Origin of the sequence: Hoylesella timonensis S9-PR14 (genome assembly GCF_000762405.1) — a bacterium.
Classification (GTDB): domain Bacteria; phylum Bacteroidota; class Bacteroidia; order Bacteroidales; family Bacteroidaceae; genus Prevotella; species Prevotella timonensis_A.
Window position 1 is genome coordinate 1 of the sequence record NZ_JRPQ01000079.1, and the last position, 47,833, is coordinate 47,833.

42 protein-coding genes and 1 tRNA gene are annotated in these 47,833 nt (G+C 40.8%); 28 read left to right on the top strand and 15 right to left on the bottom strand.

Annotated features, from left to right (window positions below; genetic code table 11):
- Positions 1-243: 243 nt before the first annotated feature.
- From guaA to HMPREF9304_RS05300, 5 genes are all read right to left on the bottom strand, one after another.
- Positions 244-1,788, bottom strand: coding sequence for a glutamine-hydrolyzing GMP synthase (gene guaA / locus HMPREF9304_RS05280; protein WP_036927124.1), 1,545 nt, complete (start codon positions 1,786-1,788; stop codon positions 244-246).
- A gap of 48 nt (positions 1,789-1,836) precedes the next feature.
- A complete protein-coding gene (locus tag HMPREF9304_RS05285; RefSeq protein WP_036927126.1) occupies positions 1,837-2,604 on the bottom strand; it encodes a sugar phosphate nucleotidyltransferase in 768 nt (255 codons plus the stop codon).
- Between the two features lie 83 nt (positions 2,605-2,687).
- Entirely contained in the window at positions 2,688-4,229 is a 1,542-nt protein-coding gene (locus HMPREF9304_RS05290) for a RapZ C-terminal domain-containing protein (protein WP_036927128.1), read from the bottom strand.
- A 417-nt stretch (positions 4,230-4,646) separates the two neighbouring features.
- Entirely contained in the window at positions 4,647-6,272 is a 1,626-nt protein-coding gene (gene groL, locus HMPREF9304_RS05295; RefSeq protein WP_008121818.1) for a chaperonin GroEL, read from the bottom strand.
- A gap of 68 nt (positions 6,273-6,340) precedes the next feature.
- Positions 6,341-6,610 carry a co-chaperone GroES gene (locus tag HMPREF9304_RS05300; RefSeq protein ID WP_025072712.1) on the bottom strand — a complete coding sequence of 90 codons (270 nt, stop codon included), beginning with the start codon at positions 6,608-6,610 and terminating at the stop codon, positions 6,341-6,343.
- A 388-nt stretch (positions 6,611-6,998) separates the two neighbouring features.
- Between HMPREF9304_RS05300 and HMPREF9304_RS05305 the strand changes: the two genes are divergently transcribed.
- From HMPREF9304_RS05305 to HMPREF9304_RS05330, 8 genes are all read left to right on the top strand, one after another.
- On the top strand, positions 6,999-8,564 hold the full coding sequence (locus HMPREF9304_RS05305; protein ID WP_036927130.1) for an acyl-CoA carboxylase subunit beta: 1,566 nt from the start codon (positions 6,999-7,001) through the stop codon (positions 8,562-8,564).
- Between the two features lie 24 nt (positions 8,565-8,588).
- The gene (locus HMPREF9304_RS14650) at positions 8,589-8,738 is read left to right on the top strand and encodes a hypothetical protein (protein WP_180961567.1); all 150 of its coding nucleotides are present in this window, start codon (positions 8,589-8,591) and stop codon (positions 8,736-8,738) included.
- 52 nt (positions 8,739-8,790) lie between these two features.
- Positions 8,791-9,216, top strand: coding sequence for a biotin/lipoyl-containing protein (locus HMPREF9304_RS05310; RefSeq protein ID WP_036927132.1), 426 nt, complete (start codon positions 8,791-8,793; stop codon positions 9,214-9,216).
- 269 nt (positions 9,217-9,485) lie between these two features.
- Complete coding sequence (locus HMPREF9304_RS05315; protein WP_008121812.1) at positions 9,486-10,292, top strand: glycogen/starch synthase; 807 nt, start codon at positions 9,486-9,488, stop codon at positions 10,290-10,292.
- 76 nt (positions 10,293-10,368) lie between these two features.
- Complete coding sequence (locus HMPREF9304_RS05320) at positions 10,369-11,784, top strand: DUF4270 domain-containing protein (RefSeq protein WP_036927134.1); 1,416 nt, start codon at positions 10,369-10,371, stop codon at positions 11,782-11,784.
- On the top strand, positions 11,785-11,907 hold the full coding sequence (locus HMPREF9304_RS14900; protein ID WP_156104770.1) for a dehydrogenase: 123 nt from the start codon (positions 11,785-11,787) through the stop codon (positions 11,905-11,907). It abuts the gene before it with no gap.
- A gap of 487 nt (positions 11,908-12,394) precedes the next feature.
- The gene (gene galE / locus HMPREF9304_RS05325) at positions 12,395-13,438 is read left to right on the top strand and encodes a UDP-glucose 4-epimerase GalE (RefSeq protein ID WP_036927136.1); all 1,044 of its coding nucleotides are present in this window, start codon (positions 12,395-12,397) and stop codon (positions 13,436-13,438) included.
- A gap of 166 nt (positions 13,439-13,604) precedes the next feature.
- The gene (locus HMPREF9304_RS05330; protein ID WP_036927139.1) at positions 13,605-14,168 is read left to right on the top strand and encodes a 30S ribosomal protein S16; all 564 of its coding nucleotides are present in this window, start codon (positions 13,605-13,607) and stop codon (positions 14,166-14,168) included.
- A 190-nt stretch (positions 14,169-14,358) separates the two neighbouring features.
- Here HMPREF9304_RS05330 and HMPREF9304_RS05335 read toward each other — a convergent pair whose 3' ends face one another.
- A complete protein-coding gene (locus HMPREF9304_RS05335; RefSeq protein WP_036927140.1) occupies positions 14,359-16,671 on the bottom strand; it encodes a transglycosylase domain-containing protein in 2,313 nt (770 codons plus the stop codon).
- Between the two features lie 297 nt (positions 16,672-16,968).
- On the opposite strand from HMPREF9304_RS05335, the gene pyrB reads away from it, so the two are divergent.
- The 5 genes from pyrB to HMPREF9304_RS14360 all read left to right on the top strand — a co-directional run bounded on the left by pyrB (position 16,969) and on the right by HMPREF9304_RS14360 (position 20,243).
- Positions 16,969-17,916, top strand: coding sequence for an aspartate carbamoyltransferase (gene pyrB / locus HMPREF9304_RS05345; RefSeq protein WP_036927145.1), 948 nt, complete (start codon positions 16,969-16,971; stop codon positions 17,914-17,916).
- 28 nt (positions 17,917-17,944) lie between these two features.
- On the top strand, positions 17,945-18,400 hold the full coding sequence (gene pyrI / locus HMPREF9304_RS05350; RefSeq protein WP_025071685.1) for an aspartate carbamoyltransferase regulatory subunit: 456 nt from the start codon (positions 17,945-17,947) through the stop codon (positions 18,398-18,400).
- A gap of 117 nt (positions 18,401-18,517) precedes the next feature.
- Positions 18,518-19,798, top strand: a complete 1,281-nt coding sequence (glyA, locus tag HMPREF9304_RS05355; protein ID WP_036927148.1) for a serine hydroxymethyltransferase — start codon at positions 18,518-18,520, stop codon at positions 19,796-19,798.
- Between the two features lie 118 nt (positions 19,799-19,916).
- A complete protein-coding gene (locus tag HMPREF9304_RS05360; protein ID WP_036927150.1) occupies positions 19,917-20,111 on the top strand; it encodes a hypothetical protein in 195 nt (64 codons plus the stop codon).
- A 61-nt stretch (positions 20,112-20,172) separates the two neighbouring features.
- Positions 20,173-20,243: transfer RNA gene (locus tag HMPREF9304_RS14360), tRNA-Cys, on the top strand.
- 96 nt (positions 20,244-20,339) lie between these two features.
- Here the strand turns inward: HMPREF9304_RS14360 and HMPREF9304_RS05365 are convergent.
- Positions 20,340-21,377: an esterase-like activity of phytase family protein gene (locus tag HMPREF9304_RS05365; protein WP_036927152.1), complete on the bottom strand. Its 1,038-nt coding sequence runs from the start codon at positions 21,375-21,377 to the stop codon at positions 20,340-20,342.
- 418 nt (positions 21,378-21,795) lie between these two features.
- Here HMPREF9304_RS05365 and yihA point away from each other — a divergent pair, with 418 nt between their 5' ends.
- Both yihA and HMPREF9304_RS05375 read left to right on the top strand, forming a co-directional pair.
- Complete coding sequence (yihA, locus tag HMPREF9304_RS05370) at positions 21,796-22,395, top strand: ribosome biogenesis GTP-binding protein YihA/YsxC (protein ID WP_036927155.1); 600 nt, start codon at positions 21,796-21,798, stop codon at positions 22,393-22,395.
- Positions 22,396-22,397: 2 nt separating this feature from the next.
- Positions 22,398-24,173, top strand: a complete 1,776-nt coding sequence (locus tag HMPREF9304_RS05375; RefSeq protein WP_036927156.1) for an ABC-F family ATP-binding cassette domain-containing protein — start codon at positions 22,398-22,400, stop codon at positions 24,171-24,173.
- A 227-nt stretch (positions 24,174-24,400) separates the two neighbouring features.
- Here HMPREF9304_RS05375 and rlmH read toward each other — a convergent pair whose 3' ends face one another.
- The gene (gene rlmH, locus HMPREF9304_RS05380) at positions 24,401-24,871 is read right to left on the bottom strand and encodes a 23S rRNA (pseudouridine(1915)-N(3))-methyltransferase RlmH (protein WP_036927158.1); all 471 of its coding nucleotides are present in this window, start codon (positions 24,869-24,871) and stop codon (positions 24,401-24,403) included.
- Between the two features lie 81 nt (positions 24,872-24,952).
- Positions 24,953-25,270: a DUF4491 family protein gene (locus HMPREF9304_RS05385; protein WP_036927161.1), complete on the bottom strand. Its 318-nt coding sequence runs from the start codon at positions 25,268-25,270 to the stop codon at positions 24,953-24,955.
- Between the two features lie 152 nt (positions 25,271-25,422).
- Between HMPREF9304_RS05385 and HMPREF9304_RS05390 the strand changes: the two genes are divergently transcribed.
- From HMPREF9304_RS05390 to HMPREF9304_RS05425, 8 genes are all read left to right on the top strand, one after another.
- Positions 25,423-27,174, top strand: coding sequence for a phospho-sugar mutase (locus HMPREF9304_RS05390; RefSeq protein WP_036927164.1), 1,752 nt, complete (start codon positions 25,423-25,425; stop codon positions 27,172-27,174).
- Positions 27,175-27,385: 211 nt separating this feature from the next.
- Positions 27,386-29,170: a bifunctional metallophosphatase/5'-nucleotidase gene (locus HMPREF9304_RS05395; RefSeq protein WP_036927166.1), complete on the top strand. Its 1,785-nt coding sequence runs from the start codon at positions 27,386-27,388 to the stop codon at positions 29,168-29,170.
- On the top strand, positions 29,167-29,952 hold the full coding sequence (nudC, locus tag HMPREF9304_RS05400) for an NAD(+) diphosphatase (RefSeq protein WP_036927169.1): 786 nt from the start codon (positions 29,167-29,169) through the stop codon (positions 29,950-29,952). The genes HMPREF9304_RS05395 and nudC overlap by 4 nt, the downstream gene beginning before the upstream one ends.
- A 23-nt stretch (positions 29,953-29,975) precedes the next feature.
- Positions 29,976-31,277, top strand: a complete 1,302-nt coding sequence (locus HMPREF9304_RS05405; RefSeq protein ID WP_036927171.1) for an NCS2 family permease — start codon at positions 29,976-29,978, stop codon at positions 31,275-31,277.
- 3 nt (positions 31,278-31,280) lie between these two features.
- Positions 31,281-32,264 (top strand): Gfo/Idh/MocA family protein, encoded by a 984-nt coding sequence (locus HMPREF9304_RS05410; protein ID WP_036927174.1) that lies wholly within the window; start codon positions 31,281-31,283, stop codon positions 32,262-32,264.
- Positions 32,265-32,284: 20 nt separating this feature from the next.
- On the top strand, positions 32,285-33,376 hold the full coding sequence (locus HMPREF9304_RS05415; protein ID WP_036927176.1) for a DUF4421 domain-containing protein: 1,092 nt from the start codon (positions 32,285-32,287) through the stop codon (positions 33,374-33,376).
- Position 33,377: 1 nt separating this feature from the next.
- Positions 33,378-34,232 carry an N-acetylmuramoyl-L-alanine amidase-like domain-containing protein gene (locus HMPREF9304_RS05420; RefSeq protein ID WP_036927178.1) on the top strand — a complete coding sequence of 285 codons (855 nt, stop codon included), beginning with the start codon at positions 33,378-33,380 and terminating at the stop codon, positions 34,230-34,232.
- Between the two features lie 760 nt (positions 34,233-34,992).
- A complete protein-coding gene (locus tag HMPREF9304_RS05425; RefSeq protein WP_036927179.1) occupies positions 34,993-36,243 on the top strand; it encodes a phosphoglycerate kinase in 1,251 nt (416 codons plus the stop codon).
- A gap of 273 nt (positions 36,244-36,516) precedes the next feature.
- Here the strand turns inward: HMPREF9304_RS05425 and HMPREF9304_RS05430 are convergent, their stop codons facing one another.
- The 3 genes from HMPREF9304_RS05430 to HMPREF9304_RS05440 form a co-directional block, all read right to left on the bottom strand.
- A complete protein-coding gene (locus HMPREF9304_RS05430; protein WP_036927181.1) occupies positions 36,517-36,972 on the bottom strand; it encodes a DUF4293 domain-containing protein in 456 nt (151 codons plus the stop codon).
- Positions 36,973-36,974: 2 nt separating this feature from the next.
- Positions 36,975-37,307: a DNA-directed RNA polymerase subunit omega gene (locus HMPREF9304_RS05435; protein ID WP_008121780.1), complete on the bottom strand. Its 333-nt coding sequence runs from the start codon at positions 37,305-37,307 to the stop codon at positions 36,975-36,977.
- Positions 37,308-37,387: 80 nt separating this feature from the next.
- Positions 37,388-38,281: an outer membrane protein assembly factor BamD gene (locus HMPREF9304_RS05440; RefSeq protein ID WP_036927185.1), complete on the bottom strand. Its 894-nt coding sequence runs from the start codon at positions 38,279-38,281 to the stop codon at positions 37,388-37,390.
- A 251-nt stretch (positions 38,282-38,532) separates the two neighbouring features.
- Between HMPREF9304_RS05440 and uvrB the strand changes: the two genes are divergently transcribed.
- From uvrB to HMPREF9304_RS05460, 4 genes are all read left to right on the top strand, one after another.
- A complete protein-coding gene (gene uvrB, locus HMPREF9304_RS05445; RefSeq protein ID WP_036927188.1) occupies positions 38,533-40,569 on the top strand; it encodes an excinuclease ABC subunit UvrB in 2,037 nt (678 codons plus the stop codon).
- Between the two features lie 146 nt (positions 40,570-40,715).
- Positions 40,716-41,558, top strand: a complete 843-nt coding sequence (locus tag HMPREF9304_RS05450; protein ID WP_052045921.1) for a DUF4468 domain-containing protein — start codon at positions 40,716-40,718, stop codon at positions 41,556-41,558.
- Positions 41,559-41,647: 89 nt separating this feature from the next.
- Positions 41,648-41,869: a hypothetical protein gene (locus HMPREF9304_RS05455; RefSeq protein ID WP_008121774.1), complete on the top strand. Its 222-nt coding sequence runs from the start codon at positions 41,648-41,650 to the stop codon at positions 41,867-41,869.
- Positions 41,866-44,196: a putative porin gene (locus HMPREF9304_RS05460; RefSeq protein WP_036927191.1), complete on the top strand. Its 2,331-nt coding sequence runs from the start codon at positions 41,866-41,868 to the stop codon at positions 44,194-44,196. Before HMPREF9304_RS05455 ends, HMPREF9304_RS05460 begins: the two co-directional genes overlap by 4 nt.
- 28 nt (positions 44,197-44,224) lie before the next feature.
- Here HMPREF9304_RS05460 and menA read toward each other — a convergent pair whose 3' ends face one another.
- Positions 44,225-45,133 carry a 1,4-dihydroxy-2-naphthoate octaprenyltransferase gene (gene menA / locus HMPREF9304_RS05465; protein WP_036927201.1) on the bottom strand — a complete coding sequence of 303 codons (909 nt, stop codon included), beginning with the start codon at positions 45,131-45,133 and terminating at the stop codon, positions 44,225-44,227.
- A 240-nt stretch (positions 45,134-45,373) separates the two neighbouring features.
- Here menA and HMPREF9304_RS05470 point away from each other — a divergent pair, with 240 nt between their 5' ends.
- Positions 45,374-46,015 carry an HD domain-containing protein gene (locus HMPREF9304_RS05470; protein WP_036927193.1) on the top strand — a complete coding sequence of 214 codons (642 nt, stop codon included), beginning with the start codon at positions 45,374-45,376 and terminating at the stop codon, positions 46,013-46,015.
- A gap of 184 nt (positions 46,016-46,199) precedes the next feature.
- Here HMPREF9304_RS05470 and HMPREF9304_RS05475 read toward each other — a convergent pair whose 3' ends face one another.
- Together HMPREF9304_RS05475 and HMPREF9304_RS05480 are read right to left on the bottom strand one after the other, a co-directional pair.
- Complete coding sequence (locus HMPREF9304_RS05475) at positions 46,200-47,183, bottom strand: DMT family transporter (RefSeq protein ID WP_052045923.1); 984 nt, start codon at positions 47,181-47,183, stop codon at positions 46,200-46,202.
- A gap of 71 nt (positions 47,184-47,254) precedes the next feature.
- A complete protein-coding gene (locus HMPREF9304_RS05480) occupies positions 47,255-47,704 on the bottom strand; it encodes an alanyl-tRNA editing protein (RefSeq protein WP_081953652.1) in 450 nt (149 codons plus the stop codon).
- Positions 47,705-47,833 lie beyond the last annotated feature (129 nt).

A 47,833-nucleotide genomic window follows, 5' to 3' on the forward strand; every position in this document is an offset into this window, starting at 1 on the left:
TGCCTATTGATTTTTTCTATTTTGAAGATTTTAGATGGCCGTTTTTTGGTAAAATAATAGGACAAAAGCAACGAATGTTTTTACCAAAAATGAGAAGGACGAAATGGTGTAGAGGTTTCACCCAAAAGATGAAATGAAAAATGGCATTGGCAATACCTACCGGTACTGCCAATGCCTTCTTTAACAAACGGACAGGATATGGCGCTTCTCTATCTCTGAAGTTCTATATCCATACCACTAAATTTATTCCCATTCAATCGTCGAAGGGGGTTTTGACGAAATGTCATAGCATACGCGATTTACACCCTTGACCTTATTGATGATTTCGTTAGACACCTTGGCAAGAAACTCGTATGGCAAGTGCGCCCAGTCTGCAGTCATGGCATCGGTGCTGGTAACTGCACGAAGTGCAACAGGATGCTCGTAGGTGCGTTCATCCCCCATCACACCAACACTCCGTATAGTGGAGAGAAGTACTGTCCCTGCTTGCCACACCTTGTCGTAGAGAGGTTGTCCATCCTCACAAATCCATTGATGCAGTGCTTCAATATAAATATCGTCAGCAGCCTGAAGTATGGCTACCTTTTCAGGAGTAATATCGCCCAAAATGCGGACTGCCAAGCCAGGACCGGGGAACGGATGACGTTTAATCAAGTTCTCGGGCATCTCCAATTGTTGCCCTACACGGCGCACCTCGTCCTTGAACAACCATTGAAGTGGTTCGCAAAGTTTCAGCTTCATCTCCTTTGGAAGTCCGCCAACGTTGTGATGACTCTTTATCACCATTCCTGTAATGCTTAGACTTTCTATTCTGTCTGGATAGATAGTACCTTGCGCTAACCATTTAGCGTCTGTAATTTTCTTGGCTTCTGCATTAAACACCTCGACAAAGTCACGACCAATAATCTTACGCTTTTCTTCAGGATCGGTAACGCCTTTCAAGTCTTGAAAAAACTTTTTGCTGGCATCTACACCAATGACATTGAGTCCTAAACCTTCGTATGCCTTCATTACGCGCTTAAACTCATCCTTGCGCAGCATCCCATGATCTACAAAAATACAAGTGAGATTTTTTCCTATCGCCTTGTTTAATAGCGTGGCACAAACGGAAGAATCTACTCCTCCACTTAAGCCTAAAATGACTCGATCGTTACCCAACTGCTGTTTTAGCTCCTTCACTGTGGTTTCCACAAATGAGGCTGGGCTCCATTGTTGTTTACTTCCACAAATATCAACCACAAAGTTTTTCAGCAAAGTGGTACCCTGTGTGGTGTGAAAAACTTCAGGATGAAACTGAACAGCCCACATTGGATACGTATCACTGGCATAGGCTGCATAGTGTACATCAGCAGTACTTGCGATGACATGGCAATCGGAAGGAATTGCAGTAATGGTATCGCCATGACTCATCCATACTTGTGAATGAGGCTCAAAACCTTTGAAAAGTGGATTTTCTGCATCAAAGTCTTTAAGGAGTGCACGCCCATATTCACGCGTCTCTGTGCGTTCTACCTTTCCACCATGAGTATGCGAAATAAATTGTGCACCATAACAAATACCTAAAACTGGATATTTGCCCATGAAATCGGATAAATTGCACTGGAAAGCCTCACGATCATGAACAGAATAAGGTGAGCCACTAAGGATGACACCGATAATAGAGTCATCGTTTTTGGGAAACTTGTTATACGGCAAAATCTCGCAGAAGGTATCCAGTTCGCGTACACGTCGACCTATCAACTGTGTGGTTTGCGAACCAAAATCTAAGATAATAATCTTCTGTTGCATATAGCTATAATTGAAAATGAATAATATCGAATGAATGTATCAAATGAATCAACTTGCTGGACGAGACTGAGATGAAGTCGAGGAAGTATCCCATTGAGACATAAACGCAGCGGCTTGACTTAGTGTCTCAGGTTTGCCGACATCCAATAGTTGCAGGTTTGTATCTATATAAGCTTTTATGGGTATGTGTTTACAAATATCTAAATAAAAATCAATGATACTAAAACTGGAAGGATAATCCTGCATCAGTGGAAACAATGTCGGCGAAAAGTTGTGAATGCCCGCAAAGGCAAACATCTTACAGTGAGCAGGATTGATATTTGAAAATGGTGAGCGCACCTCTCCAGTCTCAATATTGGTCCACCCTACCAATTTTAATGTTTCATCAAAAAGAAGGTAGCGTTTTGTTTTGCGCTCACTCACAAGCAAGGTAGCTGCAGCTTCTTGATTACTTGTATAGAAATGGGATAAATCCACATTGCTCAATATGTCCACATTGTGGATAAGGATTCGCTCCTTCGTAAATAGCTTCTGCGCATACTTGATACCTCCACCCGTGTTAAGAAGTGTCTCTCTTTCTTCACTAATGAGGATGTCTATACCAAAATTATCGTGCGCATGAAGGAAATCGATGATTTGCTGCGAGAAGTGGTGTACGTTGACAATGATACGCTCAAATCCCGCTTTCTTCAATCGTTCGATAACCAATTGAAGCAACGGAACACCACCAACCTGAACCAATGCCTTGGGCATGTGGTCTGTCAGGGGGCGTAATCGAGTGCCTAAACCAGCTGCAAAAATCATGGCTTGCTTCATGACGTGTATTCTTTTTTATTGAACTTGTTATTTTATAAGACTCCTTTCAAGCCGCCGTATCATGCGAATGGGTGTAACATCCTTTATTTAGCAGGCAAGGTTTGATTGATATTTTGTTCTCTATGAATGATTCTTACCTCAATGCCAAACTTGTCATGGATGTGTTCTGCCAAATGTTGTGCCGCATAAACACTTCGATGTTGCCCTCCTGTACAGCCAAACGAGAACATCAAACTCGTGAAACCACGCTCTATGTAACGGCTCACGTGGCGATCTGCCAACTTGTAGATATGGTCTAAAAAAGTAAGTATTTCGCCATCAGACTCCAAGAAACGAATCACAGGTTCGTCCAATCCTGTGAGACATTTATAAGGTTCATAACGCCCCGGATTGTGAGTAGAACGACAATCAAAGACATATCCTCCACCATTGCCACTCGAATCTTCTGGGATTCCTTTATGGAAAGAAAAGCTGTAAACACGTACCACCAAGACTCCCCCACCGTCATATTTAGAAAAGGTAGCAGGACCGTCAACAGGATTGGCATGATAAATATTATGTTGGGCTATTTTATAGCCGTCAGTTCGCTTTGTCTTTGGCTGTTCTACGATAGCAAATTGTGGCAATTCGGTGAGCTGTTTGAGAATGTCCATCATATAAGGATAGTTGGAAACTACTCCATTGAGCTTCAGTAGTTCACGCAAATTCTGTATCGCAGGTGGAATTGAAGATAGGAAATGTTTCTTGCGTTCAAAGTAACCTCGAAAGCCATAAGCGCCCAATACTTGCAAAGTGCGAAATAAAACAAAAAGGCTAAGTCGCTCAACGAAGTGACGACTGGATGGTACTTCAATGTATCGTTTCAGCGAGTTATAGTAAGCAAAGACTAAATCACGACGCAATTTGAATGGATATTTTGCCGAAGCCTGCCACAAAAACGAGGCTAAGTCATAATAGAACGGACCTTTTCTTCCACCTTGATAATCAATAAAATGTGGATTTCCCTGCTCGTCAATCATCACATTGCGTGCTTGGAAGTCTCGATAAAGAAAATATTCGGAAGGTTCTGCTGTTAGATCTTTAGCAAATAAGCGGAAGTTAGCTTCTAATTTCAGTTCATGAAAATCAATTCCTGTAGCCTTTAGAAAGCAATATTTGAAATAATTTAAATCAAACAAAACACTATCTGCATCAAATGTAGGTTGTGGATAGCAATGTTTGAAATCCAAGCCACGGGCACCTTGTATCTGCATTGCAGGCAATGCCTCTAAGGTACGCAGAAGTAATTTTTTCTCTTTTTGTGTATAACGCCCTCCTGCTTCACGGGCATCTTTCAGCAAATCAAACAGAGATGTGGTGCCTAAATCCGTCTGTAAGTAACGAAGTTGATCGTCACCAACAGCTAATATTTTAGGAACAGGCAACAACTGTTTGGAAAAATGATTTGTCAGATAAATAAAGGCGTGGTTCTCATCACGGCTCGTACCTATTACTCCTATCGTCGTCTCTCCTTTAGAATTGGTAAAACGATAATAGCTACGGTTACTCCCAGCACCTTCTATAGGATCTATTTTTATGGGGTTCTCGTGCGCCCACTGTGTATAAAGCTCTATTAATTTCTCCATATCTTCTATAGCCAAGTATCCCTCTTAGGATTCATACAAAACTCTTTGTCAACAAGAAGATTTTGCCATGCAGATACTTGCCTTGTGTAAAGTACTGCAAAAATAATCATTTTTCATCAAATAGCCATCTTGTTCACAAGAAAAAGGTAAAGATAAAAAGAAATCGGATGTCATCTCGACATCCGATATTCTTAAAACAAACTACTTAAAAACTAATCTACTAAAACAAATCAAAAATATCTTTTAAGCATTCTCAGCTATATACATTTTGCTAAGTATTTTGATATATATGTTGCAAAGATATATATATTCTTTGAAATTCAAAAGGATTTGTTCTAAAAAAAATCATTTCAAAAACAAAAAGGGACGATTCCTTAAGAGTCGTCCCTAATATTTATCTCTAAAAAGAGGTTTTGTTTACATCATTCCGCCCATTCCAGGAGCTGCTGGCATTGCTGGCTTTTCCTCTGGTTTGTCTACTATGAGGCATTCTGTTGTTAAGAACATTCCTGCAATAGAGGCTGCATTTTCCAAAGCAACACGTGCCACCTTTGCTGGGTCAACAATTCCTGCTTGGCGTAAATCCTCGTAAGTTTCGGTGCGAGCATTGTAGCCATAATCACCTTTACCTTCACGAACTTTGTCCACAACTACTGCTCCTTCGCCGCCTGCATTTGCAACAATCTGGCGTAAAGGCTCTTCAATTGCACGTTCAACAATTTTGATACCAGTCTGTTCGTCACTATTTACACCCTTCAAGTCTTTCAATGCATCCAGTGCACGGATGTAGGTAGTACCGCCACCTACAACAACACCTTCCTCAATTGCAGCACGGGTAGCACAAAGGGCATCGTCAACACGATCTTTCTTCTCCTTCATTTCTACTTCACTGTTAGCTCCTACATAGAGAACTGCTACACCACCTGACAATTTAGCCAAACGTTCTTGCAACTTTTCTTTATCGTATGAACTTGTTGTGTGCTCTATTTCATTCTTGATTTGACTGATACGAGCTTGAATGTTTTCACTCTGTCCAGCACCGTTTACAATGGTTGTGTTGTCCTTTGTTACTGTCACTTTATCAGCAGAACCTAACATTTCAAGAGTAGCTTGCTCCAATTTCAAGCCTTTCTCCTCGCTGATAACCACACCACCTGTTAAAATAGCGATGTCTTCAAGCATGGCTTTTCTGCGATCACCGAATCCCGGAGCCTTCACAGCACATATTTTCAATGCTGCACGCAAACGGTTTACTACCAATGTTGTCAATGCCTCAGAATCAACATCTTCTGCAATAACGAGCAAAGGACGGCCACTTTCTGCAGCTGGCTGTAAGATAGGAAGGAAATCTTTGATGTTAGAAATCTTTTTGTCGTAAATCAAAATGTATGGATTTTCCATAACACTTTCCATCTTATCCGTGTCTGTTACGAAATAACTGGAAAGATATCCACGGTCGAATTGCATTCCTTCAACAACACCGATATTGGTATCACGGCTCTTACTCTCCTCAATAGTGATGACACCATTCTTGCTTACCTTGCGCATGGCATCAGCCAAAAGCTTTCCAATCTCTGGATCATTGTTAGCAGAAACCGTAGCAACTTGCTCAATCTTGTCGTAATTGTCGCCTACTTGCTCTGCATTAGACTTGATATAATCAACTACTGCATTAACTGCCTTGTCGATTCCTCTTTTCAAATCCATAGGGTTAGCACCAGCAGTAACGTTTTTCAAACCTTCTGAAACAATGGCTTGTGTCAATATTGTTGCGGTGGTGGTACCGTCACCTGCATCGTCACCAGTTTTGGATGCAACGCTCTTTACCAATTGAGCACCTGTATTCTCAAAAGAATCCTCTAACTCAATTTCTTTAGCAACGGTTACTCCATCTTTTGTTATCTGTGGAGCACCAAACTTTTTCTCAATAACAACATTACGTCCTTTAGGACCTAAAGTGATTTTTACAGCGTTAGCCAACTGGTCAACACCCTGTTTAAGCAAATCTCTTGCTTCTACATCAAATTTAATATCTTTAGCCATATCTTTATTTTCTTTGTTAGTATCTAAATTATTTTTATTGAATCAATGCTTCTGTCTTATACGTTCAACTATTTAACAATAGCCAGTACATCACTTTGACGCATCATCAAGTATTTTTCACCCTCATACTCAAGTTCGGTTCCGCTGTACTTTCCATAAAGTACTTCGTCGCCTTCTTTAAGAATCATCTCTTCATCTTTTGTTCCATTCCCAACAGCTACTATCTTTCCATGTAATGGTTTTTCTTTCGCTGTATCAGGAATAATAATTCCACCTACTTTTTCTTCTGCAGGTGCAGGAAGCACCAAAACTCGGTCTGCTAATGGTTTAATGTTCATAATCATTATATTTTAAGTTATTCATAAATTGCATTTTCAGGACTATGATGCCTCATGAGTAGCAATACTTGTTCTGAACCAAACACCCCAAGCTATACGAAAAGTGTGCCAAAAACATAGCTGACAAGTTTGGCAGTGTTATATATGACAGATATGTCAGTCATTCTAAGTTGCTGGTTATATTGAGACAAAATGTCATTGTTCGCTTTTTAGAACACCATAATGCGCCTAAACTTGAAAATAAGAAAAGAAGACATCAGCAACATAAAAATGAATCTCCATTCTTAATCCCATATAACATATTTTACATGGATAGCTTTGAGGCTTTCGTGAAATATTATTATCTTTGCAAAGTCAAATTAGGAATAAAATTCATACTAATATAATTATGAGTAAACAAGTAGAAAAGATTAAAACATTAGTAGAAAAACGGGAACAAGCTCGACTTGGAGGAGGTCTAAAAGCCATTGAGAAGCAGCATGCTCGTGGCAAATATACAGCACGTGAACGCATAGATATGCTCGTTGATGAAGGCTCTTTCGAGGAGTATGATATGTTCAAACTTCATCAATGCCATAACTTTGGAATGGAAAAGAAACAAATCTTGGGAGATGGTGTTGTGACAGGTAGTGCCACCATTGACGGACGTTTAGTTTACGTTTACGCACAAGATTTCACCGTCAACGGTGGTTCTTTATCTCTTACTATGGCTCAAAAGATTTGTAAGATTATGGATTTAGCCATGCAAAATGGTGCACCCATCATTTGCATGAACGACTCTGGAGGTGCTCGAATACAAGAGGGAATCTGTGCATTGGCTGGATATGGAGAAATATTTGAAAGAAATATCTTAGCAAGCGGTGTTGTTCCACAAATTTCTGCCATATTAGGTCCATGCGCTGGAGGTGCTGTTTACTCTCCTGCACTCACTGACTTCATTTTTATGTCAGAAGGAACAAGTTATATGTTCCTCACGGGTCCTAAAGTCGTAAAGACCGTTACGGGTGAGGATATTGATGCAGAACATTTGGGAGGAGCCAGTGTTCATGCTACGAAAAGTGGTGTTACCCACTTTGCAGCAAAGGATGATACAGAAGTCTTGACATTGATTAAAACTCTTCTTAGTTATCTTCCTTCTAACAATACCGAAGAAGCTCCTCGCTTACAGAATGAAGATCCCATCAATAGGACGAGTGATTTGCTGAACGAGATATTACCAGACGATCCGAACCAAGCCTATAATATGTATAAGGTGATAGGCGAAATTACCGACAATGGTGAATTCTTTGAAGTCCAACCCAAGTTCGCAAAGAATCTCATTACAGGATTTGCACGTTTCAATGGACAGAGTGTGGGCATTGTTGCCAACCAGCCACAGGCTTATGCAGGCGTACTCGACACCAATGCAAGCCGCAAGGGTGCTCGTTTTGTTCGTTTTTGTGATGCCTTCAACATTCCAATCGTTTCGTTGGTAGACGTACCCGGATTCTTGCCTGGTACGGGTCAGGAATATAATGCGGTGATTCTTCATGGCGCACAATTACTCTATGCTTATGGCGAAGCGACGGTACCTAAGATTACTATCACACTCCGAAAGAGTTATGGTGGTAGCCACATCGTAATGGGATGCAAGCAATTGCGCTCCGATCTCAACTTTGCATGGCCAACAGCTGAAATCGCTGTGATGGGTGCATCAGGTGCTGTAGCCGTGTTGAGTGCGAAAGAAGCAAAAATGAAGAAAGAAGCTGGCGAGGATGTTCGTGCTTTCTTGGCAGAAAAAGAAGAAGAATACACCAACCTTTTTGCTAATCCTTATCAGGCAGCACAATATGGTTATATTGACGATGTCATTGAACCAAGAAATACAAGATTTAGAATTTGTAGAGGTTTGGCACAGTTAGCACACAAACGTCAGCAGCTTCCAGCCAAGAAACATGGCTGTATGCCAATGTAACCAACCGCTTAACATTCAAATAAAATGGATAAGAATATATATGCAGCCATTGCTATGGCTCTCTATGAGTATCAGGGAAATAATGTGCACGATATTGAGCCTGGAAAGATTACCATTCTACCCAAGCACACTTTATGGAATGCTAAATTTCTCTCTTTCACAGAGAGACCCTAACTAATCACAGTTCATAATCTCTCGTCAATCAACGAGAATGGAAATATAGGATATGAAAACATTTAAATATATCATCGACGGAAAAGAATATCAAGTCGAAATAACCGATGTAGTCGACAACAAAGCGCAGGTAACTGTCAACGGAAAAGACTTTCAAGTAGAAATGGAAGCGCAGCCCGAAGCAGAGAAGAAAACTGTAACTCCACTGCCCCAGTCGGACGAGAAGGTAGAAACAGAGCCTTCTACCACTGGACAGGTTAATACAGAGCAGGCTATCAAAGCTCCACTCCCTGGCGTTATTACAGAAATAAAGGTATCAGTGGGCGATCAAGTGAAAGCTGGAGATACCGTTGTAGTATTGGAAGCCATGAAGATGGCAAATAATATTGAAGCTGAAAAGGATGGAACTGTCACTGCTATTTGCATCAAACAGGGCGAAAGTGTCATGGAAGACACACCCTTGGTGGTCATAGAATAAGCACTCATGACCTTCCTTTTTAAGTTAGACATCTAACAGCTGTGTTGATAGACAGCTGTTAGATGTCTTTTCTTTTGTGATAAATTCTTATTCTAATCATAAAAAATACTGAAAATGAGACGTTAAATTTTCAATTTGAAAATAAACCGACCTTATTTTCATTTATTTTTTGTATCTTTGCATGGAGCATAGCATGTAGCCTGTAGCATCGCACTACAAAGTCTTTCATTCTTAGCTCTGACAATAAACAAGTAAATGCCAAAGAGGACATGACAAAAAAGATTTTATTCATCAATCAAGAGATGATGCCATACGTCCCAGAGACAGAAATGTCCAAGATGGGGCGCGAACTTCCACAAACGATGCAGGAAAGTGGGTACGAGATCAGAACATTTATGCCTAAATGGGGAAACATAAATGAACGGCGCGGCCAGCTACATGAGGTAATCCGCCTTTCTGGAATGAATCTCATCATCGACGAGACCGATCACCCACTACTCATCAAGGTGGCATCCATACCACAAGTAAGAATTCAAGTTTACTTTATTGACAACGAAGACTATTTTACCAAACGCCAAATGACCGTTGACGAATCGGGTGATGAATATCCTGACAACGGAGAACGCGCTATATTCTTTGCACGTGGTGTATTGGAAACAGTCAAAAAATTACGTTGGGTGCCCGATATTATCCATTGTCAAGGCTGGATGGGAGCAGTAGTTCCTTTCTATGTGAAGACTGCTTTCAAGGACGAGCCTTCGTTTGCGAATGCAAAAGTCATCACAGCTTTATTTCAAAACCAGCTTAAGAAGGATTTGGGAACCAATTTCAAACGCTGCGTGGAATACAGAGATGCAAAGGTAGACTTATTGGATGCTTACCACGAAAAGTTTGACTTCTTTGAATTAGGCAAATTAGCCATTGACTATAGCGATGGAATTATTGAGACTGGTAACGATGTCAACAAAGACCTCATACAGTATGCCAAGAGCAAAGACATCCCATTCCTTGACGATCCGGGAAAGGAATATGCAAAGGCATATCAAGATTTTTATGATTTAATTCTCGAGAAATAAAGCTTTTTATAGATTGATAAGTCTTCCGTTAGACCGTTTATATCGTATAAAAGTCCGTACAATAGCATAAACACAAATGAAGAATCAGTTTATCGCAATCATCGCTTTTGCTGCTTTTTTGCTCGCATCATGCGACGACACCACAGATACACTCGGTGGATCACTCACAAACAAGATGGACAAACTGGAGATTTCGACAGATACATTCATGGTATCTACAAGCTCCATTGCTGCCGACTCCGTACTCTCTCGAAATACCATAGGGTATTTAGGTAAAATCAAGGATACCGAAACAGGTGGTTATATCACAGGCAATTATATGACCCAATTTCGAATACCAGAGAACTATGCTTTCCCAAGTGCACAACAAATGACGCATAAGATAAACGACATCATCGTAGCAGACTCTTGTGAAATCCGTCTTTACTACGAAACTTTTTACGGAGACTCTTTGGCTCCAATGAAAGTAACGGCTTATGCGATGAGCAAGCCTATGAATGAAGATCGAAAATACTATTCCAATTTCGACCCTATCAAGCAAGGCTATGTCTCGCCAAATGCGTATCAGGTAGACAAAATCTATACGCTGACGGACGCCAAAGCACAAGCAGGAAAATCCAACAACGGCAATAACAGCAAGTATATTACCATCAAGCTCAACCAACCTTATACTGCGCCAGACGGTAAGGAATATAACAATTTTGGTACGTATGTGCTGCAACAATATTACCAGCATCCTGCGTATTTCAAAAATTCATTTACGTTTGCCCAACATGTAGTGCCAGGTTTTTATCTAAAGAATGCAAGTGGACTTGGCTCAATGGTTTATATCAATTTGAGTCAATTAAACATTTACTTCACTTTCAAGCATAATAATAAGGAACAAGTCGGGAGTGCTTCGTTTTCTGGCACAGAAGAAGTGCTTCAAACTTCCAATATATCTAACGATGCACACACCATTCAAAGTTTAGTAAACAATCATGAACATACGTATTTGAAGTCACCCGCAGGCATCTTTACAGAACTGACTATCCCCGTTGATGAGATTTTGAAAGGTCATGAGAAGGACTCACTGAATGCAGCAAAAATTCATTTAGCCCGACTAAACAATCTCGTGAATAGCAAATATGCATTGGACATTCCTCAAACACTCTTATTAGTCCAAAAGGATAGTCTTTACAGTTTTTTTGAAAACAAGCGCATCGCAGATTATAAAACTTCGTTTTTAGCAACCTATAATCCATCTAATAACGGATACACCTTTCATAATATAGGAAGCGTCATCAAGGAAATGAAGAAAAACAAGATGGCAGGTACACGCTCCAAAGGTTGGAATAAATTGGTGGTGATACCTGTTCAGGCAACATATTACTCGTACAATCAAAACAAAATTCTTACACGAGTAGTGCATGATATGTCACTCACCAGCACACGCTTGTTGGGTGGAAATCAACCACTGAGTTTATCTGTCATTTACTCACACTTTCAATAGATGGCTGACAATTATTTAGAAAGAAAACAAATGGAGTACGAAAAGCATAAAGCGGCTTGGCTCAAGAAGAAAAAGTTGCACTTGCAAAAGCCCAAACAGCTCGTACGAAAAGAGAATCAATAGACAACATGAAAAGGTATTTTACTCTTCAAGGTAAAATACCTTTTTCGTTTCACTTTACTTCAGAGTTAGATATATTTGATTGAAGCAATGAGTTAAGTGTCTTATCCCATGTGAATAACGCCCTTAACTCATGTGAATAACACCATTAACCCATGTAGATAACACCGTTAACCCATGTAGATAAGCGGGTTAAGTCAATGTTCAATTCAGAAACATATTGCTCCAATAAATCTTGTTGTATCAAAACTGTCGTACGAAGGTTACGCACACTCCTCCGATTCGTCTATATTTCTCCCTCTCCCATCCAGTAAAATAGATGAATATAGAAGAAATAATTGAATATCGTCAACGGCATTTAACTTTTCTTGTATTTTATCTTGACTTAGCTACCCTTCATCAATAGGCATTTTAAGGTAAATTCGTGGCATCAATCGAATAAAATATGTAACTTTGCAACAAGAAATATTTTTAACTTAAAAAAATAGACATGGAAACGAAACAGACAATTCTTGTTACGGGTGGAACGGGTTTTATAGGTTCACACACCACCGTGGAGTTACAACAAGCTGGATACAATGTTGTTATTGTCGATAATCTATCAAACTCCAAAATTGAAGTTCTTGATGGCATTGAGAAGATAACTGGAATACGTCCACACTTTGAACAAATTGACTTATGCAATTTTGAGGACACAGAAGCTGTGTTCAAGAAGTATACCGATATTGCAGGTATCATCCATTTCGCAGCATCAAAGGCAGTGGGCGAAAGCGTGGAGAAACCTTTGCTGTATTACAGAAACAACATCACCTCACTACTTAATTTATTGGAGTTGATGCCCAAATATCATGTCAAAGGCATTATCTTCTCAAGTAGTTGTACCGTCTATGGACAGCCAACGGCTGAAAATCTACCTGTTACCGAAGAGGCTCCCATCCAAAAAGCATTGTCTCCATATGGTAATACCAAGCAAATTAACGAAGAAATCATCCAAGATTACATACATAGTGGAGCAAAGTTGAAGAGTATTATCTTGAGATATTTCAACCCTATTGGTGCACATCCATCTGCCAATATCGGAGAACTCCCTAATGGAGTACCCAACAATTTGATACCTTACGTAACGCAAACAGCCATGGGCATTCGCAAAGAACTCACTATCTTTGGAAATGATTATGACACTCCCGATGGAACTTGCATCCGAGATTATATTTATGTCGTAGACTTAGCAAAGGCACATGTGGCTGCTATGAAGCGTGTACTGGAGAAAGAGACAAGTCCTCTCGAGATTTTCAATATCGGTACGGGGCATGGTGAGTCTACATTAGAGATTGTCAAAGGGTTTGAGAAAGCCACAGGTGTAAAACTTAATTGGAAATACGGACCACGCCGAGAGGGCGATATAGAGAAAGTTTGGGGAAACGTAGACAAGGCAAACAAAGTCTTGGAATGGAAGGCGGACACCCCTATCGAGGAAGTTTTAGCCTCTGCATGGAAATGGCAAGAACGCCTGCGTGACGAGGGTGTGATGTAAATCTCCTGCCCTAAGTATAGAAATACACATTAAGAAACGTTAATGTAGGTTAATACTCAAAAGTTCTTAATCGTGCAATTTCGACGACTTAGCTTTTTATCGTACCTTTGCAAGCACTTCCACGAGTTGGGAGTATTAATTCAAACCTATTTAAATAAAACAAAAAATGGCAACAAAAATCAGATTGCAACGCCGCGGTCGTAAGGGTTATGCTTTTTATAGCATCATTATCGCTGACGCAAGAGCACCACGTGATGGTAAATTTACTGAAAAGATTGGAACGTATAATCCTAATACGAATCCAGCAGCTGTAGATTTGAATTTCGACAGAGCGCTCTATTGGTTAGAAGTTGGTGCACAACCAACCGACACTGTTCGTAACATCTTGAAACGTGAAGGCGTTTATTTAATGAAACACTTGCGTGGAGGTGTAAAGAAGGGAGCTTTTGATGAAGCTGCAATGCAAAGCAAATTCGATGCTTGGAAACAAGAAAAAGTGAAAGGCTTACAAGCCTGCGCTGCCAATGAGGCTCAAGCTAAGAAGGATGCAATTGCAAAAGAACTTGAAGAAGAGAAAAAGATTAATGCTGAAATAGCAAAGAAGGTCGCAGAGAAAAAGGCTGCTGCAAAGGCTGAAGAAGAAGCTGCTAAAGCTGCTGAAGAAGGAACTCACGAAACTTCTGAAGAAGCACCAGCTACAGAAACAGAAGAAACTCCTGCTGAAGCATAAGACAAAATTCTTTTATTCTGATACAAAAAAAGTCAATATGGAAGTTTTCATATTGACTTTTTTTGTACCTTTTACGCTGATAAGTGACTACCACTCGGAGGTTATTTGGGAAAGATTGGTTATCTATAACTGCCGTTCATGACAGAAATTCAGACCTCATTAGGTCAACACAAAAAGTGAATGAGATGTTCTACTCAAAGACTTCGTCTATACCAAATTCATCCATATTCGCATCGTCTTGATGACATGGATTGTATCCTTCAGGTAGACCGAAGGACGCATCTGCCCGATAACCAAGCGACTTGTCACGATAAATGCGTTTCATGTAATACGCCCAAATAGGCAATGCCATGGTGGCACCTTGTCCCATGCGCATAGAATCAAAGTGGATATCACGGTCTTCACCTCCTACCCAACATCCACTCACTAACTGAGGCGTGAAACCCATGAACCAAGCATCTGAATTTCGATTGGTAGTACCTGTCTTCGCTCCTATTTCACCATCAATGTGGTATTTGAATCGCAAACGTCCAGCCGTACCACCTTCAACAACAGCCTGTAAAAGAACAAGCATCTTATTGGCACTTTCCTCACTAATGACCTCATTCATGCGTGGTTGAAAAGTTGCAATGACATTCCCTTCATTGTCTTCTATCTTTGAGACGAACATGGGTGCAGTACGGATACCATGGTTTGCAAACGCTGAATAGGCACTCACCATCTCGGCAACAGAGACCTCACATGGTCCTAAACAAAGCGCCATAGATGGATGGATATCAGGATTTTTGATTCCAAAATCGTTCAACATGCCAACAAATTGCTGTGGATTTAATCTGCTCATCAAATAGGCAGAAATCCAGTTATTCGAGTTAGCCAATCCCCATTTCAATGTAACCATCTGTCCATAGCGTCGTCGACTTGCATTCCTTGGTGTCCAAGGTTTACCAGCTACAATGTATGTTCGCTGTACATTTGGGGCTTGGTCACATGGAGAAAAACCGTTTTCCATGGCTAATGAATACAAGAAAGGCTTAATGGTAGAGCCTACTTGGCGTCGTCCACTCATCACCATGTCATACATAAAATGGTTATAGTCAAGTCCACCGACATACGCTTTGACATGCCCCGTTTGCGGTTCCATACTCATGAACCCAGCTCGCAAGAACGATTTGTAGTATCGAATGGAATCCATAGGTGTCATCGTTGTATCTACATCCCCATGAAATGTAAAGATACTCATGTCTACAGGCGTTCTAAATGCTTTTTGAATCTCTGCATCCGTAGCTCCTGAAGCTTTCATGACACGGTATCGCTCACTACCTCTCATTGATCTATTAAGTATCGCTCTTATCTCTTTTTGCGTCAGTACACTGGTAAAAGGCGCATTCGCTTTTTTAGAATTTTCTTTTGTAAAGGCAGGTTGTAAGAACTTCACAACATGATTATATACAGCATCTTCTGCATAACGTTGCATTCTTGAGTCAATCGTTGTAAAGACTTTTAAGCCGTCTGTATAGACATTATATGGTTTACCGTCTTTCTTAAAGTTTTTATTACACCATCCATACAGCGGGTCGGACACCCATGCAATGGAATCGAAGACATACTGATTTTGATTCCATGAAGGATAATCGGAGCGTTGAGGATGTGTTGCCATCATGTATTGACGCAGAAATTCTCTGAAATATGTGGCAGATCCGTCCTTGTGATCGATGCGATGAAAGTCTAATACCAATTTTTCATCGGCATGCTGATGATATTCTGCTTTTGACAAATAGCCCGCTTTTTGCATCTGACTCAACACGACATTCCGCCGTTCCGTGCATCGTTGAGGATATCTCACAGGATTAAAGAGCGAAGGATTCTTGCATAAACCTATCAAAGTTGCCGCCTCATTAATGGTCAAATCTTTGGGTTCTTTATTAAAATAGGTGTTGGATGCAGTTTTGATGCCCACGGCATTGTGTAGAAAGTCAAAATAATTAAGATACAAGGCGATGATTTCTTCCTTGGTATAATTTCGCTCTAACTTCACCGCAATCACCCACTCTATGGGCTTTTGCAAGACTCTTTCCAGCGTACTGTGGGCGGTTTCGGAATATAACTGCTTTGCCAATTGCTGTGTAATGGTAGAGCCACCCCCAGCATTTTCTTGTCTCAGAATACCTCTCTTAATGATAGCGCGCCCCAAAGCAATGAAGTCAATCCCTGAATGTTCATAGAAACGCTCATCTTCTGTGGCTACTAAAGCATGTACCAAGTGTGGAGATATTTTAGAATAGGGTATGACGATTCGATTTTCCTTATTGAAATTCCATGTTCCAAGCACTTTTCCGTCTGCAGAATATACTTGAGTAGCGAACCTACTAATAGGGTTTTGTAAATCTTCTACATCGGGCATATATCCTATCCATCCTTTCCAAATGGCAGTAAATGATAAAACTAACAGGATTGATACAATAATCAATATCTTCCAAAGCACATGAATGAAAACCTTTCTCATAACTTATCGTGAACGTATTCGTATTTTGCAAATAATATAAATGAGTTTTTCCGTGGTGTTCGTCAGTAGAGAGTGCGGACAAAGCACCTAAGTTTCATCATTATATTTACTTGTATCATGAAACATTCTTACTTCATTTTCGGTATGCTTCATTTCAACTTTGTCTTTTCGACTCTGCAAAAGTTTCTTTATTATTTGATGCAAAAATACAATTTTTCTTTGAATAAACTCGTAAAAATAAAAATTAATAACTACCTTAGCAGGCAATTCTAATGAGAACATTAAGTAGGATAAAAAATGCAAAAAAATCATTTTATAACAATAGCCAATCTTAGTAAAGACGATTTGATGTATCTTCTCTCTATGGCAGAGGAATTTGAGAAACATCCAAATCGTGAACTTCTTAAGGGAAAAGTCGTTGCAACGCTGTTCTATGAGCCGTCTACTCGAACGCGTCTTAGCTTTGAAACGGCTGCCAATCGATTAGGTGCAAGAGTCATAGGTTTTTCAGATGCCAAAGCTTCGAGCGTGGCAAAAGGCGAAACTCTCAAAGACACCATCCTAATGGTATCCAATTATGCTGATATTATTGCCATGCGTCATTACATAGAAGGTGCAGCACAATATGCCAGCGAGATAGCCCCTGTTCCCATTATCAATGCAGGCGATGGCGCTCACATGCACCCTTCTCAATGCTTACTTGACGTGTATTCCATTTATAAGACACAGGGAACGCTCGAAAACCTAAATATTTATTTGGTGGGAGATTTGAAATATGGGCGCACAGTACATTCACTTATCATGGCGATGCGCCACTTCAATCCTACTTTTCATTTCATTGCGCCCAAGGAATTGTCGATGCCAATGGAGTATAAGATATATTGCAAGGAACATGGAATTAAATTCCAAGAACACACTGTATTCAATGAAAAAGTCTTAGCCGATGCAGATATCCTCTACATGACTCGTGTGCAGAAGGAACGTTTTTCTGACCTAATGGAATATGAGCGTGTAAAGAATGTTTATATTTTGCGCAATGACATGCTTTGCAACGTTAAAGAGAACATGCGAATCTTGCATCCATTACCTCGTGTCAATGAGATTGCGTACGACGTGGACGATAATCCGCACGCTTATTACATCCAACAAGCAAAAAATGGGCTCTTTGCGCGTGAGGCTATCTTCTGTTATTGTTTAGGCATTACCCTTGAAAATATCAAAAAAGATAAAACCATTATCGAGTAATATCGATGAATTTATAAATCGTGAGAAAATGAACAAAAAAGAACGTTTGGTAGCTGCCATCGAAAATGGAACGGTGATTGACCATATTCCAGCAGATAAAACATACCAAGTTATGAACTTGTTAGAGCTCCAATCTCTTAACACTCCCGTTACGATTGGAAACAATTTCGTATCTAAAAAAGTGGGTAAAAAAGGAATTATCAAGGTTTCCAATAAATTTTTCTCTGACGAAGAAATCAGCAGACTGTCGGTCGTTGCTCCCAAAATAGTGCTCAATATCATTAAAGATTACGAGGTAGTAGAAAAGAAAACGGTAGAAACACCCGATGAACTGCGTGGCATCGTAAAATGTAACAACCCCAAATGTATCACTAACAACGAGCCAATGGAAACGGTGTTTCATTTTGTAGACAAGGAAAACGGACTACTAAAATGCCATTACTGCGATAAAGAACAAGATATCAACAAAGTAGAACTGTGTTAGAAGATACACAATAACGCTCTTCATCACACCCTCTACAAAAGAGATAAACATACAATAAGATTCAAACTATCTAAATTCTAATTTTATTTAATATCAACCCTTAAAACTAAAAAACACATGGAAAAAGATGTGAAAATCTTTGATCTCATTGAGAAAGAACATCAGCGTCAGCTCAAAGGAATGGAGCTTATTGCTTCAGAGAATTTTGTAAGTGACGAAGTAATGCAAGCTATGGGGTCTTATCTGACCAACAAGTATGCTGAAGGATTACCTGCTAAGCGCTATTATGGTGGCTGTCAGGTAGTCGACGAAGTTGAAAACATTGCCATAGATCGGGTAAAGAAACTTTTTGGAGCAGAGTTTGCAAACGTACAACCTCACTCTGGAGCACAGGCAAATGCCGCTGTTTTCCTGGCTGTATTAAATCCCGGTGATACCTTCATGGGATTAAATTTGGATCACGGTGGGCACCTGTCACACGGAAGTAGTGTGAACACCTCAGGTATATTATATCACCCCATTGGTTACAATCTTTCTAAAGAAACTGGACGAGTAGATTATGATGAGATGGAGCAATTGGCACGTGAGCACAAACCCAAACTAATTGTCGGTGGAGGTTCTGCTTACAGTCGCGAATGGGACTACAAGCGTATGCGCCAAATCGCTGACGAAGTAGGTGCCATCTTTATGGTCGACATGGCTCACCCAGCTGGATTGATAGCTGCTGGTTTGTTGGATAATCCCGTAAAATATGCGCATATCGTCACCAGTACCACCCACAAGACCCTTCGTGGACCACGTGGAGGTATTATTTTAATGGGAAAAGACTTTGAAAATCCATGGGGCAAGACCACCAAGAAGGGTCAACTCAAGATGATGTCTCAACTGCTCAACAGCGCTGTGTTCCCAGGAATACAAGGCGGACCGCTTGAACATGTCATTGCAGCTAAGGCAGTTGGCTTTGGTGAGAACTTGAAACCAGAATGGAAAGAATACGCACAACAAGTTAAAAAGAATGCCAGTGTCTTGGCTTCTGCTTTGATAGAGCGTGGATTTACCATTGTCAGCGGTGGTACAGATAATCACTCTATGTTGGTTGACTTACGTCAGAAATACCCAGACCTTACAGGAAAAGTGGCTGAAAATGCCCTCGTTTCTGCCGATATTACAGTGAATAAGAACATGGTTCCATTTGACACACGCTCCGCATTCCAAACCAGCGGTATCCGTTTAGGAACTGCTGCAATGACCACACGTGGCGCCAAAGAGGACATCATGCTACTTGTTGCTGAACTTATTGAGGAGGTGTTGAATGCTCCTGAAGATCAAGCAGTGATTGAAAAAGTAAGAAATAAGGTCAATGAGACCATGAAGAGTTTCCCACTCTTTGCTTACTAACGGTCATAGGTAGCACAATTCCACTACCCTATTCATAGAAATTCTTACCATAGCTGGTGTATGTACTCGCATTATCAGTATATGGTAAGAATTCTTCTTCAAGAAAAAACGCAAAATCATGGACGTTCTACAGTACATCGTCATATTCATCATCATACTTTTGGCATTGGGTTATGCCTGTCGTCGCATCTATATCGCACTGCGCTACAGCAATGACAGATGTTATGGATGCAAGGGCTGTGAACTCCATGACCAGATTCTAAAGAAACAAGCTACCAAACACAAAAAAACTCAATGCTTTCAGAAAAAGTGACATAAATGTTTGGCAGTAACAATAAATTATCTTATCTTTGCACTCGCAAAAATCTAACAATGGTACCTTGGCCGATCGGTTAGGTAACGGTCTGCAAAACCGTGTAGGGCAGTTCGACTCTGCCAGGTACCTCTAAGATGACGAAATCACAGTCTTTTCTTTACAGATAGGATTGTGATTTTTGTTTTATACCCAAGCAGAATCGTTTTCCAAACAAATATTTCTTACCTACTTCTCACTTGACATCTTGAATACCAATGTCTTGAACCAATCTTTCATGACACCGCCAGCTTGGTTTTGAGAATCAGAAACAAATACTAAGACCTGTGAGCCGTCAGCTAATTGAGGACCCAAACACATACCTTCAAAATTGGCAATTTTATGATGAAACAACTTTAAGGTGGTACGCCAGCTGGCTACCAATTGCTTCTGTAAATAAGGACTATCTGCCGTTAGCGAGTCATTGTTATCAATGGCAAATGCTGCCTGTGGCATTACTCGAAATAATTTATTATTGACGAATGCCCCCACCTTTTTAGTTGGTGTGTAAAACTCGCGTTCCATGACCAGCACACTGCCATCATCAAGACCTGTTACCTCTACCACTCCCATTCCATAGAGATAGGCACGCTTGTCTGCCTCGGGTGTCTCCATCTGATAAGCGTACTGATGCAAAGGCGTAAAATCGGCAGAGAAAGATTGTAAGCGCAGTCGATTTTTCACTTGATTGGTAGACGTAGCCTGCTCTCCATCCCCCTTTAGCGTACCTTCATTACAAGTCCAAAACATCTGTGTCTTGGGATTAAAGTTCAAAGATTCAAGCCCATAGTTCCCTCTGGCGCGTTGATAAATTGGCGGAACCAAAATTTTTCTATCACTCAGTTTTCCGTCCAAGGTATATTCCCGAATGGTGTTGTCGGTTTCTCTCGAAATATAAAGCTTTTTCGTCGTCGGTACATACGCAATCGCCTCTAAGTCTCCTGCTTGCTCCCTATCCCCTCGAAAGCCGAGATTTTCTACTCGCAGCACCTCTCCTGTAATGGAGTCAAGACTAATCTTAAAAATGAAAAAGCCGTCATTTGGCGACTTGTCGCTTACCACGGCATACAAGTCGTTGCCTAAATAGGTAATACCACTGTAATTCCCAGCTGGAATTTCTTGTGAGAAACTGCGTTGAGCATTAACACGAACAACATGCAAACTGTCTTGAGCTGCCAATGAGATGCAGATAAGCGAAAAGAGTAAAAAGCACCAAAATTTATTCATAAACGCAAAAGTACTATATTTTTTTGAACCCTACATATTTGTGTGTTGCTTTCTTTCCAAAAAGGTGATACAGAAAATGAAATTTTGTACTTTTTGATATTCGCAAATACTTGATTACAAACATGTTACAACGGTAAAATTAACTCAATGACTTAAGGGCGTTAAGTCATGTAGATAAGGGCATTAAGTCATGTAGATAAGCCCCTTATTATAATGGGTTAATAAAACCACCTCATTGAAGCAAGAAGGAAGTCATCAAATGAAGCACAATAATCAGTATATTTTTGTATTTTTGTAGAGAAAATAAAACTCATTCATCGTGACGTAAGAAAGTGCACGAAAATCTGTAATAGAAAACTGAATAGATTTTCTTATTAGAATATACATTATTTAATTTGCAACAAATATACTTCATTTTATGGATATCACTCAAGCAAAATTTGTCTTGTCTTCACCAAATCTCGGGAAATGTCCCACCGACCAACGAATAGAATACGCATTCATCGGTCGGTCAAACGTGGGTAAATCAAGTTTAATCAACATGTTATGCAATCATCAAGGACTTGCAAAAACATCATCCACTCCGGGAAAGACGCTACTCATCAATCATTTTCTGATCAACAACGATTGGTATTTGGTAGATTTGCCTGGCTACGGTTATGCCAAACGCTCAAAGAAAGTGCAAGAAGAAATACAAAAACTCATCACCACTTATCTATTACATAGAGAACAATTGGTGAATGTTTTTGTACTCATAGATGTCAGACACGAACAGCAAAAGATTGACCGTGAGTTCATTGACTGGCTTGGCTTAAATGAAATTCCATTTACGATTGTTTTCACGAAAGCAGACAAATTAGGCACTGTGAAAGCAAAAATGAACGTCGACAAATGGATGAGCCAACTCAAAGACGTATGGGAAGAGCTGCCTCGTTACTTTATTACGAGTTCTGAAAAGAAGACAGGACGCCAAGAATTGCTCGATTATATCGATGAAATCAATCAATCTTTAAGATAGGAATGGCGACACAAATACCATATTTGGACGTGCAGAACCTGACCAAATCGTTTGGAGATTCGCTGCTGTTCCATCGAATTTCTTTCTCGGTAGCCGAAGGGCAACGCATTGGTTTAATAGCAAAAAATGGTACCGGAAAGTCTACTTTGCTCTCCGTTATTACAGGAAAGGAAGGGAAAGACGAAGGAAGCATTATCTTCAAGAATGATTTGAAGATAGGATTCCTTCAGCAAAAATCTGTTTTTGACCCCACAGAATCTGTCCTTGATGCCTGTTTCAATCATGAGGGAGTACCCGAGAAGGTGTTAAAAGCCAAACAAATTTTGACGCAACTCAGAATAGATGATTTGGAGCAACCCATGGGACAGCTCAGCGGAGGACAACAAAAACGTGTGGCATTGGCAAATGTTTTGATAACCGAACCCGACTTTTTCATCTTGGATGAGCCTACCAATCATTTAGATTTACAGATGGTAGAATGGTTAGAAGGCTATTTATCGCGTGGAAACAAAACGTTGCTCATGGTTACTCACGACCGATTCTTCTTGGATAGGGTATGTAATTGCATTTTGGAGTTAGACCAACAGCAGATATATACCTATCGAGGCAACTACAGTTATTATTTGGAGAAAAGGCAAGAGCGCATGGACCAGATGCGCAGTGAAGTGATGCGAGCCAACAATCTATATCGCACAGAGTTAGAATGGATGCGCCGCATGCCACAAGCCAGAGGACATAAAGCCAAATACAGGGAAGAGGCTTTCTATGAATTAGAACGGAAAGCCAAGCAAAAAGTGGAAGAAAGACAGCTAAGACTCAAAGCAAGTAATGTCTATATCGGTTCTAAAATCTTTGAGTGTCAATATGTGTCGAAGGCCTACGACAACAAGATTATCTTGAAAGATTTTTATTATAACTTCTCAAGATTCGAAAAACTCGGCATCATTGGCAACAATGGAACAGGCAAAACGACCTTCATTAAGATGCTTATGGGGCTTGTAGAACCCGACTCTGGTAAATTCGACATCGGAGAAACTGTCCGCTTTGGTTATTTTTCACAAGAGGGTTTGGCTTTTGATCAACAGCAAAAAGTCATTGATGTGGTGACAGATATTGCTGACCACATTCGTCTTGGAGGCGGAAAAACGATGAGTGCAACGCAATTTCTTCAATATTTCCTCTTCACTCCAGAGCAGCAACACAGCTATGTTTACAAACTGAGTGGAGGCGAATTGAGGAAATTGTACTTGTGTACGGTATTGATGCAAAACCCCAACTTCTTGATACTCGACGAGCCAACAAATGACTTGGACATACCAACTTTGCAAATTTTGGAAGAATATCTTCAGGACTTTCTGGGTTGTGTTATTATCATTAGCCACGACAGGTATTTCATGGACAAAGTGGTAGACCACATATTAGTATTCAAAGGAGAAGGAGAGATACAAGATTTTCCGGGAAATTACACCCAGTTTAGAGAGTGGGACAGCTTACAACCCGCTGACACAAGCAAGGAAGAGAAAAGAGAGAAGACACCTGTCAAGAGCTATCGGAGTGATGAGAAAAAGAAGATGTCTTACAAAGAGAAGCGTGAATTTGAAACTTTGGAAAGCGAAATTGCAAAATTAGAGACAGAAATAAGCAACTTGGAAGCCGAATTATGCAGCGGCAGTTTATCCATTGAAGAGCTTACAGACAAGAGTATTTTGCTGCCCAAGCTAAAGAAAGAACTCGATGATAAGAGTATGCGCTGGCTCGAATTGTCTGAATTGGGATAGGTGATGTCTGTGGATAGCAATCTTGGCATTGATGCAGAAGCCCATTGACGTATAGCAGGTTGTAAAAAATGAGCACAGTATAAGTGGCTTGGGATGTATCAGAACATGTTTGTCTTCGTTTAGTTTCTTATTGAAGAACAAACTTCTTCGCAATGAAAACGGTCTTTATAACCGTCTAAATGCGCTGGGGTTCATGACTTTTTGAGATTTCTCTTGGCGCTTGTCTACTATTCGTGATGATAAGGTTCACCTTTTATAATAGTACAAGCCCTATAAAGTTGTTCCGTGAAAATAAGTCTTACCATTTGATGTGAGAATGTCAAACGCGACAACGACAATTGCTCATCAGCTCGCTCATATACCTCTGGCGCAAATCCATACGGTCCTCCGATGACAAAAACTATTTTACGAGTGGTGCTCTGCTTCTTCTCCAACCATGCTGCCAGTTCAACACTTCTCAATTCTTTCCCATGTTCATCAAGCAGGACAACAGTATCTGAAGGCATTATCTTTTTCAGAATCAACTGTCCTTCGAGCGTTTTTTGCTGGCTCTCAGTCATCTTTTTGTTATTTTTCAGTTCAGGAATCACCGTCACTGTCAATGGCATGTAATGGTTAATCCTACTCACATAGTCTTCTATGCCAGCCACAAAATGTCGATTAACGGTTTTACCAATCAGCAACAATTCTACTTTCATATCCTCTCAAGATTAGTTCTGCTGGTGCAACATCAAGCACCGAAAGCGCTTGATTACAACTATTAAGAGACCTTGCAGTCGTTACTCTTTCGTCGATTGAATAGGTTGATATTCGTTTTTACGCTTTGGATTCATCGGAAACCATCCCTTCTCTACTCTCTTCTTTTGCTCAAAGAGTTCACCAATGCTCCACAATGAAGATGCTCCTAATACGCCCAACAAGGACGACCACAACACTTCTTCTATAAAAAGCGATCCTACGATGAAGGCGATACCTAACAATAAAAATATCCACCATGGACGTGTTCCCCATCGATATTCTGTCTTGATGACGATTGGATGAAAAATACCTATAATTAAAAATGTAGAGATCGCAATAATAATTCCTTTGTAAAACATGAGTTATATCTATTTAAGCAAATAAAGTTGAATGATACTTTCGATATTGCCATAATGTTGCAAAAGTACAAAAAATATCCCTAAGGTTCTAAATTTCTCGTTTTTAATTATTATCTTTGCTCTTAAAAGTAACAATTAAAAAGAAAAATAATATGGCAAACAACACAGAACTAATTGCTCAATGTGAAGCAAAAGCAAAACAATGGTTATCTCCTGCCTTTGACGAAGAAACTCAACGCGAAGTGAAAGCTCAATTGGAAGCGGAGGATAAAACAGAGTTGATAGAATCTTTCTATAAAGATTTAGAGTTTGGAACTGGTGGATTGCGTGGCATTATGGGCGCAGGTAGCAACCGTATGAATATCTACACTGTAGGTATGGCGACACAAGGATTTGCAAATTATCTAAAGAAAAACTTCAAAGACCGTGCAGATATCGCTGTGGTGGTATGTCATGATTGCCGCAACAACAGTAGGAAATTTGCAGAAACTGTTGCAAATATCTTCTCTGCCAACGGCATCAAGGCTTATCTGTTCGATGAAATGCGTCCTACTCCCGAGTGTTCTTTCGCCATTCGCCACTTGGGTTGCCAAGGCGGTGTTAACATCACAGCCAGTCACAACCCTAAAGAATACAACGGCTATAAAGCCTATTGGGAAGACGGTGCACAGGTATTGGCTCCTCACGATATGGGAATTATCGAAGAAGTGAATAAGGTCAGCGTTGAAGACGTTAAGTTTCAAGGAAATAAAGCACTTATCCAAATCATTGGTGAAGATATAGATCAAGCCTATTTGGATGCTGTAAAAACCGTAAGTATTGACCCTGAAGTCATCAAACGCCAACACGACTTAAAGATTGTCTACACTCCTTTGCACGGTACTGGTATGACGATGATTCCTCGTTCGCTGAAGTATTGGGGATTTGACAATGTACATTGCGTGAAAGAACAAATGGTAAAAGACGGCAATTTCCCTACAGTGGTATCGCCCAACCCCGAAAATGGAGAGGCTTTGACCTTGGCTTTGCGTGACGCAAAAGCGTTGGATGCAGACATTGTAATGGCAAGCGACCCTGATGCTGACCGTGTTGGAATGGCATGCAAGAACGACAAAGGCGAGTGGATACTCATTAACGGTAATCAAACCTGCCTCATCTTCTTGTATTATATCATTACCAATCGCAAGAATATGGGTCTGCTCAAACCGACCGACTTCATTGTTAAAACGATTGTCACCACAGAAGTGATAAAGAAGGTAGCAGAAAAAAATCATATAGAAATGTGTGATTGCTATACTGGGTTTAAGTGGATTGCTCGTGAAATTCGCATCGCAGAAGGCAAAAAGAAATATATTGGTGGCGGTGAAGAAAGCTATGGATTCATGGCTGCCGACTTTGTACGCGATAAAGATGCTGTAAGTGCAATGTGCTTATTGGCTGAAATCTGTGCCTATGCCAAAGACCAAGGCAAGACACTTTATGATCTCTTGATGGATATCTATTTGGAATATGGCTATTCTAAGGAGACAACTATCAACGTGGTGCGTCCCGGAAAGACGGGTGCAGATGAAATCAAAGCCATGATGGAACAATTCAGAAGTAATCCACCTAAAGAATTGGGTGGCTCGAAAGTAGTTCTGTGGAAAGACTATCAGACTTTGGAAGCAAGAGATATTAATAATCACATTACTAAATTGGACATGCCAGATACCAGCAATGTGCTCCAGTGGTTCTGCGATGATGATACCAAGGTAAGCGTTAGACCGTCGGGTACAGAGCCAAAGATTAAATTCTATCTCGAAGTGAAAGGCACAATGAAGAGTGCCGCCGATTACAATCGATGTGACGCTGAAGCCGACCAAAAAGTGAAAGCCATCAAGAAAAGCCTTCACTTAGATGCGTAAATCAATTAAAAATGCTCTCCTCGTGAGAGCATTTTTTATGCCATTGTTCAAGCAACTATCTCTCCTCGTAGATTTTCTACAGAGAGACAAGTCAAGTGGGAATGCTTGCAAGCGATACTATCTCATAAGTTAGCTGGGTTATAGACAAAAGCTTCGCTATCTTTTTTTGTTCCTTAATTTTTTGCTAACTTTGCAAGATAAATCAATAATCATGAAGAAAATCATTACGGGGTGCATCATCGCCCTCTGTATGAGTACGATGAGCATGGCAAATCATAAAACAATTCACCTGCGTGTTATTCAAACCAGTGACGTGCATGGCTGTTTCTTTCCCTACGATTTCATCAATCGAAAACCGAAGAGTGGTAGCATGGCGCGTGTCATCTCATACGTCGACTCGCTCAGAACTCATTATGGAAAAAATCTACTCCTGCTCGATAATGGTGATATCCTTCAAGGACAACCCACATGCTACTATTATAATTATGTGAAATCTGCTTTACCAAATGTCGCAGCATCGGTGATTAACTACATGAAATACGATGCACAAACAGTTGGTAACCATGATATTGAGACCGGTCATAACGTGTACGACAAATGGATAAGTGAAGTGAAATGCCCCATACTCGGAGCTAATGTCATTGATACACGTACGGGGAAACCTTATCTGCATCCATACACCATCGTAGAAAGAGAAGGAGTAAAGGTGGCTATTCTTGGTCTTCTCACGCCTGCAATACCCAACTGGTTGAATGAAAAATTATGGAGTAATCTGCGATTTGATTCAATGGTAGAGTCCGCTCGTTATTGGATAGCAGAATTAAAGAAGAACGAAAAACCCGATATTATCATCGGTTTGTTCCATTCGGGAAAAGAGGGAGGCATCATCACCGATACTTATGAAGAGAATGCGTCATTGCGCATTGCCAAAGAAGTAGCAGGGTTTGACCTCATTCTCTTTGGACATGACCACACGGCACATAGCAGCGTTATTGAAAATGTGGAAGGGAAAAAGGTCGTCTGTCTCAATCCTGCCAACAATGCGCGGATGGTTGCGGATGCAGAAATTGAGATAACGCTCAACAACTCCGCTCCCTCAGCCACGCATCACAAACGAGTACTGAACAAACAAGTATCAGGGAAGCTCGTAGACATTCGTGAACAGCCCATTAACCAGGCTTATATAGAACACTTCCAAAGTGAGATTGACTCGGTAAAAGCCTTTGTTACTCGACAAATAGGGGCATTTAAGCGCACTATTTATAGTCGAGACAGTTACTTCGGTAGTGCTCCATTCACCGATCTCATTCACAATTTGCAGCTCAGGGTGACAGGTGCCGACCTTTCATTCAATGCTCCCCTTGCCTTTGATGCACAGATAAAAGCGGGACCCGTTTACGTCAGTGATTTATTCAATCTGTACAAATACGAGAATCAAATCTATGTACTCAAAATGACAGGGCAAGAAATCAAGAATTATTTAGAGATGAGTTATGATTTGTGGGTCAATACGATGACGTCATCCGAAGACCATATCATGCTCATAGATAATAGAGCCAAAGCCGATCAACAACGCTATGGGTTTAAGAACCTCGCATTTAATTTTGACAGTGCAGCTGGAATTGATTACGAAGTTGATGTAACGAAGCCCAATGGCAACAAAGTCAACATCTTAAAAATGAGTAATGGTGAGCCTTTCGACCTACATAAAACGTACAAAGTGGCGATGAACAGTTATCGTGGCAACGGAGGTGGAGAGCTTCTAACACGTGGAGCAGGAATTCCACTTGCCGAAATTCCAAAACGTATTCTTGTTGAAACCCAACACGACCAGCGTTACTATCTCATGAAATGGATAGAAGAAAGTGGCGAAATGGACCCACAAGCCAACAATAACTGGAAGTTTATTCCTGAAAAATGGACACAACCTGCCATTCAGCGCGACAAGACTCTCATCTTTGGACAGTCAAAGAGAGACGAAGATAATGAAAAATGAACGCTTATTACTTTATATTTTGTAAAACCGATGTACTGCTTGAGAAACTACCAAACGGACAGTACACCATTCCATTGGAAGAGACTTGCCCTGTGGCTTGTAAGCCATGGACGCACATCATGGATATTAAAACCTTGACAGATGGCACACCTGTCAAGGCGCTACGCATAGATGCTCCCATCACTAACAACCCAAAATACGAGATGTGTGGGCTTCGAGCTTCTTTTTATAAACTTCCTCATGACCTTTATTTAATGGCAGGTAAATGCCAAGAGCTGTTGTATTGGGACTACAACACCAAATATTGCGGAGTATGTGGAGCCCCCATGCAGATGCACACTCACATTTCCAAGCGTTGTACACAGTGTGGAAAAGAGGTTTGGCCACAACTGGCAACTGCCGTGATTGTATTGATTAAGAAAGGTGATGAGGTGCTTTTGGTGCATGCAAAGAACTTCAAAACCGACTTCTACGGATTGGTAGCTGGATTTGTGGAAACAGGCGAAACGTTAGAGGAAGCCGTTCATCGTGAAGTCTTAGAAGAGACAGGTCTCACTATTCATCACCTCAAATACTTTAGCTCGCAGCCCTGGCCTTTCCCATCTGGTCTGATGGTTGGCTTTACAGCTGACTATGCAAGTGGTGAATTGAGTCTGCAAACCACAGAACTAAGCAAAGGCGGCTGGTTCACCAAAGAGAATCTTCCGCAAATACCCGAGAAATTATCCATTGCACGCAAGCTAATCAATCATTGGCTCAACGAATCAATCAATGAAAAATAATTATTTAATAAGCTATTATCAGTATGGAATTGATTACTAAATTTTTGGGATTCGATCCAAAGACCATGAAGATGAGAACCGAACTCATAGCAGGAGCTACCACATTCTTGACCATGAGTTATATCTTAGCCGTCAATCCAAGCATCCTCTCAAGTACGGGCATGGACAAAGGAGCATTGTTCACTGCCACCGCTTTGGCTGCAGCCATCTCTACGTTGCTATTGGCTTTCATGGCAAAGTTGCCATTTGCGCAAGCTCCCAGTATGGGTCTCAACGCTTTTTTCGCCTACACGCTTTGTCAAGCCATGGGATATACCTGGCAACAGTCATTGGCTATTATGCTAATAGAAGGTGTTGTTTTCATCCTCATTACCTTCTTCAACGTTCGAGAACTCATCTTAGACAGTATTCCGAAGAATCTTCGTTACGCTATTTCAGCAGGTATCGGCATGTTCATCGCCTTTATAGGACTGAAAAATGCAGGCATCATCGTGGCAAAAGAAGGTACTTTTGTGGGCTTAGGAGCGTTTACACACGAATCCATCTTAAGCATCATTGCCATTCTATTAAGCGGAATCCTAATGGCACGCAATGTGAAAGGTTCACTCTTTTACGGCATTATTGCTGCCACACTTATCGGCATCCCCTTAGGTGTCACCATACTGCCCGAAGGTTGGCTACCAATTTCGGCTCCACAAGACATTCGCCCCACCCTTTGTCAATTCGATTTTACCGACCTGCTCAACATCAAGACACTGTTGGTTGTCTTCTCTTTGCTCATCGTCAACATATTTGATACGATAGGAACGCTTGTCGGACTTTCAGAAAAAACGGGCATTGTGCAGGCTGACGGAACTATTCCTCGGGTGAAAGAGGCAATGATGAGCGACGCCATTGGCACAACATGTGGCGCAATGTTGGGTTCTTCCACCATTACAACGTATATAGAGAGTGCTTCAGGCATTGCCGAAGGTGGTCGAAGTGGAGTTACATCGGCATTTGTTGGTCTTCTCTTTCTACTATCATTGTTTCTCTCTCCTATCTTTCTTCTCATACCCGGCGCTGCCACCAGTGGCGCATTGGTGCTCGTAGGTGTGCTCATGTTAGACTCAGTAAAGAAGTTAGACCTCAATGATGTGAGTGAAGCCTTCCCTGCTTTTATTACCATGATTACCATGGTGTTATGCTATTCTATAGCCGATGGTATATGTTTGGGCATGCTCAGTTATGTTATTCTAAAGATGTGCGTTGGTCGCTGGCGTGATTTGAACGTGACGTTAGTGGTTTTAGGTATTTTATTTGTCATCAATTTTATCGTCAGCTAACTTATGATACATATCAGTTGGGGATTTATCGGATGTGGAGAAGTCACCGAACTCAAGTCGGGACCGGCATTTAATGCCGTAGAAGGGTCGCACGTGGAAGCGGTTTACAGTCGTAATGCGGAGAAGGCAAGGGATTATGCCGAACGTCATCATATTAAAAAATGGTATACAGATGCACTTCAACTCATCAACGACCCGCAGATCAATGCCATCTATATTGCGACTCCCCCTTCCAGTCACGCCACCTATGCCATTATGGCAATGAAAGCAGGCAAGCCCGTTTACGTAGAGAAACCATTGGCTGCCAGCTACGAAGACTGCGCACGAATCAACCGAGTGAGTGAACAAACGGGCATTCCTTGTTTCGTTGCTTACTACCGTCGATACTTACCTTACTTTCAAAAAGTAAAGGATATTATAAAGAATGGCACCATTGGTACTATCACCAACGTGCAAGTTCGATTCTCGGTTCCACCTCGTGACTTGGACCTCTACGACGGACAGCACCGCCCTTGGCGTCTTCAACCAGACATTGCTGGTGGAGGTTACTTCTATGATTTGGCACCTCATCAGCTCGATCTACTACAAGAATATTTTGGTGTGATTACTCGTGCGCATGGATATGTCGCCAATCGTGCCCACTTATATGATGCAGAAGATACGATTAGTGCCTGTTTTTGCTTTGAAAACGGACTCCCTGGCAGTGGCTCTTGGTGCTTTGTGGGACATCAAAGTGCCAAAGAAGATAGGATAGATGTAATTGGAGTAAAGGGTTCGCTATCTTTCTCGGTGTACAATTATGACCCTATCCAACTGATTACCTCCGAAGGCAATGTCAATATCACGGTTCCCAATCCATCGTATGTCCAACTGCCCATCATTAAATCTGTGATAGAAGATTTACAAGGCATTGGCGCCTGCACCTGCACTTGTGTGAGTGCAACGCCTGTTAACTGGGTGATGGATCGCATCTTAGGCAAATTATAAGTATAGAAATCCGATAAAGAATGAAGGTTGTCAAAGTCTCATTGATAGTGCTGTTGATAATGCAATCGGTATCGCTGAATGCAGATACCATTCCTGAACGCAAAGGTTTTTGGCAGCAGATAAAACACCAAGCTGGTAAAATCATAGAGAGTTTTACCGCTGTGGATACGAATTATGTGGAACCCCAACACTATAAATTCACGATGATGTTGCAAAACACCAATACTTATGAGAAATACCGACTGGAGAACAACGAAGGACAAACCATTACTTTGGCGCCATCGCCCAGTGTGAAGGTAGGACCCTTTGTGGGCTATCAATGGATATTCTTGGGCTATACCGTGGATTTGAGAAACTTTAACGAGAATAAAGACCGCACCGAAATTGACTTGAGTCTGTACTCCTCGCGAATAGGTATCGACTTGTTTTATCGGAAAATGGGAAACCATTACTACATCCGCAACCTATTCATCAATCATCACACCGACACAAAAGCGTTAGAAGATTTGCCTTTCAACGGATTTCAATCGAGCATCAAGGGCTTCAACTTGTATTACATCTTTAATAATAAGCGGTTCTCCTACCCTGCTGCGTTCAGTCAATCTACGGTGCAGCGCAGGAGTGCAGGCTCGTTTTTGGCTGGCATTGGCTACACCCGACACCAAACAAGCATTGACATTGGCGAACTCAACCGAATGGTAAAAGAAAAGATACAGTTTCCTTCGAACCATCTTGCAACGAATGAGCCACACGTTGCATTTGGCGACTATCGTTATACAGACTTTTCTGTTTCGGCTGGATATGGTTACAATTGGGTGTTTGCTCATAATTGGCTACTCGCCTCGTCACTCTCGGCAGCGTTAGGATATAAACAGAGCGATGGCGATATTCAGCACGACAATAAATGGTCTGCTGCTTACCATGTGGGCAAATTAAATGTCGATGCATTAGGAAGATTCGGATTGGTGTGGAACAATACGAAATGGTATGCAGGCACGAGTGCTATTATTCACTATTATCGCTTCAATAGGCAGCAGCTAACCAGCAACACACTGTTTGGTAATCTCAATATCTATGTAGGATTTAACTTTGGACGATATAAAAAACAATAACATGAAACGACAATTCATTTATATTTTACTTCTCAGTTTTAGTATAACCATTAAGGCTCAAGATATTCAGTATCAGCCTAATGACAGTATAAAAATTGAGCAATGGTTGAAACAAGGTGCCCAACAAAAAGAGAACCAAAACATGGTGTTATATTTTGCCCGACTACTGAAAGGCATTCCCTATGTGGCAAAAACTTTGGAGGTAAACAGCACCGAAAAACTGATTATCAACACCCGAGAACTGGATTGTACCACTTACGTTGAAAACGTATTGGCACTCTACCTGTGCCATAAAAACAAGCAAACACGTTTTGCTAATTTTTGTACCTATCTGCGACTGATTCGTTACCACAACGGTGAAGTGTCTTATGGCAAACGCCTACACTACTTTACAGAATGGATAGTAGACAACGTTCGCATGGGTTATGTACGACCGGTAGCGGTCAACCAACCGCCATTTACCGCCAAACAGTTTGTCAATCTGCATTTCATGACATCAAATACACATTTATACCCCATGATGCACCACCGACCAGAGGTAAAGAAAGCCATTCGAGAGATGGAAAAACAAGTATCTGGAAAATCTTATCTTTACATACCCAAAGACAGCATTCTCAACACGCCGCTCCTTCGCTCTGCGATTCACGATGGCGACATCATAGCCATGCTCACCCGTAAAAAAGGCTTAGACACCAGTCATGTGGGCATTGCTGTGTGGCAGAGTGATGGTTTGCACCTGCTCAACGCCTCGTCCATTCGTGGAAAAGTGGTAGAAGAACCTAAAACGCTGTACCAATACATGCAAGGTCAACGTACACAAATTGGCATTCGCGCAGTAAGATGCAATGGCATGTAATTGAAGAGTCGGCTTATCATCTTTGTTGTCAGAAGCACATTGCGCTTTCATTGAAGAAGGAAATTTCAACCCCGAAAGATACTTCAAAAACAGCGTTTGTTGTATGGATGATACTCTGTTTTGGAGGATAATTAATTCAGAATTTTCTTTACAAAGTGCCTCTCATAACTCGCGTGTAAATCACCAACTTCAAAGTTGGTCGCAAATACGCCAAAAATGAGCGAGGTTTATAATCGATTGTTATTAAACAAGTTATGTTTACAACGTCTCATTACTTGCTTATTTTTACCACATTTTGGCGACTGAAGCATTGAGATAAGCCTCCAATTTGCATGCTTTAAGGCTGCTGAGGCATGTGAATAACACCCTTAAAGCGTGTTTCCAAGAGCGTTAAATCAATATTCTGACTTGAAAAGACGTCTATTTTGTGAAAATCAGTGCATTTTTGTTGTGCGTTTGCCTATTAAAATTTTCTATTTTGAAGATTTTAGATGATCGTTTTTTGGTAAAATAATAGGACAAAAACAACTTCTGCCTTACCCAAGTAGCAGCAGGAAGTTTCATAGCGTTAGCATTGTTGTAGAAACAAAAGAAAAAAGAATGTTTTTCGACATAAATCCTCTTACTTCAATAAAAAGACAGTTGCCAGAAGAATAATTCTACAGAAAAACTTAGAAATAATGTCAGCATTCACATCATTTTTTTGTAACTTTGTCATCAAGAACAGATAAATAATTACTCATAAAAAGAATATTAAAAAATGACAATTGATCAATTTAATTTCGCTGGCAAGAAAGCCATTGTACGCGTAGACTTTAATGTTCCTTTGAATGACAAAGGAGAAGTGACCGACGATACTCGTATTCGCGGTGCACTGCCAACCCTTAAAAAGATATTGAAGGATGGTGGTGCTGTGATTATGATGAGCCACATGGGCAAACCAAAAGGAAAAGTAAAGCCAGAATTGTCGCTCGAACAAATTGTGAAAAATGTGTCAAAAGCATTAGGTGTTGATGTGAAGTTTGCCAAAGACTGTGCAAATGCTGAAAAAGAAGCAGCCAGCTTACAAATGGGAGAAGCACTACTATTAGAGAATCTGCGCTTTTATGCTGAAGAAGAAGGCAAGCCTGTAGGTGTTGAAAAAGGCACACCAGAATATGATGTTGCGAAAAGTGAGATGAAGACTCGTCAGGCTGACTTTGCTAAAAAATTGGCTTCGTATGCCGATGTTTATGTAAATGATGCCTTTGGAACAGCTCATCGCAAACACGCCTCTACTGCTGTAATAGCCGATTATTTTGATAAAGACAGCAAAATGTTAGGCTACTTGATGGAGAAAGAAGTGTCAGCAATTGACAGTGTGTTGAAGAATGCACAACATCCTTTCACCGCTATTATTGGTGGTAGCAAGGTAAGTTCTAAGTTAGGTGTGATAAAGAACTTGCTTGACAAGGTAGACAACTTGATTATCGGTGGTGGAATGGGCTACACGTTCATTAAGGCACAAGGCGGAAAGATTGGTAAATCGTTACACGAAGACGACTTGATGCCAGAAGCATTGAATGTGATGAAAGCTGCCAAAGAGAAGGGTGTTAATCTTTCTTTGTCGGTTGCAACAGTGTGCGGTAAAGACTTTTCTAACGATACTGAGCGAAAAGTGTTCCCTATCAATGAGATTCCAGACGAATGGGAAGGTATGGACGCATCGGAAGAGAGCTTGAAGATATGGAAAGATATCATCTTAAATTCAAAGACAATCCTTTGGAATGGTCCTGTAGGTGTATTTGAATTAGAGAACTTTGCACACGGTACAGGAGAAATAGCTAAGTATGTAGCACAAGCAACCCAAGACAATGGGGCTTTCTCATTAGTAGGTGGTGGCGACTCAGTAGCTGCTGTAAATAAGTTTGGATTAGCCGATAAGGTTTCTTATGTATCTACTGGTGGTGGAGCTATGCTTGAGGCAATTGAAGGGAAAACACTTCCTGGTGTAGCTGCCATCAAGGGCTAATAAGTTTGAAGTGTATTTTACACTTTGAACATCGTAACACAAATATTTGCGCATTCATCTTTTAGTTGAATGCGCTTTTATTTTTAGGGCGGTTCTATTGATTAGCTTTGTCAGATTAGGAGACCATTTTTGTGGACAAAGACTTACGCTTCGCAAATCTTTGTTTCTACCCTATAAAAACAATAAAGAGAATATGTGTTCGCAAAACATATTCTCTTTTACCTTTTTCACTTCAACTGTTCAGAACTTTTTTCAATGAACAAAAGAAGTTGGTTATCGTATTCGATCAGCTGATCGGATAAGTTTTTCGTCTTGTATAACGCCTCTGCGTGCCAAAACTAAAGCAATGATAGCTACTAAAGGCAAGCAAGCAGCGAACTGGAGATGAAACGTGAATGATTTTCCAAAACCATTGAGAATGCTAAAAGCAAAATACGCATACCAAGCCAAAGAAAACACAATGCTCCACGAACACAGCTTTACCTGTAACATTCTACGATGATAGGTAAAGATGGTAATTATCTCTAAAACAACAGAAACAGCCAAAAAGGCAAATAATGGCCAATTACTGAATTGCACACCACTGCCCGGAACAACGGTACCGAGATTCCATAGTACGGTAGGTGTACCCATTCCTATGGGCTCTAATATTCCTATGGGCATGCACAGGCATGTAATAGAGAGGATTATCGCTAAAACTAAGAATAACGTCTGTTTGCGCTGAATCATAATTATTCTTCGTTTTTATCTTGCGATGGGTCACGATAATAAGTATTATCCTCTATGAATTCTTGTGTTGCTAACAAGGTTGGCTTAGGTAATTTCTCGTAATAACGCGAAATTTCAATTTGCTCACGATTTTCAAATACTTCTTCCAAAGAATCGTTGTACGATGCAAATTCTGCTAATTTCTTATTCAAATCTTGCTTAATCTGTGCGGCAATTTGATTGGAACGCTTGCCAATGATAGCCACACTTTCATAAATATTACCCGTTTTATCACAGAGATCCATAATGTTTCTCGTTGTGGTGTTCGTAGGGGCTTTTGACTTTTTGTAATCCATATCTTTAATCTTTTATCGTTGAGTATTCATCCTGAAATTAGATGAACTACTCTTCACCTTATTTTATTATAATTTATTTCTCAAAACAAGTTATCAATTGAACTGTTACCTCTCCACAGATATGATGTCTCCTTATGAGTATCAGGTTCAGCAGAGCGAGTAAACTGTTTACATCTTCGAATATATTTCTCTGCTGTAGAGCGTTCTTTGGAGTCAGGATATTCGTTGATAAAGCCGTAACATTCGTCTTCTGCATCCTGATAACGTTCCAATCGTTTCGATTCAACACTTTGCTCTGCCAACTCAAACTTACTCTTCATAATGAGTACGGCAAAATTTTCGCGCATCGAAGAGTAGGGATAGTCTTTCAAAGCGTTCTCTGCGGTGATGATACAAGCTTCATAGTTATTCCCTCCGCTGGTACAGTTACCGAAGTAAGAACCCAAATCGTAATAGAGTTGTGCTGAATATAGTTCCTTTTTCACTAATTTATCTTGCAACTCGAACAATCTCTTTTGTGCTTGATTCTTTAGATGCGCTTCTGGAAACAAATCCAAAAATTCCTGAAACGCTGCAATGGCAGAAACGGTTTGCGACTGATCCAAACGAGGTTCTGGTGTACTCATGTAAAGACTTTCACCAATATAATAGCTCGCAAGTTCTGCATATTGTCCTTTTGGATAACTTTGCATGTAGCGCTTGAAGGCTTGGGAAGCACTCTCATAATCACCAGTCTTGTATTGAGCCATTGCTAACATGTAAAGACTTTCTTGTGCATGATCCGTCCCTTTCTGAACAACAATGAGTTCGTTCAATAGTGTGATAGCCCTGGTATATTTGCCATTGACGAAGCACTCTTTGGCATATTCATACCGATAATTGGTGTCTGACGATTTGTAGACAGCATTAAATTCGTTTGCACAATTCGTAAAGAACAGAACAATGCTTATAGTGATGAAAAATACTTTCTTCATTAATCAATTCTTTGAAGTGCAAAAGTACATATTATTCAACGATTAACAAAGCAAACAGGGTAATTTTTCTCAATAAATTAGTGTTTATTACAGAATTTCTATGTTTTATTTTGTACTTTTGCACTGAAGTCACCTTATCGTTATGGTTATCGCCACAAATTCATCAACGGCACTCTTTTCAATGATTCGGGAGCTATCAACCGTATTTCAAAGGACGACTCTACCGATTTATAAATAACTATCTTTTCAGGATGAACTTTAAGCTCACATCAAAATATCAACCCACAGGTGACCAGCCACAAGCGATACAACAGCTCACAGACGGTGTAAGGCGAGGCGACCCAGCCCAAGTCTTGTTAGGTGTGACTGGCTCTGGAAAGACTTTTACGGTTGCTAATGTCATTCAAAATATTCAAAAACCAACGCTTATTTTGAGTCATAACAAAACGTTAGCAGCCCAACTTTATGAAGAAATGAAAGGTTTCTTCCCCGAGAATGCGGTTGAATATTATGTTTCCTACTATGATTATTATCAACCAGAGGCCTATCTTCCGTCATCCGATCTTTATATAGAAAAAGATTTATCTATCAATGACGAAATTGACAGACTGCGATTAAGTGCTGTGAGCGCATTGCTATCTGGACGGAGTGATGTTGTCGTTGTGTCTTCTGTTTCGTGTATTTATGGAATGGGTGGACCTGCTGCCATGACTAATAGCATTATCAGTATTCAGAAAGGGCAACGCATTGATAGAAATGATTTTCTTAGAAAGTTAGTTGAAGCATTGTATGTAAGAAATGATATTGACTTACAACGTGGAAACTTTCGTGTTAAGGGTGATACTGTTGATATCGCTATGGCCTACTCTAACAACGTACTTCGTATCACATGGTGGGATGATGAGATAGAAACCATTGAAGAAGTTGACAGTACTACGTTTCATCAATTAGAATCTTTCGAAGAGTATCACATCTACCCTGCCAACCTTTTTGTCACATCCAAAGAACAGACAGAGCGAGCAATCCATGAAATTCAAGACGATTTAGTCAAACAGATTGATTATTTCGAAGAGATAGGCGACCAGCTCAAAGCCCAAAGAATTAAGGAGCGTGTGGAATACGATATGGAAATGATTAAAGAACTTGGCTATTGTAGCGGCATAGAAAACTATTCACGTTACTTTGATGGTCGCCAAGCAGGTGAACGCCCTTACTGTTTGTTGGACTTTTTTCCAAAAGATTACTTGATGGTTATTGACGAGAGTCATGTAAGTGTTCCACAAATTAGTGCCATGTATGGCGGAGACCGAGCTCGTAAACGCAATTTGGTAGAGTATGGCTTTCGTCTTCCTGCCGCTTTTGACAACCGTCCTCTGCGATTTGAAGAGTTTCAAGACATGTTGCACCAAGTCATCTATGTATCGGCAACGCCAGCAGATTATGAATTACAGGAAGCAGAAGGTGTTGTTGTGGAGCAACTGATACGTCCTACAGGACTTCTTGATCCAGAGATTGATGTCCGACCCAGTGAAAATCAAATTGATGATTTGTTAGATGAGATTCTGCAAAGAACAGAGCGAGGTGAACGAGTATTGGTAACAACCCTTACTAAACGTATGGCAGAAGAGTTAACGGAATATCTACTAAACCATGATGTCAGAGCAAACTACATTCACAGTGATATTGGTACGTTAGAGCGTGTCAAGATTATGAATGATTTACGAGCAGGGATGTTCGATGTTCTTGTAGGTGTGAATCTACTGCGCGAAGGTTTAGATTTGCCAGAAGTTTCGTTAGTAGCCATTCTTGATGCAGACAAGGAGGGCTTTTTAAGAAGCCACCGAAGTCTGACACAAACAGCAGGAAGGGCTGCACGCAACATCCATGGCAAAGTAATTATGTACGCTGATACCATTACAGACAGTATGCGTAAGACGATAGATGAAACCGCTCGCAGGCGTTCCATTCAATTAAAATACAACGAGGAGCATCACATTACGCCTACACAAATTGTCAAGGACATCAAAAATGCGTTACCAACCACCAAAGAGAAGATGAAAGAAAAGCGTTACTCCACTGTTGCTGCCCAACAAGCGTACATGGAGCCTCTCGGAGGAGCATTTGCCGCTGACCCCATTGTACAGCAAATGACACATGAACAATTAGAAAAAAGTATTGCTGATACCACTGCAATGATGAAACAGGCTGCCAAAGACCTTGACTTTTTGCAAGCAGCACAGTACAGAGATGAAATTATCAGACTTCAAACCTTGCTGGAACAAAAGTAATTATAACGTTCAGAGACTTGCGTAGCTTTCACGGTAAACTTTGTAAAATGCCTGCATATTCAACGGTCTTATTTCGTTAATCTTCCAAAATTGCGTGGGCGTTTCACAGATTTTGTCTAAATTTGTAAACTCATTCAACAATCTTGATGATGAAAAAAAACATATTCGTTCTCCTGTTATGGATACCTCTATTCATTCAGGCTCAAGCTGTGCTGACACCTGAACAAAGGTTAGAAAAGGCAAAGCAAGAAGCTAAAGCGGCTAAACAGGCTGTGAAGGAAGCTAAAAAAGCAGCACGAAAAGCTGCAAAATTGGCTAAGAAACCACAGACAAAACGTGATTTACAACAAGCAGAACAAAAGACAATTGGGGCTGATACAATCTCTTTAACTAATTCATCTGAATGGGTTGTTCCACAAAGTGTTACCTCCAAGCAACCTTCTCACAAGAGTCAAGACGCTAAAACCATTAAGAATCCATCTAAAGAAGCTGATTATCTTGCAGGAGCAGTGCCTTTGAATCCTCAAGGAAAAGTGGTTTTTACCCTTCAATTAGACGTTCCTCAAAAGTCTGCGAATGAGATTTACAACACCGTCTACCAGTATATGAATGAACTCACCAAAGAGAAGAATCAGATCAATAGTCGTGTAGTCTTAGTCAATCCCACACAACACGTCATTGTAGCACGGTTTTGTGAATGGTTAGAGTTTAGCAATTCGTTCCTTTCTTTAGACCGTTCCGAATTTTATTATATGCTCACAGCGAAATGCACTGAGCAACATCTTGAGCTAACTCTCAGTCATATTCATTATGATTACGAGAAAAATCGCCCTACTCATCTCAAAATAAGTGCAGAAGAATGGATTACAGATGAAATCGCTCTCAACAAACAGAAGAACCGGCTACTACGACTTTCTGGAAAGTTCCGTAAGCACACCATTGATAGAAAGAATGAAATTTTCGGTCACCTGACAGAATTACTCCAATGAATGTTACCATTCGCTTTCACCGCTCAACCATAATTAACGCCCAAAGAGCGATAGATTTGAGTTTTATACGATAAAATATTACAACTTATATGAGTGCAAAATATCTAAGACGATTCAGAGGAAATGGCGATAAGCCTCGCGATCTTTTCTTCTGGATTCGCAACATCCTCAACATCATCTTTATGGTTGGTGCTGTAGTTGGTGTTATTTTCTATTTCTTTACCGAGCAAGAAACGCTTGGTATCATCATTATTCTTACTGCTATGTTCTTCAAAATGGCAGAATGTAGTCTACGCATATTTCATTCATGACACGTTTTTTATTCTCAATCGCCCTTCTCATAACGTCCCTACACGTCACTGCTCAAATTGACAGCTATAACCAAATGGATGTCGATGGCAATATTACGCAGATGAATGACCAGCGACGTAACAACGCTAAAGACTCAACCAGTCAAGACAAAGAAATACCGAAAGGGCTCAAAGTATGGACGGTAGACAACCGTTTTGGAGATATTCGTCAGGCAATACCCGATACGTTGATGCACATGTACCCTAACAGTATCTTTACTTCTGGCTTGCGAGGAGAATATAACACCACGGGAAATTTAGGCGCACCCCGTATCAGTAGATTGTTTGTTGATCGGTTAAGAGATGACGAACAGTTTATTTTCACACAGCCTTACGATTATTTTATCGTAGCTCCTGACGATTACCACTTCACCAACACCCTCTCTCCCATTACCAGTTTGACTTACAATACTGCGGGAGATCGAACCAATGGGGAAGATCACTTGACCGCAAAATTTGCCATTAATGCTGGAAAGAAGATTGGTGTAGGGTTCAAATTCGATTATCTCTATGGTCGAGGATTCTTTGCAAACCAAGCTTCTTCTCATTTCAATTATTCTCTTCATGGCTCTTACTTGGGTGAGCGATATCAAGCACACCTGTTATTTTCAACGAATCACCAAAAGAATACGGAAAACGGTGGTATCACAGATGATAAATACATCACAAATCCTGAGAGCTTTGATGATAATTATCAAACATCAGAAATACCCACTGTGTTACAACAAAACTGGAATAGAAATGACCATCACCATGTTTTCTTAACCCATAGATATAATGTGGGATTTAATCGGAAAGTGCCAATGACACCAGACGAGATTAAAGCAAAGAAGTTTGCACTAAAGGCTAAGAAAGAGAATGATGCCAACAAGAAAACAAAAGAAGCACTTCGCAAAGCAAAGAAAGAAGGTAGAAAATTGGACCCTAAGGCTTTGGAAGATGAAAAGGCAACAGCAGGAAGACCTGATGACGCTGTCATTGCGGGGGTAGAACCCTCTACAACACATGCGACAGACAGCACTCGTATTCAAGTTAATGGGCAGCATGCAGCCGACAGTTTGTTGGCAAAAACGAAACAAGCAAAGGAAGATACGTCATGGTTCAAAAACGAATATGTCCCTGTGACCAGCTTTATTCATACGCTGAAGTTTGATGATTACAAGAGAATTTACCAAGCTTATCAAACTCCAGACAATTTCTACGCCAACAATTACCGACTCATAGGACCTTTCACTGGCGATTCTATCTACGATGACACCAAGCATTATCGTGTACAAAACACCTTCGCCATTTCTTTACTCGAAGGGTTCAATAAGTGGGCAAAATCGGGTTTGAAAGCTTTTGTCAGTCATGAACTTCGATATTTCTCCTTACCTGATAGTGCTGGAACGAGTACATACAACGAAAATTCCGTATATGTAGGAGGACAATTGAGCAAACGACAAGGCAAAACGCTGCATTATTCTGTCACTGGTGAAGTTGGAGTAGTAGGAAAAGACGCAGGGAAAATAGACATAGAAGCACAAACCGATTTGAATTTCAAGCTCTTTGGAGACACCTTGCGCTTAGCTGCTCAAGGCTTTTTCAGACGTTATGAGCCAACTTTCTATTATCGACACTATCATGGACGGCACTTTAGATGGGACAATGAAGATTTAGGTTCCATTACTCACACAAGGATAGAAGGGTTGCTCAAATACGAAAAAACAAAAACCACGCTACGGGTGGCGGTCGATGAACTCACCAATTACACTTATTTAGCACAAGCTTATCAAGTCAATGAGAAATACCAAAGAACAGGTACACAGGTAGGTGTTCGCCAAAGTAGTACACCTATCAATGTCCTAACGTTGTCGTTGGGGCAAGACGTAGCATGGGGACCGCTCCACTGGGAGTCTGTTGTGACGTTTCAAAATGCTTCCGTACAGAGTGCCATACCGCTACCTAAGTTAAATGTGTACTCCAATCTTTACTTCAAATTCAAGATTGCCAAGGTGTTAAGTTGTCATACAGGTGCCGATGTTCGTTATTTCACGAAATACGAAGCACCCGACTATAGCCCTGCATTAGGACAGTTTGTGGTACAAGAGAATACGGAACGAACGATATTGGGAAACTACCCTATCGTTAATGTCTATGCGAATTTCCACTTAAAGCAAACCCGTTTCTTTGTCATGTACAGTCATGTGAACCAAGATAGCGGTACTCGCAACAGCTTTTTAGTGCCTCACTACCCTATCAATGGCCGCATTCTTAGATTAGGAGTAAGCTGGAACTTCTTTAATTAAGGAGAACAGTAAGCCTTCTAAAACAAGATTACGAAATTATTAAACCAACGGTTAACAATATTCCATAGATAAAAATATTTCTTGCTGTTTCGCCTAAAATGAGGTTAAGCGCTTTTCCTTGTCGTATTCTACACATTCTGCGATAGGTCAACGTATGCAGGAGCGCATAGAATAGCGGTAGGACAAAAGCCCACACATGACCGTGGAACAAAAAGACCAGTCCTATCATACAGGCAACCCACCCAAGCATGAGATAAGCCGTTCTTGACAAAGAGGCACCCATCACCACCACCATTGTCATTTTATGGGCACGGCGATCATTCTCTATGTCACGATAGTTATTCACAATGAGTAATGTGTCAATGACCAATCCACATGCTATCGAACTCAGAAACACTTGCCACGTGATGTGTGCTGCATAGGAAGGAACGGCCAAATAATAGGTCACACAAACGGGAATGATACCGAAAAATACTAATACCAATATATCTCCCATCCCCAAATAAGATAAATGGGTGGTATATAGGAAACAGAAAACCACGCATACGGCTCCCACCAAGAGCATTTCCATACCTCCATAATAGATAAGAGGCAAACCGACAAGACAAGCCAAAAGCGTTGTCAACCCAATGCCAACACGCATGGTAGCGGGTAAAATCCAACCTTGTGCGCAGGCACGTCGCGGTCCTAATCGAGTCTCGTCATCGTTTCCACGCACGAAGTCCAAATAATCATTGATAAAGTTGGCATCTATTTGCATGACAAACGCAAAGAGGAAACATAAAACAACGGGTGTTATGCGGATCATTCCTTGCATATCCAAGATTGCCCACGCAGTGCCAATCATCACAGGAACTGCCGCCCCAGTCAATGTTTTGGGACGTGCTGCCAAGAACCAAGCCTTCGCAGAATTGCATCGTACAGTAGAAGTTTGCATCATCAAGTTTTTATTTTATAGCAACGGAGACACTCAGACATATGCGAATGTACATATAGCAGCAGCCACACACGGTTGTACAACAACCTTGCAGTATGTGTCCTCGGCTTACTTACCTATACAGAGATACGCGGAGACAACCGAATAATGAACATTTCTTTGTCATTCCGTGCCTTTCCGTTGTTTTGCTATTGCAAAAATAAACATTTTTTCTTACATTTGCAACAAATAACACCCCACATGATAGATAGCAACGTAAGTCTCGATTTGATGACCTTCATCGAGCAAAATATCCTTCCAAAATACAATGAATTCGGTGCATCGCATGGGCTTGCCCATGTCCAGCAAGTCATTAAAAACAGTATGGAATTGGCTCGTAAGATAGGAGCCGATGTCAACATGGCGTACACCGTGGCAGCTTATCATGACATTGGCATGTCGGGTCCACGTGCTATACATCATCTCACAGGAGGAAAAATCTTAGCTTCGGATGCACGGTTGAAGCGCTGGTTCTCGCCCGAACAGATACGAATCATGCGCGAAGCGGTGGAAGATCATCGTGCCAGTGCCTCCCATTCTCCACGAAGTATGTACGGAAAGATTGTCGCCGAAGCAGATAGAGACTTGCAACCCGAGCACGTGTTTCAACGTACAGTTCAGTTTGGATTGGAACAGAATCCTGAAAAAAGTCGACAAGAACACTGGCAACGCTTTCAACAACATATAGAAGCCAAATACGGTAATACAGGATATATCAAGTTGTGGATTGCCAATTCGCCCAATCATCAATACCTAAAGAATATCCGTCTCATCTTAGAAGACAAGGAAGAACTCCGAAAACAATTTGATTACTTTTTTGATAAGGAAAAGAACGGGAAATAAATCCCATTGACTTTGTTACACTGAATCAAGGAAACAAAAGGTTTGAAATATGGGGATAAGGAGCTTAAAGTAAAGAGATAACTATCTTATCTCAATAACTTGTCTTACAAATGCTTATGATTACTCGGTATTTCGATAAAGCGGAGCAGTCATGAGGACATCACTCTCGCTTTCTCCGCCATGTTTATTCCTTTGTCAACTCACCCTTTTGGCTTTGTGCTTCATCGTGTTTGGATTTAGATTTTGTGACTAACCACACCCCACTAAACACCATGACGATAGCCAATGCGTGTGTCCACTTAAAAATACCGATACCCGTAGCCACCGTAACGATGACAGCAACGATAGGTTGCACATAATTGTAGGTGCTGACAACCGTTGGACGAAGTACTTTTTGTGCAGATATAATGAGGATGTATCCCACAAAAGTGCCAAAGAATACCACATAAGCCGTCTCCATCCATGTTGTTACTGTGATGCTTTGCCACGGCAGGTCTGCCACTTGACGAAAAGAAAATGGCCAAATGAGACAGGTAGCCCACAGGAACATCCATTTGTTCACCGTAAACACAGAATATCTCTTGACCAACTTATTGAACACGGACAGATAGAAGGCATAAGACAGTTGAGCGCCTAACACCAATAAATCGCCACGGATATCCCCCACCTTTGCGTTGGCTGCCGACATGCTCGTGAGTATGAGAATGAGTGCTCCACAACAACCAACAAACACGCCCATTGCCTTTTTACTTGTTATCGGCTCTTTCAAGATGAGTGCCGCCAATAACATGGCAAATATCGGCATCGAAGTTGTGACAATGCTTGCATTGATAGGAGACGTGAGACTTAGACCGATGGTGAAACAACATTGGTTACAAACCAAACCAAAAACGGCTGCTCCTATGAACCAGAAAATATCATGGAGAGGAACCTTTTCTTTTTTGACAAAGAAAGACGTTATCCAAAACAGGATGGCTCCTCCCAACACACGGAATGACACCATGTCCACACCTGTGATACCATTGGACATGGCATCTTTTCCAATGGGTGCCATTAGCCCCCATATAGCGCAGGCGGTGAACATACTGAGGTGCGCCAAAAGAGGAACTTTATTGGAGCTATGGGGGTGCTTTTTATCTCTATATTGAAGATTTAGAAACTTATTCATCTACAGTTGATTAAGATAATGAGCCCCTATATGATAAAGCGAAGGGCTCTATACACATGAAAAAGAAAGTTTTAGGAAATAACCTTAAAACGTATTCTGTACGTTTTTTGATGTTCATCCCAATTGGTTCCCAACAACTCAAATTTGCCAATCTGACGGGTGGAACGAACATGTTTGCCTATGCAGGGGCAAATATCGTAGTCTCCGATTCGGCAAATCCTTATCAAATCGGGCGCATTGGCAGGCAAACGCTCTAAACTGACACCTTCTGGAAGATGTTGTCTGTCCACCTCTTCAAAGGTGATGGGCAAGTCTTGCTGAATCAACTCATTCATACGAGTTTCTATCTCCTTTTCGGCATGTCTGTCAGGTTTGCTCTCCAACCGAAAAGTCATCTTGCTTTTCTTTCGCTCAATATGGGCATTGTCTGAACGTTTACATCCAAACTTGCGCGTCATGAGCTGGTTGAGTAGATGCTCGGCCGTATGAGCAGGCGGAAAAGATACTTCTCTTTCTAACAAAATAATCGTGATTTAATGTTGTAGACAAAGTTACACATAATATCTAACTTGGCAAAATATGTAGGCTGGTTCTGTAAATTAGCTTTGTTAGATTTTGAGCTTATTTTTGAGGTCAAAATGCAAGAGAGT

Bases quoted from the DNA above. Each gene is read 5' to 3' on its own strand.
- HMPREF9304_RS05310 (WP_036927132.1), top strand. From the start codon at position 8,791: ATGAAAACATTTAAATATATCATCGACGGAAAAGAATATCAAGTCGAA.
- HMPREF9304_RS05390 (WP_036927164.1), top strand. From the start codon at position 25,423: ATGGCAAACAACACAGAACTAATTGCTCAATGTGAAGCAAAAGCAAAA.
- HMPREF9304_RS05300 (WP_025072712.1), bottom strand. From the start codon at position 6,610: ATGAACATTAAACCATTAGCAGACCGAGTTTTGGTGCTTCCTGCACCT.
- HMPREF9304_RS05360 (WP_036927150.1), top strand. From the start codon at position 19,917: ATGGACGTTCTACAGTACATCGTCATATTCATCATCATACTTTTGGCA.
- HMPREF9304_RS05450 (WP_052045921.1), top strand. From the start codon at position 40,716: ATGATGAAAAAAAACATATTCGTTCTCCTGTTATGGATACCTCTATTC.
- HMPREF9304_RS05415 (WP_036927176.1), top strand. From the start codon at position 32,285: ATGAAGGTTGTCAAAGTCTCATTGATAGTGCTGTTGATAATGCAATCG.
- HMPREF9304_RS14650 (WP_180961567.1), top strand. From the start codon at position 8,589: ATGGATAAGAATATATATGCAGCCATTGCTATGGCTCTCTATGAGTAT.
- HMPREF9304_RS05455 (WP_008121774.1), top strand. From the start codon at position 41,648: ATGAGTGCAAAATATCTAAGACGATTCAGAGGAAATGGCGATAAGCCT.
- glyA (WP_036927148.1), top strand. From the start codon at position 18,518: ATGGAAAAAGATGTGAAAATCTTTGATCTCATTGAGAAAGAACATCAG.
- groL (WP_008121818.1), bottom strand. From the start codon at position 6,272: ATGGCTAAAGATATTAAATTTGATGTAGAAGCAAGAGATTTGCTTAAA.
- HMPREF9304_RS05425 (WP_036927179.1), top strand. From the start codon at position 34,993: ATGACAATTGATCAATTTAATTTCGCTGGCAAGAAAGCCATTGTACGC.
- HMPREF9304_RS05375 (WP_036927156.1), top strand. From the start codon at position 22,398: ATGGCGACACAAATACCATATTTGGACGTGCAGAACCTGACCAAATCG.
- HMPREF9304_RS05365 (WP_036927152.1), bottom strand. From the start codon at position 21,377: ATGAATAAATTTTGGTGCTTTTTACTCTTTTCGCTTATCTGCATCTCA.
- HMPREF9304_RS05410 (WP_036927174.1), top strand. From the start codon at position 31,281: ATGATACATATCAGTTGGGGATTTATCGGATGTGGAGAAGTCACCGAA.
- HMPREF9304_RS05440 (WP_036927185.1), bottom strand. From the start codon at position 38,281: ATGAAGAAAGTATTTTTCATCACTATAAGCATTGTTCTGTTCTTTACG.
- HMPREF9304_RS05470 (WP_036927193.1), top strand. From the start codon at position 45,374: ATGATAGATAGCAACGTAAGTCTCGATTTGATGACCTTCATCGAGCAA.
- HMPREF9304_RS05395 (WP_036927166.1), top strand. From the start codon at position 27,386: ATGAAGAAAATCATTACGGGGTGCATCATCGCCCTCTGTATGAGTACG.
- guaA (WP_036927124.1), bottom strand. From the start codon at position 1,788: ATGCAACAGAAGATTATTATCTTAGATTTTGGTTCGCAAACCACACAG.
- nudC (WP_036927169.1), top strand. From the start codon at position 29,167: ATGAACGCTTATTACTTTATATTTTGTAAAACCGATGTACTGCTTGAG.
- HMPREF9304_RS05335 (WP_036927140.1), bottom strand. From the start codon at position 16,671: ATGAGAAAGGTTTTCATTCATGTGCTTTGGAAGATATTGATTATTGTA.
- yihA (WP_036927155.1), top strand. From the start codon at position 21,796: ATGGATATCACTCAAGCAAAATTTGTCTTGTCTTCACCAAATCTCGGG.
- HMPREF9304_RS05405 (WP_036927171.1), top strand. From the start codon at position 29,976: ATGGAATTGATTACTAAATTTTTGGGATTCGATCCAAAGACCATGAAG.
- HMPREF9304_RS05475 (WP_052045923.1), bottom strand. From the start codon at position 47,183: ATGAATAAGTTTCTAAATCTTCAATATAGAGATAAAAAGCACCCCCAT.
- uvrB (WP_036927188.1), top strand. From the start codon at position 38,533: ATGAACTTTAAGCTCACATCAAAATATCAACCCACAGGTGACCAGCCA.
- HMPREF9304_RS05330 (WP_036927139.1), top strand. From the start codon at position 13,605: ATGGCAACAAAAATCAGATTGCAACGCCGCGGTCGTAAGGGTTATGCT.
- pyrB (WP_036927145.1), top strand. From the start codon at position 16,969: ATGCAAAAAAATCATTTTATAACAATAGCCAATCTTAGTAAAGACGAT.
- rlmH (WP_036927158.1), bottom strand. From the start codon at position 24,871: ATGAAAGTAGAATTGTTGCTGATTGGTAAAACCGTTAATCGACATTTT.
- HMPREF9304_RS05305 (WP_036927130.1), top strand. From the start codon at position 6,999: ATGAGTAAACAAGTAGAAAAGATTAAAACATTAGTAGAAAAACGGGAA.
- HMPREF9304_RS05315 (WP_008121812.1), top strand. From the start codon at position 9,486: ATGACAAAAAAGATTTTATTCATCAATCAAGAGATGATGCCATACGTC.
- pyrI (WP_025071685.1), top strand. From the start codon at position 17,945: ATGAACAAAAAAGAACGTTTGGTAGCTGCCATCGAAAATGGAACGGTG.
- HMPREF9304_RS05290 (WP_036927128.1), bottom strand. From the start codon at position 4,229: ATGGAGAAATTAATAGAGCTTTATACACAGTGGGCGCACGAGAACCCC.
- galE (WP_036927136.1), top strand. From the start codon at position 12,395: ATGGAAACGAAACAGACAATTCTTGTTACGGGTGGAACGGGTTTTATA.
- HMPREF9304_RS05320 (WP_036927134.1), top strand. From the start codon at position 10,369: ATGAAGAATCAGTTTATCGCAATCATCGCTTTTGCTGCTTTTTTGCTC.
- HMPREF9304_RS05420 (WP_036927178.1), top strand. From the start codon at position 33,378: ATGAAACGACAATTCATTTATATTTTACTTCTCAGTTTTAGTATAACC.
- HMPREF9304_RS05435 (WP_008121780.1), bottom strand. From the start codon at position 37,307: ATGGATTACAAAAAGTCAAAAGCCCCTACGAACACCACAACGAGAAAC.
- HMPREF9304_RS05385 (WP_036927161.1), bottom strand. From the start codon at position 25,270: ATGTTTTACAAAGGAATTATTATTGCGATCTCTACATTTTTAATTATA.
- HMPREF9304_RS05460 (WP_036927191.1), top strand. From the start codon at position 41,866: ATGACACGTTTTTTATTCTCAATCGCCCTTCTCATAACGTCCCTACAC.
- HMPREF9304_RS05285 (WP_036927126.1), bottom strand. From the start codon at position 2,604: ATGAAGCAAGCCATGATTTTTGCAGCTGGTTTAGGCACTCGATTACGC.
- HMPREF9304_RS14900 (WP_156104770.1), top strand. From the start codon at position 11,785: ATGGCTGACAATTATTTAGAAAGAAAACAAATGGAGTACGAAAAGCAT.
- menA (WP_036927201.1), bottom strand. From the start codon at position 45,133: ATGCAAACTTCTACTGTACGATGCAATTCTGCGAAGGCTTGGTTCTTG.
- HMPREF9304_RS05430 (WP_036927181.1), bottom strand. From the start codon at position 36,972: ATGATTCAGCGCAAACAGACGTTATTCTTAGTTTTAGCGATAATCCTC.